The organism is Archangium sp. (assembly GCF_045802675.1).
Classification (GTDB): Bacteria; Myxococcota; Myxococcia; order Myxococcales; family Myxococcaceae; genus Archangium.
In genome coordinates this window covers 56,091-113,207 of record NZ_JBJMQO010000040.1, presented here as the reverse complement: position 1 = coordinate 113,207, position 57,117 = coordinate 56,091, and the positions used below count along the sequence as shown (strand labels likewise).

The 57,117-nt window shown below is 70.4% G+C and carries 46 protein-coding genes (2 of these 46 running past the window's edge); 23 read left to right on the top strand and 23 right to left on the bottom strand.

All coding sequences use genetic code 11. The annotated features are described in order from the left end of the window. Positions 1-1,165: the 3' portion of a histidine ammonia-lyase gene (gene hutH, locus ACJ8AN_RS12085; protein WP_407755448.1), read on the top strand. 362 nt of this gene lie to the left of the window's left edge; 1,165 of the gene's 1,527 nt are visible here — the last part of the coding sequence; its start codon lies beyond the left edge, outside the window; its stop codon occupies positions 1,163-1,165. Between the two features lie 232 nt (positions 1,166-1,397). On the opposite strand, the gene ACJ8AN_RS12080 is transcribed toward hutH, so the two are convergent. From ACJ8AN_RS12080 to mutS, 3 genes are all read right to left on the bottom strand, one after another. After that, entirely contained in the window at positions 1,398-4,559 is a 3,162-nt protein-coding gene (locus tag ACJ8AN_RS12080; protein WP_407755447.1) for an efflux RND transporter permease subunit, read from the bottom strand. Between the two features lie 12 nt (positions 4,560-4,571). Continuing rightward, positions 4,572-5,756 (bottom strand): efflux RND transporter periplasmic adaptor subunit, encoded by a 1,185-nt coding sequence (locus tag ACJ8AN_RS12075; protein WP_407755446.1) that lies wholly within the window; start codon positions 5,754-5,756, stop codon positions 4,572-4,574. Positions 5,757-6,024: 268 nt separating this feature from the next. Further along, complete coding sequence (gene mutS, locus ACJ8AN_RS12070) at positions 6,025-8,643, bottom strand: DNA mismatch repair protein MutS (protein ID WP_407755476.1); 2,619 nt, start codon at positions 8,641-8,643, stop codon at positions 6,025-6,027. A 306-nt stretch (positions 8,644-8,949) separates the two neighbouring features. On the opposite strand from mutS, the gene nhaA reads away from it, so the two are divergent. The 3 genes from nhaA (at position 8,950) to ACJ8AN_RS12055 (ending at position 12,409) form a co-directional block, all read left to right on the top strand. Next, on the top strand, positions 8,950-10,311 hold the full coding sequence (nhaA, locus tag ACJ8AN_RS12065) for a Na+/H+ antiporter NhaA (protein ID WP_407755445.1): 1,362 nt from the start codon (positions 8,950-8,952) through the stop codon (positions 10,309-10,311). 66 nt (positions 10,312-10,377) lie between these two features. Continuing rightward, positions 10,378-12,066, top strand: a complete 1,689-nt coding sequence (locus tag ACJ8AN_RS12060; RefSeq protein ID WP_407755444.1) for an ABC1 kinase family protein — start codon at positions 10,378-10,380, stop codon at positions 12,064-12,066. A gap of 106 nt (positions 12,067-12,172) precedes the next feature. Next, positions 12,173-12,409 carry a hypothetical protein gene (locus ACJ8AN_RS12055; RefSeq protein ID WP_407755443.1) on the top strand — a complete coding sequence of 79 codons (237 nt, stop codon included), beginning with the start codon at positions 12,173-12,175 and terminating at the stop codon, positions 12,407-12,409. A gap of 27 nt (positions 12,410-12,436) precedes the next feature. Here ACJ8AN_RS12055 and ACJ8AN_RS12050 read toward each other — a convergent pair whose 3' ends face one another. The 6 genes from ACJ8AN_RS12050 to ACJ8AN_RS12025 form a co-directional block, all read right to left on the bottom strand. Further along, complete coding sequence (locus ACJ8AN_RS12050) at positions 12,437-13,777, bottom strand: hypothetical protein (protein ID WP_407755442.1); 1,341 nt, start codon at positions 13,775-13,777, stop codon at positions 12,437-12,439. After that, positions 13,774-15,879, bottom strand: a complete 2,106-nt coding sequence (locus ACJ8AN_RS12045; protein WP_407755441.1) for a hypothetical protein — start codon at positions 15,877-15,879, stop codon at positions 13,774-13,776. Before ACJ8AN_RS12045 ends, ACJ8AN_RS12050 begins: the two co-directional genes overlap by 4 nt. Before the next feature lie 65 nt (positions 15,880-15,944). After that, a complete protein-coding gene (locus ACJ8AN_RS12040; protein WP_407755440.1) occupies positions 15,945-17,573 on the bottom strand; it encodes a DUF2330 domain-containing protein in 1,629 nt (542 codons plus the stop codon). Between the two features lie 136 nt (positions 17,574-17,709). Beyond that, on the bottom strand, positions 17,710-20,844 hold the full coding sequence (locus tag ACJ8AN_RS12035) for an efflux RND transporter permease subunit (protein ID WP_407755439.1): 3,135 nt from the start codon (positions 20,842-20,844) through the stop codon (positions 17,710-17,712). Beyond that, complete coding sequence (locus tag ACJ8AN_RS12030) at positions 20,841-22,034, bottom strand: efflux RND transporter periplasmic adaptor subunit (RefSeq protein WP_407755475.1); 1,194 nt, start codon at positions 22,032-22,034, stop codon at positions 20,841-20,843. The genes ACJ8AN_RS12035 and ACJ8AN_RS12030 overlap by 4 nt, the downstream gene beginning before the upstream one ends. A 21-nt stretch (positions 22,035-22,055) precedes the next feature. Continuing rightward, complete coding sequence (locus ACJ8AN_RS12025) at positions 22,056-23,390, bottom strand: TolC family protein (protein WP_407755438.1); 1,335 nt, start codon at positions 23,388-23,390, stop codon at positions 22,056-22,058. 175 nt (positions 23,391-23,565) lie between these two features. Here ACJ8AN_RS12025 and ACJ8AN_RS12020 point away from each other — a divergent pair, with 175 nt between their 5' ends. The 6 genes from ACJ8AN_RS12020 to ACJ8AN_RS11995 are packed head-to-tail and all read left to right on the top strand — an operon-like array spanning position 23,566 to position 29,473. Next, a complete protein-coding gene (locus ACJ8AN_RS12020) occupies positions 23,566-25,494 on the top strand; it encodes a putative metal-binding motif-containing protein (RefSeq protein WP_407755437.1) in 1,929 nt (642 codons plus the stop codon). Positions 25,495-25,506: 12 nt separating this feature from the next. Beyond that, a complete protein-coding gene (locus ACJ8AN_RS12015; RefSeq protein ID WP_407755436.1) occupies positions 25,507-26,205 on the top strand; it encodes an ABC transporter ATP-binding protein in 699 nt (232 codons plus the stop codon). Next, positions 26,202-26,978 (top strand): MlaE family ABC transporter permease, encoded by a 777-nt coding sequence (locus tag ACJ8AN_RS12010; RefSeq protein ID WP_407755435.1) that lies wholly within the window; start codon positions 26,202-26,204, stop codon positions 26,976-26,978. The genes ACJ8AN_RS12015 and ACJ8AN_RS12010 overlap by 4 nt, the downstream gene beginning before the upstream one ends. 13 nt (positions 26,979-26,991) lie before the next feature. Next, positions 26,992-27,735: an MlaE family ABC transporter permease gene (locus ACJ8AN_RS12005; protein WP_407755434.1), complete on the top strand. Its 744-nt coding sequence runs from the start codon at positions 26,992-26,994 to the stop codon at positions 27,733-27,735. A gap of 6 nt (positions 27,736-27,741) precedes the next feature. Further along, positions 27,742-28,464 (top strand): ATP-binding cassette domain-containing protein, encoded by a 723-nt coding sequence (locus tag ACJ8AN_RS12000; protein ID WP_407755433.1) that lies wholly within the window; start codon positions 27,742-27,744, stop codon positions 28,462-28,464. Beyond that, positions 28,457-29,473 (top strand): MlaD family protein, encoded by a 1,017-nt coding sequence (locus ACJ8AN_RS11995; protein WP_407755432.1) that lies wholly within the window; start codon positions 28,457-28,459, stop codon positions 29,471-29,473. Before ACJ8AN_RS12000 ends, ACJ8AN_RS11995 begins: the two co-directional genes overlap by 8 nt. Before the next feature lie 46 nt (positions 29,474-29,519). Here the strand turns inward: ACJ8AN_RS11995 and ACJ8AN_RS11990 are convergent, their stop codons facing one another. From ACJ8AN_RS11990 to ACJ8AN_RS11955, 8 genes are all read right to left on the bottom strand, one after another. Further along, positions 29,520-30,023, bottom strand: coding sequence for a S26 family signal peptidase (locus ACJ8AN_RS11990; RefSeq protein WP_407755431.1), 504 nt, complete (start codon positions 30,021-30,023; stop codon positions 29,520-29,522). Next, the gene (locus tag ACJ8AN_RS11985) at positions 30,020-30,145 is read right to left on the bottom strand and encodes a hypothetical protein (RefSeq protein ID WP_407755430.1); all 126 of its coding nucleotides are present in this window, start codon (positions 30,143-30,145) and stop codon (positions 30,020-30,022) included. The genes ACJ8AN_RS11990 and ACJ8AN_RS11985 overlap by 4 nt, the downstream gene beginning before the upstream one ends. Next, on the bottom strand, positions 30,142-30,660 hold the full coding sequence (locus tag ACJ8AN_RS11980) for a TlpA family protein disulfide reductase (RefSeq protein ID WP_407755429.1): 519 nt from the start codon (positions 30,658-30,660) through the stop codon (positions 30,142-30,144). The genes ACJ8AN_RS11985 and ACJ8AN_RS11980 overlap by 4 nt, the downstream gene beginning before the upstream one ends. Before the next feature lie 3 nt (positions 30,661-30,663). Further along, complete coding sequence (locus ACJ8AN_RS11975) at positions 30,664-31,218, bottom strand: MauE/DoxX family redox-associated membrane protein (protein WP_407755474.1); 555 nt, start codon at positions 31,216-31,218, stop codon at positions 30,664-30,666. Positions 31,219-31,302: 84 nt separating this feature from the next. Next, positions 31,303-31,479 (bottom strand): hypothetical protein, encoded by a 177-nt coding sequence (locus ACJ8AN_RS11970; RefSeq protein WP_407755428.1) that lies wholly within the window; start codon positions 31,477-31,479, stop codon positions 31,303-31,305. A 232-nt stretch (positions 31,480-31,711) separates the two neighbouring features. Then, positions 31,712-32,770, bottom strand: a complete 1,059-nt coding sequence (locus ACJ8AN_RS11965) for an SPFH domain-containing protein (protein ID WP_407755427.1) — start codon at positions 32,768-32,770, stop codon at positions 31,712-31,714. A gap of 5 nt (positions 32,771-32,775) precedes the next feature. Then, positions 32,776-33,831 (bottom strand): SPFH domain-containing protein, encoded by a 1,056-nt coding sequence (locus tag ACJ8AN_RS11960; protein ID WP_407755426.1) that lies wholly within the window; start codon positions 33,829-33,831, stop codon positions 32,776-32,778. Then, complete coding sequence (locus tag ACJ8AN_RS11955) at positions 33,828-34,427, bottom strand: hypothetical protein (protein ID WP_407755425.1); 600 nt, start codon at positions 34,425-34,427, stop codon at positions 33,828-33,830. Before ACJ8AN_RS11955 ends, ACJ8AN_RS11960 begins: the two co-directional genes overlap by 4 nt. A gap of 284 nt (positions 34,428-34,711) precedes the next feature. Here ACJ8AN_RS11955 and ACJ8AN_RS11950 point away from each other — a divergent pair, with 284 nt between their 5' ends. The 7 genes from ACJ8AN_RS11950 (at position 34,712) to ACJ8AN_RS11920 (ending at position 43,297) form a co-directional block, all read left to right on the top strand. Further along, a complete protein-coding gene (locus ACJ8AN_RS11950) occupies positions 34,712-35,557 on the top strand; it encodes an MBL fold metallo-hydrolase (RefSeq protein WP_407755424.1) in 846 nt (281 codons plus the stop codon). A gap of 12 nt (positions 35,558-35,569) precedes the next feature. After that, positions 35,570-37,153, top strand: a complete 1,584-nt coding sequence (locus ACJ8AN_RS11945) for a sigma 54-interacting transcriptional regulator (protein WP_407755423.1) — start codon at positions 35,570-35,572, stop codon at positions 37,151-37,153. Positions 37,154-37,370: 217 nt separating this feature from the next. Continuing rightward, positions 37,371-39,506 carry an ATP-binding protein gene (locus tag ACJ8AN_RS11940; protein ID WP_407755422.1) on the top strand — a complete coding sequence of 712 codons (2,136 nt, stop codon included), beginning with the start codon at positions 37,371-37,373 and terminating at the stop codon, positions 39,504-39,506. Between the two features lie 230 nt (positions 39,507-39,736). Next, positions 39,737-40,729: an HlyD family secretion protein gene (locus ACJ8AN_RS11935; RefSeq protein ID WP_407755473.1), complete on the top strand. Its 993-nt coding sequence runs from the start codon at positions 39,737-39,739 to the stop codon at positions 40,727-40,729. Beyond that, positions 40,726-41,730, top strand: a complete 1,005-nt coding sequence (locus tag ACJ8AN_RS11930) for an ATP-binding cassette domain-containing protein (protein ID WP_407755421.1) — start codon at positions 40,726-40,728, stop codon at positions 41,728-41,730. Before ACJ8AN_RS11935 ends, ACJ8AN_RS11930 begins: the two co-directional genes overlap by 4 nt. After that, positions 41,727-42,866 carry an ABC transporter permease gene (locus ACJ8AN_RS11925; RefSeq protein WP_407755420.1) on the top strand — a complete coding sequence of 380 codons (1,140 nt, stop codon included), beginning with the start codon at positions 41,727-41,729 and terminating at the stop codon, positions 42,864-42,866. The genes ACJ8AN_RS11930 and ACJ8AN_RS11925 overlap by 4 nt, the downstream gene beginning before the upstream one ends. 35 nt (positions 42,867-42,901) lie before the next feature. Continuing rightward, on the top strand, positions 42,902-43,297 hold the full coding sequence (locus tag ACJ8AN_RS11920; protein WP_407755419.1) for an MmcQ/YjbR family DNA-binding protein: 396 nt from the start codon (positions 42,902-42,904) through the stop codon (positions 43,295-43,297). Positions 43,298-43,313: 16 nt separating this feature from the next. Here the strand turns inward: ACJ8AN_RS11920 and ACJ8AN_RS11915 are convergent, their stop codons facing one another. The 5 genes from ACJ8AN_RS11915 to ACJ8AN_RS11895 all read right to left on the bottom strand — a co-directional run bounded on the left by ACJ8AN_RS11915 (position 43,314) and on the right by ACJ8AN_RS11895 (position 50,455). Then, positions 43,314-44,690, bottom strand: a complete 1,377-nt coding sequence (locus ACJ8AN_RS11915; RefSeq protein ID WP_407755418.1) for a pyridoxal-phosphate dependent enzyme — start codon at positions 44,688-44,690, stop codon at positions 43,314-43,316. A 37-nt stretch (positions 44,691-44,727) separates the two neighbouring features. Beyond that, the gene (locus tag ACJ8AN_RS11910) at positions 44,728-45,627 is read right to left on the bottom strand and encodes a hypothetical protein (protein WP_407755417.1); all 900 of its coding nucleotides are present in this window, start codon (positions 45,625-45,627) and stop codon (positions 44,728-44,730) included. A gap of 158 nt (positions 45,628-45,785) precedes the next feature. Beyond that, positions 45,786-47,732 carry a serine/threonine-protein kinase gene (locus ACJ8AN_RS11905; protein ID WP_407755416.1) on the bottom strand — a complete coding sequence of 649 codons (1,947 nt, stop codon included), beginning with the start codon at positions 47,730-47,732 and terminating at the stop codon, positions 45,786-45,788. A gap of 8 nt (positions 47,733-47,740) precedes the next feature. Next, complete coding sequence (locus ACJ8AN_RS11900; protein ID WP_407755415.1) at positions 47,741-49,429, bottom strand: adenylate/guanylate cyclase domain-containing protein; 1,689 nt, start codon at positions 49,427-49,429, stop codon at positions 47,741-47,743. An 87-nt stretch (positions 49,430-49,516) separates the two neighbouring features. Then, the gene (locus ACJ8AN_RS11895) at positions 49,517-50,455 is read right to left on the bottom strand and encodes a hypothetical protein (RefSeq protein WP_407755414.1); all 939 of its coding nucleotides are present in this window, start codon (positions 50,453-50,455) and stop codon (positions 49,517-49,519) included. A 97-nt stretch (positions 50,456-50,552) separates the two neighbouring features. Here ACJ8AN_RS11895 and truD point away from each other — a divergent pair, with 97 nt between their 5' ends. The 4 genes from truD (at position 50,553) to ACJ8AN_RS11875 (ending at position 54,726) form a co-directional block, all read left to right on the top strand. Next, positions 50,553-52,091 (top strand): tRNA pseudouridine(13) synthase TruD, encoded by a 1,539-nt coding sequence (gene truD / locus ACJ8AN_RS11890; RefSeq protein ID WP_407755413.1) that lies wholly within the window; start codon positions 50,553-50,555, stop codon positions 52,089-52,091. A gap of 123 nt (positions 52,092-52,214) precedes the next feature. Further along, positions 52,215-52,781, top strand: a complete 567-nt coding sequence (locus ACJ8AN_RS11885) for an RNA polymerase sigma factor (RefSeq protein ID WP_407755472.1) — start codon at positions 52,215-52,217, stop codon at positions 52,779-52,781. Beyond that, positions 52,778-53,287 carry a hypothetical protein gene (locus ACJ8AN_RS11880; RefSeq protein ID WP_407755412.1) on the top strand — a complete coding sequence of 170 codons (510 nt, stop codon included), beginning with the start codon at positions 52,778-52,780 and terminating at the stop codon, positions 53,285-53,287. The genes ACJ8AN_RS11885 and ACJ8AN_RS11880 overlap by 4 nt, the downstream gene beginning before the upstream one ends. Before the next feature lie 8 nt (positions 53,288-53,295). Continuing rightward, on the top strand, positions 53,296-54,726 hold the full coding sequence (locus ACJ8AN_RS11875) for a polymer-forming cytoskeletal protein (protein ID WP_407755411.1): 1,431 nt from the start codon (positions 53,296-53,298) through the stop codon (positions 54,724-54,726). 113 nt (positions 54,727-54,839) lie between these two features. Here the strand turns inward: ACJ8AN_RS11875 and ACJ8AN_RS11870 are convergent, their stop codons facing one another. Next, a complete protein-coding gene (locus ACJ8AN_RS11870; RefSeq protein WP_407755410.1) occupies positions 54,840-55,724 on the bottom strand; it encodes an SDR family NAD(P)-dependent oxidoreductase in 885 nt (294 codons plus the stop codon). A gap of 395 nt (positions 55,725-56,119) precedes the next feature. Between ACJ8AN_RS11870 and ACJ8AN_RS11865 the strand changes: the two genes are divergently transcribed. Continuing rightward, positions 56,120-56,578, top strand: coding sequence for a universal stress protein (locus ACJ8AN_RS11865; RefSeq protein WP_407755409.1), 459 nt, complete (start codon positions 56,120-56,122; stop codon positions 56,576-56,578). 148 nt (positions 56,579-56,726) lie between these two features. After that, positions 56,727-57,117, top strand: partial view of a threonine aldolase family protein gene (locus tag ACJ8AN_RS11860; RefSeq protein WP_407755408.1) — the 5' end (the start) only. 644 nt of this gene lie beyond the right edge of the window; the window shows 391 of its 1,035 coding nt (coding positions 1-391); its start codon is at positions 56,727-56,729; its stop codon lies beyond the right edge, outside the window.

The following is a 57,117-nucleotide window of genomic DNA, read 5'->3' as shown; positions in this document are numbered from 1 at the left end:
GCTGAAGCTGGCGCTGGACATGCTCAACAAGGACGTGGTGCCGGTGGTGCCCGAGCGCGGCAGCGTGGGCGCCTCGGGAGACCTGGCGCCGCTGGCGCACCTGGCGCTCGTCTTCATTGGCGAGGGCGAGGCCTTCTTCCAGGGCCAGCGGATGCCGGCGCGCTCGGCGCGGGAGCGGGCGGGCCTTCCGCCCGTGGTGCTGGAGGCCAAGGAGGGCCTGGCGCTCGTCAACGGCACCCAGGCGATGTGCGCGGTGGGCACGCTGCTGCAGCTGCGCGCCGAGATGCTCTCCCAGGTGGCGGACATCGCCGGCTCCATGACGCTGGAGGGCCTGCTGGGCAGCCACAAGCCCTTCATCCCCGAGATTCACGACGTGCGCCCCCACGAGGGCCAGAAGGCCGTGGCCGCGCACCTGCGCCGGCTGCTGGCGGGAAGCGATCTGGTGGAGACGCACGTCAACTGCAGCAAGGTGCAGGACCCGTACTCGCTGCGCTGCATGCCCCAGGTGCACGGCGCGGCGCGCGAGGGCCTGTCCTTCGCCCGGCGCATCCTCGAGGTGGAGGTGAACAGCGCCACGGACAACCCGCTCGTCTTCGTGGACACGGGCCGCATCGTCTCGGGCGGCAACTTCCACGGGCAGCCCATCTCGCTGGCCATGGACGTGACGGCGATGGCGCTCACCCAGCTGTCCTCCATCAGCGAGCGGCGCGTGGAGCAGCTCGTCAACCCGGCGCTGTCCAACCTGCCGCCGTTCCTGGCGAAGAACTCGGGCCTCAACTCGGGCTTCATGATCGCCCAGGTGACGAGCGCCGCGCTGGTGGCCGAGTCGCGCGTGCTGTGCCACCCGGCCTCGGTGGACTCCATCCCCTCCTCCGCCGGCCGCGAGGACCACGTGTCCATGGGCATGACGGCGGCGCTCAAGGGCCGGCAGGTGGCGGACTTCACCCGCACGTGCCTCGCGATTGAGTTGCTGGTGGCGAGCCAGGCGCTGGACTTCCGGCTGCCGGTGAGGGCGGGCCGCGGGCCTCGCGCCGCGCACGATCTGGTGCGCAGCCGCGTGCCCACCATGGAGAAGGACCGGGAGCTCCACCGCGACATCGAGGCCGTCTGCCAGCTCATCGACTCCGGCGAGCTGATGCGGGCGGTGCGCGCCGCCACGGCGTAGCCGCGCGACGGGGCTGGAGGCGGCGGGAATCGAACCTGCCGCCTGGCACTCCTTGAGCCCGTGGCGCTGGCGCGTCGCCGTCACGACTCGTCGGTGACCTTCTCCATCCACTCGACGGACTTGCCATCGAGCTGCTCCTGGATGGCGAGGTGGGTCATCGCGGTGGTGGGCCCCTGGCGGCCGCCTTTCCGGGGTCAGTCTGGGCCCATACAGGGGCGCGGCCGCGGAGGGCTCACCCCGCCAGGTCCGGCGCGCTGGTGTCCTCCGGGAGCGCTGCTGCCGGCTCGGTGACCCTGCGCCGGCCGAACACGCGCTGCACCACCACGAAGAACAGGGGCACGAAGAAGATGCCGAGCAGCGTGCCCACCATCATGCCGCCGAGCACCCCCGTGCCGATGGTCCGCTGCGCGCCCGAGCCCGCGCCGGTGGCCACCGCCAGCGGCAGCACGCCGAGCCCGAAGGCCAGAGAGGTCATCAGGATGGGCCGCAGGCGCGCACGCACCGCGGCCAGCGTGGCCTCCGTCAGCTCCATCCCCTTCTCGAGGTTCTCCTTCGCGAACTCGACGATGAGGATGGCGTTCTTGCTCGACAGGCCCACCGTGGTCAGCAGCGCCACCTGGAAGTAGATGTCGCGCTCCATCCCCCGCATCGCGCTCGCCAGCACCGTGCCGAGGATGCCCAGCGGCGCCACCATCAGCACCGCCGTCGGGATGGTCCAGCTCTCGTACATGGCCGCCAGGCAGAGGAACACGATGAGCAGCGAGAGCGTGTAGAGCAGCGGCGTCTGGGCACCCGCCGCGCGCTCCTGGTACGACTGCCCCGTCCACTCGAGCCCCACGCCCCGCGGCAGCTGCGCCACCAGCCGCTCCACTTCCGCCATGGCGTCACCGGAGCTCACGCCCGGGGCCGCCTCGCCCATGATCTGCATCGCCGGCACGCCGTTGTAGCGCTCGAGCCGGGGCGAGCCGAACCCCCACCGCGTGCTCGCGAAGCTCGCGAACGGCACCATCTCTCCCTGCCGGTTGCGCACCGACCAGCGCTGGAAGTCCTCGGGGACCATCCGGAACGGCGCGTCCGCCTGGAGGAACACGCGCTTGACGCGGCCACGGTCGATGAAGTCGTCGATGTACTGGCCGCCCCACGCCGTGGAGAGGGTGGCGTTGATGTCCGCCATGGACAGCCCGAGCGCGCCGGCCTTCGCCACGTCCACGTCGACGCGGAACTGCGGCGTGTCGTCCTGGCCATTCGGGCGCACGTTGGCGAGCAGCGGGCTCTGCGCCGCGGCGCCGAGGAACTGGTTGCGGGCCGCGGTGAGCGCCTCGTGGCCCAGGCCGAGGTTGTCCTTGAGGTAGAAGACAAAGCCCGCCGAGGTGCCGAGCTCGGGCATCGCCGGGGGCGGGAACGCGAAGGCGAGCGCGTCCTTGATCTGGCTCAGCGCCCCCATGGCCCGCCCGGCCACCGCATTGACGCCGAGCTCGGGGGACTTCCGCTCGGACCAGTCCTTGAGGTTGATGAACGCGATGCCGCTGTTCTGCCCGCTGCCGCCGAAGCTGAAGCCCTGCACGCTGAACAGCGAGTCCACGGTGGCCTTCTCGTCCTCGAGGAAGTGCCGCTCCATCCGCTCGATGACCTTCATGGTGCGCTCCTGCGTCGCGCCCACCGGCGTCTGCACCATGGAGAAGAGGAAGCCCTGGTCCTCCGAGGGCAGGAAGGAGGTCGGCAGCCGCGCGAACAGCACCCCCATCAGCACCCCCATGGCGGCGAAGGCGAGCATGAAGCGCCGGCTCCGCGAGAGGATGCCCCGCACCGCCCCCTGGTAGCGGGCGTTGCCCCGGTCGAAGTGGCGGTTGAACCAGCCGAAGAACCCGGTGCCGGACGCGTGGTGCCCCTTGGCGATGGGCTCGAGCATGGTCGCGCACAGCGCTGGCGTCAGCACCACCGCGACCAGCACCGAGAGCGCCATGGAGGCCACGATGGTCACCGAGAACTGCCGGTAGATGACGCCGGTCACGCCCCCGAGGAACGCCATGGGCACGAACACCGCCGAGAGCACCAGGCCGATGCCGACCAGCGCGCCGGTGATCTGGTCCATGGACCTCCGCGTGGCCTCGACGGGCGAGAGGCCCTCCTCGCTCATCAGGCGCTCCACGTTCTCCACCACCACGATGGCGTCGTCCACGAGCAGGCCGATGGCGAGCACCATGGCGAACATGGTCAGCATGTTGACCGAGTAGCCCAGCGCCGAGAGCACCCCGAACGTGCCGAGCAGCACCACCGGCACCGCGATGGTCGGGATGAGTGTTGCGCGAAAGTTCTGCAGGAACAGGTACATCACCAGGAACACGAGGAGGATGGCCTCGAGCAGCGTCGTGACCACGCCCTTGATGGCCACGCGCACGAACGGCGTGGTGTCGAAGGGGGTCACCGCCTCGAGGCCCTTGGGGAACGACGGCTCGAGTTCCTTCAGCGCCGCGACCACTCCCTGCGCGGTGCTCAGCGCGTTCGCCCCCGTGGCGAGCGACACCGCGATGCCCGTCGCGGGCTTGCCGTTGTAGCGGCTGATGACGCTGTAGTCCTCCGAGCCGAGCTCCACCCGCGCCACGTCACCGAGCCGCAGCGCCGAGCCGTCCGGGTTGCCTCGCAGGATGATGTCGCGGAACTGCTCCGGCGTCTGGAGGCGATCCTGGGCGGTGATGGCCGCATTGAGCTGCTGGCCCGGGACGGCGGGCGTGCCGCCCAGCTGGCCCACCACCACCTGCTGGTTCTGGGCGCGGATGGCGAGGGTGACGTCCCCCGGCGTGAGCCGGTAGGTGGCGAGCTTGTTCGGGTCCAGCCAGATGCGCATCGCGTACTTCGCGCCGAACACCTGGGTGCTGCCGACGCCGGGGACACGCGCAATGGGGTCCACCATGTTCGCGGCGACGTAGTCCTGGATGTCGTCGCCCCCCATGCTGCCGTCCTCGGACACGAAGCCCACCACCATCAGGAAGCCCGAGCTCGCCTTGGTGACGCCGAGGCCCTGCTGCTGCACCACCTGCGGCAGCGAGGGCGTGGCGAGCTGCAGCTTGTTCTGCACCTGCACCTGGGCGATGTCCGGGTCGGTGCCGTGCTGGAACGTCAGCGTGAGGGTGGCGAGCCCGTTCGACTCGCTCGTCGCGGACATGTAGAGGAGCCCGTCCAGCCCCTTCATGTTCTGCTCGATGACCTGCGTCACCGAGTCCTCCACCGCCTTCGCGGAGGCCCCGGGGTAGACGGCGGTGATGGTCACCGTGGGCGGCGCGATGGCCGGGTACTGGGAGATGGGCAGCCGCGCGATGGAGAGCGCGCCCGCGAGCATGATGATGATCGCCAGGACCCAGGCGAAGATGGGGCGGTCGATGAAGAAGCGTGCCATGGGTGGCTCCGATCAGTGCTGGGACGAGGCGGGCACCGTCAGGGTCCCGGCCCCGGCCTCGGGTGCGGCCTCCGTCACCTCCACCTGGGCTCCGGGCTGGACCTTCTGCAGGCCCTCGACGATGACCCGGTCCCCCGCGACCAGACCCTCCTCGACCAGCCACCGGTCCCCCACCGTCTGGCTGACCTTGACCACCCGCGCCTCCACCTTGCCGTCCTTCCCCACCACCAGGGCGGTGGCGTGGCCCTTGGGATCGCGGGCCACGCCCTGCTGGGGCACGAGCAGTCCCTGCTCGCGCACGCCGTTGCCGATCCGCGCGCGCACGTACATGCCCGGGAGCAGGACGTGGTCGGGGTTGGGCACGAGCACGCGCAGCCCGAAGGTGCCGGTGCTCGGGTCCACGCTGACGTCGGAGAAGGTCAGCTTGCCGGCATGTGCGTAGCGGCTGCCGTCCTCGAGCAGGAGGGTCACCGGCGTGCCGTCAGCGGTCTCGAGCCTGCCCGCCGCCACCTCCTTGCGCAGTCGCAGCAGCTCCCCGCTGGACTGGGTGAGGTCCACGTAGACCGAGTCGAGCTGCTGCACCGAGGTGAGCGCCTGGGGCTGGTTCGCGGTCACCAGCGCCCCCTGGGTGACGGACGAGCGGCCGATCCGGCCGGAGATGGGCGACACGATGCGGGCGTAGTCGAGCATCACGCTCGCGCGCTGCAGCGCGGCCAGCGCGGCCTTCACGTCCGCCTCGGCCTGCTGGAGGGCGACCACCGCCCGGTCGTGGTCCTGCGGGCTGACCACCGCGTGCTCCGCGAGCTCCGTGGAGCGCCTGGCGTTCAGCTCCGCCGCGGACAGGGTGGCCTTCGCGCGGTCGAGCGCGGCCTGCGCGCTGAGGTGGTCCGCGCGGTAGGCCGCGTCACTCAGCTGGTAGAGTGGCTGGCCCGCCTTGATCAGGCTGCCCTCGGTGAAGAGCCGGCGCTCGATGATGCCGTTGACCTGGGGGCGCACCTCCGCCACCAGGAACGCGCTGGTGCGGCCAGGCAGCTCGCGCGTCAGCAGGACCGATTCCGACTTCAGGGTGACCACCGTGACGGGGACCGCGCCGGGCGCCTCGGGCGGTGCGGCCCCCTGGCTGCACGCAAGCACGAGCACGGCGGCGGAAAGGAAGCCAGGCAGCGCCGGACGGGACGGGCGCGGGGGCGACGACATGGAGACCTCGAGGAAGGAGCGATGGGGGCTCACCTTCGGGGGAGGCGAGCAGGTCGGGGGGCTCAGTAAGGGCCGGGTTTGACCCTATACACCGCACCCCATGACTCGGGCGCGTCCAATTTCTGACGGCCGCGTTTCCGGCGTCGGGACGGGCCGGGGCTCCTCCGCTTCGCTGCCCTGCTGGGAGCCGTGGCGTATGGCCCAGGATCGAGTGCCGCCTCTGGCGGTTGTAGAAGACCTCGAGGTACTCGAAGAGCGCCGCCCTCCCCTACTTCAGCTCGCGCTGCAGCTTCGCCAGCAGGTTGAGCGCCTCCAGCGGCGTCGTCTCCTCCAGCTTCACCGCCCGCAGCAGCTCCAGCGCCTTCTGGTGGCTCGGCTCTAGCTTCGGCCCGGGCTCGGCCACCCCGCCGAACAGCCCCAGTTGCCCCGGCGACGGCGCCCGCCCGCCCCTTCGCGCCAGCCTCGGCCTCCCGCTGTCGTCGAACTCGCCCGACTCGAGGTTCTGCAGAATGTCCCTCGCCCGCGTCACCACCTCGGGCGGCAGGCCCGCGAGCCTCGCCACTTCAATGCCATACGAGCGGTTGGCCCCTCCCGGCACCAGCTTGCGCAGGAAGAGCACCTTGCCGCCCTGCTCCCGCACCGCGACGCACATGTTCCTCACCCGCGTCTTCTCCCGCGAGAGGTCCACCAGCTCGTGGTAGTGCGTGGCGAACAGCGTGCGCGCCCCCACCTTGTCGTGGATGTGCTCGGCCACCGCCCAGGCGATGGACAGGCCGTCGTACGTGGACGTGCCTCGTCCAATCTCATCCAGCACCACCAGGCTGCGCCGCGTGGCGTGGTGCAAAATGTGGCTCGTCTCCGTCATCTCCACCATGAAGGTGGACTGCCCTCGCGCCAGGTTGTCCGCCGCCCCCACGCGCGTGAAAATCCTGTCGCACAATCCCAGACGCACCACGCTCGCCGGCACGAAGCTGCCCGCCTGCGCCATCAGCACCGTGAGCGCCACCTGCCGCATGACGGTGCTCTTGCCTGCCATGTTCGGGCCGGTGATGACGAGAACCTGCGCGTCCTCCGAGTCCATCTTCACGTCATTGGGAACGAAGGCCTCGCCCGCTCCCAGCATGCGCTCGACCACCGGGTGGCGCCCGCCGGTAATGGCCAGCACCTCGGACTCGTCCACCAGGGGCCGCACGTAGCCGTACTCGGCCGCGCACCGCGCGAAGGACAGCAGCGCGTCCGCCGTGGCCACCGCCTCCGCCGCCGAGCGCAGCCGCGGCGCCTCCTTCACCACCTGGGCCCGCAGCTGCTCGAAGAGCTCCAGCTCCAGCGTGCTGCGCCGCTCCTCGGCCGTCAGCACCTTCTCCTCGTACTCCTTGAGCTCCGGGGTGATGAAGCGCTCGGCGCCCACCATCGTCTGCTTGCGGATGTAGTCCGAGGGCACCAGGTGCAGGTTCGACTTCGTCACCTCCAGGTAGTACCCGAATATCTTGTTGTAACGAATCTTCAGCGAGTTGATGCCCGTGCGCTCCCGCTCGCGCATTTCAATCTTGAGCAGGAAGTCCTTGCCGGAGGTGGACAGCTCCACCAGCTTGTCCAGCTCGGCGTGGAAGCCCGGGCGGATGAAGCCGCCTTCCTTGAGGCTGGTGGGCGGCTCGTCCACCACCGCGGTGAGCAGCAATTGCGTCAGCTCCGGCAGCGCGCCGAGCGGCCCGGCCAGGGATTTGAGCAACATGGCCTCGCACCGCGCGAGCACACTCCCCAGCTTCGGCAGCTGCGCCAGCGACAGCGCCAGGGCCCTCAAGTCCCGCGCGTTGCCCGCGCCCAGCGACAGCCGGCCGCACAGCCGCTCGATGTCCCCCACCTCCTTGAGGAGGGTGGTCAGCTCCTCGCGCCACACGCTGCGCTGGGACAGCTCCTCCACCGCGTCCAGGCGGGCGTTGATCTCCGGCAGCGAGCACAGGGGCGCGGCGAGCCACCGGGCCAGCTTGCGCGCTCCCAGGCCCGTGGCCGTCCTGTCCAGCACGCCCAGCAGCGAGCCCTTGCGTCCCCCGTCCCGCAGGGTGCGCAGCACCTCGAGGTTGGAGCGCGAGGCCTCGTCCATGAGGAGGTGGCCGCCGCGCTGCTGGCGGCTGAGCCGGTCCACGTGGGCGGCGGGCGTCTTCTGGGTGTCCTTGAGGTAGCGCAGCGCCGCGCCGGCGGCCCCGGTGGCCAGGGGCGCGTCCTCCAGCCCGAAGGCCTCCAGCGACTGCACCGCGAAGTGGTTGCGCAGGTAGAGCGAGGCCCTCGCGGGCTCGAAGGCGGCCTTCTCCAGCTCCGCCACCGCCGGGGGCCGGCCCAGCCGCGACACCAGGGCGGCCGTGTCCGGCGAGTCCTTCTCCCCCTCGGGCACCAGCAGCTCGCGCGGCTCCACGCGGGCCAGCGCCTCCACCAGCTCCTGCGTCGTCTCCGCCTCCAGGCTGAAGAACTCGCCCGTGGAGGCCTCCAGCAGCGCCGCGCCGAAGCCCTGCGCCCCCGGGTACACCGCGGCCAGGAAGTTGCTCGCCCTCGGCTCCAGCGACTCCTCGTCCAGCACCATGCCGGGGGTGATGACGCGCGTCACCTCGCGCTTGACGATGCCGGGGCCGCTGCCCGCCTCCTCCACCTGCTCGCAGATGGCCACCTTCAGCCCGTGCTCCACCAGCTTCGCGATGTGCCGGCGCGCCGAGTGGTACGGCACCCCGGCCATGGGCACCTTCTCCGCGTTCTTCGCCCGCGCCGTCAGCGTCAGGCCGAGCAGCTCCGAGGCGCGCACCGCGTCCTCGAAGAACATCTCGTAGAAGTCCCCGAGCCGGAAGAAGAGGATGGCGTCCGGGTTGAGCGCCTTCGTCTCGAGGTACTGCCGCATCATCGGGGTGAGCGAGCCGATCTCCCGCGCCGCGGCCGGCTCTCCCGGCGCTTCCACCGGTGCCTCGGCCTCGTCCCCGTGTCCCTTGCCTGCCTTCGCTTGCGTCGCGCCCATCGCCGCCCCTTGTGTCATGCGTCCGGTCCTGGATCAACAGGACACGTGACTTCCCCAGTCCACCCGTCCGTTCCTACTCCTCCGATGGCTAGCACACCCGCCTGACATGCGGCCCTGACGGGTGGGGCAAATCGGGTGCGGCCCCTCCGAAAACGGTGGCTGGGGAGCAGCCAGGAGGGCAACCTTTCGCGCGCCATGGAGACCCGCACCGTCCGTTCCGTTCCCCGGCTCTTCCGGGCCGCCGTCGCCCCCGTGCAGGCCTTCTTCCAGCTCGAGGCCAGCAGCGGCATCCTCCTGGCGCTGTGCGCCGTGGCGGCCATGGGGTGGGCCAACTCGCCCTGGGCGGACACCTACACGGGCCTCTTCGACGCGCCGCTGGCGCTCGGGCTGGGGAGCGCCCTCTTCCACTTCACCGTGCGTGAATTCATCAACGACGGGTTGATGACGATCTTCTTCTTCCTGGTGGGGATGGAGATCAAGCGCGAGCTGGCGGCCGGGGAGCTGCGCACCCTGTCCAAGGCGCTGCTGCCGCTCATCGCGGCGGTGGGCGGCATGGTGGTGCCGGCGGCCCTCTACGCGGCGCTCAACGCGGGCACGCCGGCGCTCAAGGGGTGGGCCATCCCCATGGCCACGGACATCGCCTTCGCCATCGGGTGCCTCACGCTGCTCAAGGGGCGGGTGAGCCACGGGCTGGTGGTGTTCCTCACCGCGCTGGCCATCTTCGACGACATCGGCGGCATCCTCGTCATCGCCCTGTTCTACGGCACGGGGCTGCACGGGGAGTGGCTGCTGGCGGCGCTGGGCGTCACCCTGCTGCTGGCGGCCTGCAACCGCTACTACGTGCGCAACGGCGTGGTGTACGCGGTGCTGGCCGGGGCGCTCTGGTACTCCATGCACCACGGCGGCGTGCACGCCACCATCGCGGGCGTGGTGGTGGGAATGCTCATCCCCGCCCGGCCCACGCGCCGCGGCCGGGACGTGCTGGAGGAGCTCCACGGCTTCATCGGCCAGCTGCTGCGCGAGCCCGAGGACGAGGCGGTGCGCACCAGCCAGCTGCTGCACATCGAGGAGCAGCTGGAGGACATCGAGCCGCCGCTCACCCGCTTCGTGCACCTGTGGCACGGGTGGTCGGCGTACGGAATCGTCCCGCTGTTCGCGCTGGCCAACTCGGGCATCTCCGTGAAGGGGATGCACCTGACGGAGCTGCTGCTCCCGCTGCCGCTGGGGGTGATGCTCGGGCTCTTCGTGGGCAAGCAGGTGGGCGTCTTCCTCTTCACCTGGGTGGCGGTGAAGCTGAAGCTGGCGGAGATGCCGGGACGGGCGAGCACCGCGCAGCTGCACGGGGTGGCGGTGGTGGCGGGCATCGGCTTCACGGTGGCGCTGTTCGTGGCGGGGCTGGCCTTCGCCGCCGAGCCGGTGCTGCTGGCCGAGGCGAAGCTGGGCATCCTGCTGGGCTCGCTGCTGTCGGCGGTGGTGGGCTACCTGTTGTTGCGTTTTGGACCCGGGCCCCGGCCCCGGACGGAGCCGGCCACGCGGAACGCCACCGGGACGGCGTGAGGCGGACGCCGCGGTGATTCTTGGGGTTTGCGGGCGGGGCGGGCCCGTGGAAAGGTGCCGGCCACCGTGCTCCTCCAGGATTTGAACCGCGTCCGGCAGATTGGGGTCATCGCAGCGCGCCACGGCTTCGGCGAGTGGCTCGAGCGTGCGGGGGTGTGGCGTCTGCTCGGGCGGCGCGAGAAGGTGGAGGTGTCGCCCGAGGCCAAGCGCGCCTCCACCGCGCGCCGCTTCCGGATGCTGCTCAACGACCTGGGCCCCACCTTCGTGAAGCTGGGGCAGATCCTCTCCACGCGCGCGGACCTGCTGCCGGCCGAGTTCATCGAGGAGCTCGCCACGCTGCAGGATCAGGTGGAGCCGATTCCGCTCGAGAACGTGTACGCGCGGATCCGCGAGTCGCTGGGCCGCGAGGTGAACGAGCTCTTCAAGGAGGTGGACCCTCAGCCGCTGGCGGCGGCGTCGATCGCCCAGGTGCACCGGGCGGTGACGCTGGAGGGGGACGAGGTGGTGGTGAAGGTGCAGCGGCCGGGCATTTCCGAGCGGATCGACTCGGACCTGGTGGTGCTGCGCTCGCTGGCGAAGCTGCTGGAGGCGGTGGTGGAGGAGACGGGCATCTACACGCCCACCGGCATCATCGACGAGTTCGACCGGGCCATCCACGAGGAGCTGGACTTCGTGCACGAGGCCTCGAACATCCGGGCGTTCCTGGAGAACCACCGCAACCGGCCGTACATGAAGATTCCGAAGGTGTACGCCGAGCTCAGCAGCCGCACGGTGCTGACGATGGAGTTCATCCGGGGGGTGAAGATCAGCCAGGCGGAGCTGTCGATGGAGGACCGGCGGGAGGTGGCGGGCCACATCATGGACGCGAGCTTCCGGCAGCTCTTCGAGGACGGGCTGTTCCATGGAGACCCGCACCCGGGGAACATCCTGGTGCTGGAGGGGAACCGGCTGGCGCTGCTGGACTTCGGGGTGGTGGGCCGGCTGCCGCGCGCCATGCAGGAGACGCTGGTGATGCTGGTGCTGGCGGTGGCGCTGAAGGACAGCGACTCGGTGGCGCGGATTCTGTACCGGGTGGGCGTGCCGGACGCGCGGGCGAACCTGGTGGGCTTCCGCAACGACATCGAAGGGCTGCTCGGGCAGCACCTGCCGGCGACGCTGGGCGAGGTGGACGCGCGCAGCCTGATGCGCGACCTGTTGGACCTGGCGGTGAAGTACCGCATCCGGATTCCGAAGGAGTACGCGCTGCTGAGCCGGGCGTCGGTGTCCACCGAGGGCATGATGCGCAGCCTGTACCCGGAGCTGAACATCCTCGAGGTGGCGATGCCGTACGCCAAGGAGCTGCTGGCGGACCGGTATGATCCGAGTCAGTTGCAGGGCGGGTTGATGAGGACGCTCTTGCGCTTCCAATCGCTGGCGGCGGATCTGCCCACGCAGCTGTCGCAGATATTGCTGGACCTGGAGTCGGGGAAGTTCAGCGTGACGGTGCGGGCCGAGCAGTTCGACAAGCTGAACGAGAGCCTGAGGAGCGCGGCGATCGTGATGTTCCTGGGGCTGTGCGCCTGCGGGTTCATCGTGGGGGCGTTCATCTCGTTCGCGCAGACGCAGTGGCAGTACCACGGGGTGCCGGTGCTGGGGATGATGGGCGTGGCGCTGTCGGCGGCGCTCTTCGGGGCGAGCTTCACCTGGTACCTGTTCGGCAAGCGCTTCGGGAAGGTGAGCGTGAGCCGGTGGCTGGGGAAGAAGCCGCGGCGGTAATCCCACCCTGAAGGGTGGCCCGGTGGGGTGACTCCCCAGGTGGTCCTTCAAAGGCACGGCGGGCTCTGGTTGAAATGGAGCGTCCCCTCCTCTTCGGGGCTCGACCATGCTCACCCTCCCGCGCTTCTATTCGACCTCCACCACGGCCCACCTCGAAACCCGGGCGAGGCAGCTCGGCATGCGCCTGGGCATCGTCTACGGCGAGGGCGACCGCTGTGATCGCTACTTCATCGTCTCGGTGAACGGAAAGAAGCTCGAGCGCATGGTACCGCTCGGTTGGACCGGACCCGAGGCCGAGGAAGGCCTCGTGCAGTACGCGCGGGACATGCACGCGTCCAAGTGAGCCGTCGGACGCGCACCGCACCGGATTTCAGCCCCGGTGCCGCTCGGCCACGCGATAGAGCTGGGTGAGGGAGTAGTCCAGCAGCGCTTGGCACGAGCGCATGTAGTGGTGGGCCCGGGCAAAGGGAAACCACACGCGATTGCCTACGAGCACCTGTGCTTCCATGAGCTTCTGGCGCGGAATCCACCTGCCGCCCAGGTTGCGCACCAGCACTTCGCCCAGGTACGCGCCAATGGCGGGCACCGCGTGCTCGTCGATAGCTTCCCGCATGCGGCTCGTCGGGAATTCCTCGCGCCAGAAGTAGAAGTCGGCGTCCGTGAGCGACTCGGGCGTCGCCTCGAAGACGGAGGGAACCTCGGTGTGCAGCAGTGCCACGAGGTGCTCGGCGAGGGTGCCGTAATGCTCGCAAGCACGTTCCTGGTCCTCTACGTCCGGAGGCAGGGCGGAGTCGGCGGGGCGCCACTCCTCGGGCTCTGGCGGTCGCCAAGCGTTGAGTTCGGCAATCCTCCGCTGGCGCTCATGACTGGCGGCGCGGTCCACCACACGAGAGAGGAGCGGTGCCAGATCCTGGGGGAGGCGGGGCTCCACAGGGGCGAGCGCGGCGCTGCGCTCCTGCAAGGTGCGCAGCACGGTGTCGAAATCGAGGTCCGGTCGGAGGTGGGCGTGGGCGCGGGCTTGCGCGAGCCGTGCCTCCTTGCTCGCGAAATCCGCCACGGTGGGCCACGTCACCAGGAGGACGGAGCCGTTGGGCAACTCCTCCACACGGTGGGCTGGAGTGGACAGCATGCGCTCGCGGCCCACGGTCTCCACCAGTTTGGGGCCGAAGACGTTGAGCCAGCACACTTCATAGATTTTGTCGAAACCGTCTCTGCGTCGAGTCTTGTCGTCGCGGCCAAAGTCGGGGAAGCCCGCCAACTCCATGTCGTCACCGCTGTGGGCTACGGCATGGGGAACCGGGTAGCGTGAGGCCCAGGCACGCACCATGTCTACGAGTCTCCTGCAGCGCTCCGCCTCCGAGAAAAAGGACAGCGGCTTCACGCGCATAAAGACATCCAGTTCTGGCGGCAGAGGTGGGAACCTGAGTCCGAGCGACATATCCAACGCAGGCCACTTCGTGCGATAAAACCCGCTGTGGGTATACCGTTCGCTACTCCGCTCCTCCAGGGCCGTTAAGAGGGCTGCGCGGGAGTACTTCCGCTTTCGCTTGCCACTAACGACGTCCGGCATCCACTCGCCCGCGCAATTTTCAAGCGCTTGGAGAAGGGGCGCTAGCTCACCTTCCCGATCCGCGTTCGGATTGAAAGCACCCGTGAAGGTAATCAGGAGGCTGTCCTCTTCCCCCAAGTCGGCAAACTCCAGCACCTTCATTGGAACGACACCTCCACCCCCGGAACTGCATCTGCGGCTGCGTCCACGGCTGCTTTCAAAATATTTGCTTTCGTTGGCTTGAGTTCGCCCCCCTCGTAGATGAGACGTACCCTCGGAACCTGCACCTCACTGCCCCCCGGAAGAAGGGACTGGAGGGAGGTTCGGCGGATGTCCAGCCTCTCACCGTAATGTCTCAGTGCCTCGCTCGCGTCCTCAATGATTTGCGCCGTCAAAGCGTCTCTCCCTAGCCCCGAGAGGTCGCGGCTCTTGAAGCTGAACGTCTCCACGCGCCGTGGCCGCCCGCCGAGCTCGCCCTCTTCGATGACGAGCATATCCGCATAGCGCAGGCCGAGGCCCGGCTTCCTCACGCCCACCTGAGTTTCAATGCGGGGCTTGTCGAAGTCCCCTAGGAAGCGGCGCTGCGCGCGGGGCAGTTGCGCGTCGGCCTCCAGCAGCATCACCATGGTGCGCTCGAAGGCCAAACCCCGAGCGAACCACCCCCGCATCTGCTCGTAGGCCTCCCACCGCAGGGGGCCCTCGGCGGCTGTGCCCTGCGTCACCTCGCCGAGGCGCTTCTCGTAGTAGTCGACGTACTCGCGCCAGCGTGGGTTTCCCCGGGCCTCGGACGGCGGGGCATCGAGGGAGGGACGCTGCTTCTCCAGCACACGCACGTCCCTGGACAGGCGCGAGCCCGAGGACTCGAGCTCCGCCGCCGCGAGTCTTGCTTGCACCACCTCGCGCGTGTGGCCGACTCCCTCGTCCACCAGTGAGGCCAGACCGCCAGGGCGCTCCACGCCGCGTGCCTCGTAGGAGCCCGTGGCCCCGGGTCTGACCCGGGACAGCAGCGGCCTCGCCCTGGCCACATCTCCCCGGGCCTCGTACAGCGCCATCGCGGCGTCCGGCCCGCCCACGGCAACGAAGCGGCCCGCCTCCCGGCTGGCCTGGAGGTACCGGGCCAGCTCCCGCAGACCGCCCACACCCAGACGCCCTTCCAAGCGCCGCGCTGTATCCTCGAGGGCCCGTAGGCGCAACTCCATCACCATACCCGGTCCCGGTGAACCTCGGGCCTCGGCGAGGTAGCGCACGCCCTTGCCACCCACGTAGAGGGCCACCAGCAGTGCCGCGGGCGCCAGCTCGCGCGTGGCCTGCTCGTACCTACCCTGCGCCAGCGCGTACGCCCCATGGCCCGTCCCGGCCAGCAGGTCGTAGAAGCCCAGGGGCACGCCGAAGGTGAGGTGGTCGAAGCTCCCCAGCGCCACGTTGCCCGCCGAGAAGTGCTGCTCCACGCCCCTCTTCTCCGCCTCGTCGAGGGCCTCCTGGTAGTCCGGCGGCAGCCCGCCTGGTATGGCGGAGAAGTCGAGTCCTGTCGCTCCGTCGCTCAGCGGAGAGCTGGAGAGCGCGTCGCGGCCAGCTCGGGCGAGGCCTCGGCCCAGGTCTCTCATTTCGAAGTCCCGGTCCGGACGGGCCGTGGGTTTCAGGCCCCTCTTCTCCAACGCGGACTGGAAGGCGGGCAGGAGCGCGAGCATTTCCTCGAGCCGCTTGTCCTGGGCCAACAGGTAGAGAATCTCTCTCAGGTCATCGTCATGGGCCGAGTCGACGATGTAGAGAGAAAACACCTGGGCTCTGGCAGCCCCGTATCGCTCGGTGGCATCCACGAGGAAGGAGACGCGCTTGCGATTGAGGAGGCGGGCGGCCTCCTCGCGCGGTGGCCCCTGCGCACCGAGCCGCACGGCGCGCCAGTCATCCAACACCTCCACCAGCCGGGGCATGTCCACGCGCTCCTGCAGCGCGAGGAATTCCGCGGGCGAGTTGCAGGTGAGAAAGGGAGCGAGGAGTGCCTCCCTATCTCCGGAGGAGAAGTCGGGCCAGCCCGGAGGCACGGCCTCACCTCCGCAGGTGGCGGGGCCCTGGGTGACACGCCCCGCGCTGGCCACTGCGAGAGCGGAGAGTGCCCCAAATGGGGGCGTACTGGCCGCCGTCTGTCGCAACGTCGTGCGGGCGCGCGGGCCCTCGGAGTCGCTCCCGCCGGATTGCGGAGCCAGCGTGACGCAGCCGCTCGTCAGCAGCGCGGCCGCCAGCAGCATCCGCAATGTGGAAGCCATCCGCCTCTCCAATGGAAGGGCCCTCATGCTAACAGGCCCTTCCCTTCCTCCCACCTCGCTTCGCCTCAGCTCCGGCGGCGGCGCAGGCCCCACGCGCCGAGCAGCAGCGCCAGCACCGCGGCCGAGCCCGTGTCCGTCGCTCCGCAGCCGCACGCCTCGCTCGTCAATCCACCGCCCAGGTCCCGAATCACTCCCAGGATGACGGGGCTGTTGTCCTGCACGACGGCCGGAGCGCCCTCGGTGCTGTACTGCTCCACGCGCTCGGCATTCGGACCCTGGTTGATGGGCTGGTTGAACTTCATGATGAAGAAGCGCCCGTCCGGCAGCTCGATGCGCACCTCGCGCTTGCTGAAGTCATCCTGGCAGGACTCGAAGTGGGCCTTGGCGGTGAAGGCGTTGGAGACGTCCGGCGCCTGCGTGTTGAAGTCGAAGTCCGGATCCTCCGTCATCTCCTCGGCGGACATGGTGGTGTACAGGCGCGTGAGGTACGGGTGCGACTCGAGCAGCGTCACCGCTCCCTTCACCGGCTGCACCACCTGCGTCTCCAGCTCCTGCGCGAAGCCCTGCGCGTCGAACGGCGGCCGCCCCGGATCCGAGTCGATCGCGTACCGGTAGCTCCAGATGGAGTTGTAGAACACCGTCTCCTGCACGCCCTGCTGCACGAGCGATCGCGGCATGGGGACGTACTTGCGCATCAGGGACAGGATCGTGGTGTCGCCCTGGAAGCCCTGGGACATCATCGCGCTGAAGAAGTCCACCGGGTGCGGGATGCTCGCGAGCGCCGCCGTGTTGAAGCTGCTGTTCATCTGCGCGAAGTTGAGCGCGAAGCTCCCGGCGCTGCCGGCGTACTCGGTGAGGAAGGCACGGCCACCGGCCTCGTCCACCGCCGCCGACGCCACCTGCGGGTAGTTGGTGCCACCCGACAGCCAGTTCACCTTCGTGGGGTTGATGAGCACGTGCCGGTAGTTCATCGGCACCGCGCGCTTGTCCGCCAGCACGTACGCGACGATGGGCATGTCCGGCTGCGCGGCGATGGCGGTGAGCCGGATGGGCACGCAGGGCCGGTTGCCCTCGAACTTCACCACGATGGGCAGCAGGTCCCCCACCGCCTTGTTCTGCTGCAGCTTGAGGGCCACGAAGTAGTAGCCGTTGCCCACGTAGGGCTCGAGCGCCTTGCCGGCCGCCTCGGGGATGTCGTAGCCGTTGGTGGTGAGCCAGGTGCGCAGCGCCACCGCGTCGCTCGCGGTGAGGATGGCCGCGTCATAGGGCCCCACGTCCTCGCGCGACACCACCGAAACGCCCCCGTCCGCCCCACCCGAGGGCGGACCCGCGTTGTCGTACTCCGGCGCGCTCACCGGAATCCCCCCGCCGAACCACCCCTGGCACGAGTCGTCCCACTGCAGCGAGAACCGCGGCTGCGTCACCTGATCCAGGTACGTGAAGAGCCGCGCCGAGCCCACCGCGAGCGTGGGCTTCGCCTGCATCGGCACCACCCAGGCGAACTTCTCCGCCGCGCCCTTGTACTGAATCTGGATGTGGGCCTCGACCGAGTTGCCGGAGACACCGAAGACGATGCGCTCTCCGGCCTGATCGATGGGCACCTGGGAACAGAAGAAACCACCGCACGCCTCGGCCCTGGGCGCCGACAGCAGCCCTACCGCCAGAAGCGCGCCGAACACCACCGCGTGACGCATGCAGACCCCCTCGGGAGTGAAGAAACGAGGAGTGCATTGCAAGCGGCTGGCCGGGTGTCAAACCCGCGACATCACGGGCCCCGGCCCCCGCGGGCCCCTCAGAAATCCACGAGGAGCCCGCGTGAAAACCATGGCGTCAGCTTCCGGCGAGCCGGGGCTTCTCGCCCTCGGCCACGGCGGCGCCCTCGCCCCCCGGGCCCGGGCCGTGCTCATCCGAGCCACTCGAGCGCAACCTCCGCCCCAGCCGCGACTTCACCCGGTCCGCCACCACGTAGAAGGCGGGCACCACCAGGAGGCTGAGCACGGTGGAGATGGAGAGGCCGCCGAGCACCGCCACGGACATGGGGGCGCGCGTCTCGCTGCCGGCGCCGAGCGACAGCGCCGCGGGCACCGCCGCCATCATCGTGGCCAGCGAGGTCATGAGGATGGGCCGCAGGCGCACCGGGCCGGCCCGCTGCATGGCCTCCACCGCGTCCGCGCCCTGCTCGCGCTGCTGCAGCGCGTAGTCCACCAGGATGATGGAGTTCTTCTTCACAATGCCCATCAGCAGCAGCAGGCCGATCATGCTGAAGATGTTGAGCGTCGTGCCCGTGCCCCACATGGCGAAGGCCGCTCCCGCCACCGACAGCGGGAGGATGGTGAGCACCGTCACCGGGTGGAGGAACGAGTTGAACTGCGCGCCCAGCACCATGTACGCCACGACGATGCCCAGGAAGAGGGCGAACACGAGGCTGCTCATGGACTCCTGGAAGGCCACGCTCGAGCCGCCGAACACCACGCGGGTGCTACCGGGCAACTCCTTGGCCAGTTGCTGCACGGCCTCCAGCGCCTCCTGCTGGGTGTGGCCGGGGGCCACGTTGGCGAAGATGCTGATGGCGCGCTCGCGGTCCTTGCGGGTGATGGCCTGGAGCGCCGGGCGCTCCTCCTGCGCCACCAGCGAGGAGAGCGGTACCAGCTCGCCGGAGCCGGTGCGGACCTTGAGGGTCGACAGGTCCTCCGGCCGCGAGCGCTGATCCTTGAGCAGACGCATGCGCACGTCGATGCGGCGCCCGCCGGTGCTGTACTTGCCCACGCGCACCCCGCCCACGAGGGCGTTGAGGGTGGTGCCCACCGACTCCATGGACACGCCCAGGTCCGCCGCGCGCGCGCGGTCCGGGGTAATCCGCAGCTCTGGCATGCCGAGCTGGTAGTCCGTGTCCACGTCCACCACCTTGCCGCTCGCCTGGAGCTTGTCGCGCAGGTCCGTGCTGGCCTCGATGAGCCGCTCCCAGTCCGAGCCGCGCACGCTGAACTCCACCGGGAAGCCGCGCGAGGCGGTGAAACCGCTCTGCGACAGGTCCATCACCACCGCGCGCAGGCCCGGGTATGAGTTCAGCTCCTTGCGGATGACCTGGTTGAACTCGGACATGGGCATGCGCTGCTCCTGCGGCACGAGCGTGACGAAGAGCATGCCGCCGTTCACCCCGCTGCCGCCGCCGCCCACCACCGCGAAGATGCGGTTCACCTCGGGCCGGTGGCGCAGGTACTCCTCGGCCCGCAGGAAGAGCCGGTTCGTCTCGTCCACCGTGCTGCCCACCGCCGTCTGCATGCGGATCATCACGCGGCCCTGGTCCTGCGAGGGCACGAACTCACTCGACAGGCTCTTGAAGGCGAAGCCGGAGAGCGCCAGCAGCACCACCGCGCCCGCGAGCACCCACCAGGGCCGCTTCAGCCCCTTCGCCAGCACCTTGCCGTAGCGGTGCTCCAGCCAGGTGAAGGCGCGGTCGACGACGATGCCCACCTTGCTGCGGCCCTCGCGGCCCGTCTTGAGCAGCTGCGCGCAACGCGCCGGCGCCAGGGTGATGGCCTCCACGTAGGACAGCGCCACCGCCACGCACAGCGTCACGCCGAACTGGAGGAAGAACCGGCCGATGACGCCCGGCATGAAGACCACGGGGATGAAGATGGCCACCACCGCCAGCGTGGCCGCCAGGGCCGCGAAGGTGATTTCGCTCGTGCCCTCGCGCGCCGCGCGCACCCGATCCTTCCCCTCCTCCGCGTGCCGGAAGATGTTCTCCATCACCATGATGGCGTCATCCACCACGATGCCCACGGCGAGTGAGAGGCCCAGCAGGGTGAAGGTGTTGAGCGTGAAGCCCAGGGCGTTGATGACCGCCACCGTGCCCAACAGCGACATGGGGATGGCCAGGATCACGTTCACCGTACTGGAGAGCGAGCCGAGGAAGGCCCAGCACACCAGTGCCGTCAGGATGCAGGCCAGCAGCAGCTCGAACTCGATTTCGTGAACGCTCTCCTCGATGAACTGGGTGGAGTCGAAGTTGATGCCCACCTCCAGTCCCTCGGGCGCGTCCTTCTGCACCTCGGCGAGCTTGGCGCGCACGCCCTGGGCCACGGCCACCGCGTTGGCGCCACGCTGCTTGCGGATGCCGAGCCCCTGCGCGGGCTGTCCGTCCACCCGGGCGATGCGGCGCTCGTCCTCGAAGCCGTCCTCCACCAGCGCCACGTCCGACAGGTACACGGGAGCGCCATCGCCCTCGCGCAACACCAGGTGGCGCAGCGTCTCCAGGTCCAGGGCCTCGCCCATGACGCGGACGTTGATTTCACGGCCCTCGGTCTCGATGCGGCCCGCGGGCAGCTCCACGTGCTGGGCGCGCAGCGCGTTGGTCAGGTCCGTCACGGTCAGCCCGCGCGCGTCCAGCTTCTGCGCGTCCACCCAGATGCGCACGTTGCGCTCCAGCGAGCCGCCCATCGTCACCTCGCCCACGCCCGGCACCGTCTGCAGCACCTCCTTCAACCGGTAGCGGGAGAAGTCGGAGATGAACTGCCGCGAGAAGGGCCCGGACACGCCCACCTGGATGATGGGCTGATCCTCCGGGTTGCTCTTGGAGATGACCGGCGGATCAATGTCCCGCGGCAGGCGGTTCTGCACCTGGCTCACCTTGGACTGCACGTCCTGGAGGGCCTGGTTCACGTCGATCTTGAGGTCCAACTCCACCGAGATGTTGCCGCCGCCCTGGCTCGCCTTCGAGGTGACGGCCTTGACGCCCTCCACCTGCATCACCGCTTCCTCGATGGGCTCGATGATGTCGCTCTCCACCGCCTCCGGCGACGCGCCCTCCCACGACACGTTGACGCTGATGACGGGGTAGTCCACGTCCGGGAACTGGCTGATGCCGATGCGCTGCGCCGCCACCAGTCCGAAGACGATGGTGGCCGCCATCAGCATCCAGGCGAAGACGGGCTTCTTGATGCACACCTCGGTGATGTTCATCGCGCGGCGCCTCCGTTACCGCCATCCACGTCGCGGCGCGGCTCTCCGGTGAACGAGGTCTTCGCGCCCTCGGCGATGCGCACCGCGACGCCGTCCTTGAGGGCCTCGCCCCCGCGCACCACCAGCTGCTCGCCGGGCTTCAACCCCTCGCGCACCTCCACGAGCCCGTCCGCCGTGCGCAGGCCGAGCTCCACCACGCGCTCGCGCGCCTTGCCGTCCTGCACCACGAAGGCCAGGAAGCCGCGCTCGCTGGGGCGCACCGACGTCTGGGGAATCACCGGCGCGCCCTGCGCCGCCCCCACCGGCACCGTCACCGTGGCGAACGCCCCCGGCCGCAGCACCTTCGCCTCGGGGCCTCCCACCTCGGCCGTCACCTTCACCATGCGGCTCGCCGGCTCCGCCGCGTCCGCCACGTAGCGGATGCGGCCCGTGTACGTCCGCCCATCCGAGCGCACCGTGAAGCGCGCCGGCATGCCCGGCTTCATCCGGCCCACGTCCGCCTCGGCCACCGTGAAGCGCAGCAGCAGCGGCTCCTTGCGCAGCAGCGTCGCCAGCACCGTGCCCGGCTGCACGTACTGCCCCGTCTGCACCGTGCGCGTCTGCAGCACCCCGTCCATCGGCGCCTTCACGTACGCGTCCCGCAGGTTCAGCTCGGCCTGATCCAACGCCGCCTTCGCCGCGCTCGCGTCCGCCGCGGCGGTGCGTGCCCGGGCCGTGGCGCTGTCGAGCTGCTCGGCCGGCAGCAGGCCCGGCTTCACCTCGTTGGCCGCCTCGCGCCGGCCCGCCGACGCCTGCGCCTCGGCCTTCGCCGCCTCGGCCTTCTCCAGCGCCGCCTGCGCCGAGCGCACCGCGATGCTGTAGCGCGTGGGCTCGATCTCCGCGAGCACGTCGCCCTTCGTCACCGCCTGCCCTTCCATGAAGCGCACCCGCTCCACCGCGCCCGCCACGCGCGCGGTGATCTGCACCTGCTCGAAGGCCTCCACCGAGCCCACCGCGGAGACGACGTACTCCACGTCCCGCGCCTCCACCGGCGCCACCTCCACCGGGAACTGGGCCGGCCCGCGGCCCGCGCCCTTGCCTCCCCCACCCTGCGCCGCTGGAGCACCCGGGCCCCCCTTGCCCGCCGGAGCGCTTCCCCCCGCCTCCTTGCCACACCCCGTCCCCAGGGCGAGCGCGGCGCCCAGTGCCATCGTCACCACTCGCGTCTTCACTTACGGCTCCTTCCCCAGCGGATCGAGTCCGACAGCGGCCCGCAGCTCCAGCAGCGCGAACCCCAATGCATACCGAGCCCGGGCAAGCGCCACCTCGGACTCGAACTGCCTCACCTGCGCATCGCTCAACGCCAGCGACGTGGCAATCCCCTGGCGATAGAGGATGCTCGTCTCCTCCGCGTTCTGGCGGGCGGCCTCCACAGCCACCTGGCTCTGGCTCAAGGCGGCCTGGGCGGTGCGCAGCGACACGTGCGCGCGCTCCACCGCCACGTCCACCCGCCGCACCCGCGCCGTCGCGTCCAGCTCCAGGGCCCGCGTCAGGGCGAGCCGCTCGTGGCGATCGGCATAGCGCTCGCCGCCATCGAAGAGCGTCCACGTCAGATCCACCGTGAAGAAGCCGTTGAAGTTGCTGGTGGTGGCGAAGCCGGCCTCGTTGGTGGCGGTGCCCTGCGCGGAGGCGGACAGCGAGGGGAAGAGCCGGGCCAGGGGCTCGCGCGCGAGCGCCCGCTGCTGCTCCACCCGCAGCCTGGCGGAAAGGATGTCCGGGCGGCGCTCCAACGCCTTGTCGGCCAGCCCGGCGAAGGAGTCCACCGGACGGGAGGCCTCACCGAGCAGCGTCTCGGGCGCGGCCAGCGGGCCCTCCACGGGCACCACCACCAGGTAGCCCAGCTCCAGGCGGCTCTCCTGGGCGTCCCCCACCGCGCTGGCGAGCTGGGCCTCCGCCGTGGCCACGTCCAACCGCGCACGCGTCACGTCATTGGTGCTGGCCAGTCCCGCCCGGGCCCGGGCTTGCGCTTCCTCGAGCGACTGCCGGGCATAGGCGAGCCGGCGCTCGGCGGCCTCCGACACCTGCTGCAGGCCCAGCGCGGAGAGGAAGGCATTGGCCGCCTGGAAGGCCACCTGCCGGCGCGTCTCCACCGCGTCCAGCGCCGTCGCCTCCTTGTCCCGCTTCGCCGCCTCGTAGAGCGGAAAGCCGCGCGCGTCGAAGAGCGTGATGCGCGCGATGGCACTGCCCCCCAGGGCATTGAAGCGCTGGGTGACCACCGTCTGCCCATCCTGCTCCCGCGTCGCCTCGCGCAGGCGCCGGGTGTAGGTGCCGTTGAGGGTGAGCCTCGGGAGGAAGAAGGCACGGGCCTTGTCCACGCGGGCCCCGGCCGCCTCGGCACGCGCCTGGGCCGACAGCGCGGTCTCGTTGTGCTCGGCCGCCAGCGACACCGCTCGCTCCAGCGTCAGCGGCTCCCGCGAGGGCTGCTTCTCCTGCGCATGGGCCTCGGACACACATAAGGCGAGCCAGGCACACACGGGGACGACAACGGCGGATCGGAACAAAGGCATGGGAGAACGGGAGGGGGACGATCCGGGGGGGAGGACGGCAGGCGGATATACAGGACCCAGGCGAGCACGGCCATGGGAAGGCACCTGTCTGGACGGTACGTCGCGCCTCGGGCTAATGGGGAGACAGACAGGGACTTTTCACGTCGGGCGCGGCGCGCCCGGGAATGCGTAAGCGATGCGTTTATTCCTGCTGGCAGTGGGAATGTGGGCGGTGGCGGGCTGCGCGAACTCGGACGCGGGCGCGGGTGCCCTGCGTGTGGAAATCTTCTACGCGACGTTCCGCCCCGGGTGCCTGACGGTGACGGCACTGGACATGGCGGACGAGAGCCACACCGAGACGCAGGAGCTCACGGTGGAGGAGCGGCACAGCGCCACGAAGACGGTGGCGGTGTTCCGCAAGGCGGACTGGGGCCGGGAGCTGCGGGTGACGGCGAGCGCGCGCGAGGGCTCGTGCACGGGGCCGGAGGTGGCCACGAGCGCGCAGCTGGTGCAGGTGCCCGAGACGGGCACCCGGGAGGTGTACCTGGACCTGCGCGCGGAGGACCTGGACGAGGATGGCTTCGTCTCGGCGAGCGCGGGCAAGGGCACGGACTGCGACGACTCGGATGCCACGGTGCACCCCGGCGCCCTGGAGACGTGCGACGGCAAGGACAGCAACTGCTCCGGGGACGAGTCGGACGCCACCGACAAGCGCGTCTGGTACACGGACACGGACGGTGATGGGTACGGCAACGCGAGCCAGACGGTGCGGGCCTGCGTGGCGCCCGCGGGCTCGGTGCAGGAGGCCGGGGACTGCGCGGATGGGGACGCCACCGTGCACCCGGGCCAGCCCGAGCTGAGCTGCGACGGCCGGGACGACGACTGCGACGGCAAGGTGGACGACGACTTCAAGGTGGGCCTCGTGTGCAAGACGGAGCTCGGCTGCGCGGGCAGCTGGGTGTGCTCGGCGGACACGAAGGGAGCCCGGTGCGACAGCGTGCAGTCCCCCATGGCGTGGTACGTGGACGCGGACGGGGACGGGCGGGCCGGCACGCTCTCGGCGCTCTCCTGCGAGCCGCCTGTGGGGGCGAAGTCCACGCCGGACGACTGCGACGACGGCTCGCGCTTCATCGGCGGCGCCGAAGCGTGCGACTGGCTGGACAACGACTGCAACGGCAGCGTGGACGAGGACCTCTTCTGCCTCGCGAACCACTGGAGGGCACGGACGGTGGGCGGGGGCTCGGCGTGGGGCGTGGTGACGACGTACGCGCAGGGCAAGGCGTGGCTCGCGGGAGCGGGCGGCCGGCTCGCGCGGGTGGACGGCTCCACGGAGACGGACGTCACGGCCTGCGGCACGGGAGATGACTGGACGGCCGCCTGGGCGAGGCCGAGCGATGGGCGCGTCTTCCTCGGCTCGTCGCGAGGCAAGCTCGCCACCACCTCGGGCGCGGGCTGCGACGTGGGCACCGCGGCGGGCGTGTCGAGCACCGTCACCGGCATGGTGGGCTTCGAGCGCAACGGCGTCACCACGGTGTACGCGGTGACGAGCAGCGGCCACGTGGTGCGCTGGGAGTGGCCGGACGCGCAGGCGGTGCCCTCGGAGCCGGTGGTGATGCAGCAGCTGCCGGCGAGGCTGCGGAGCGTGCACGGCCTGGGGCCGGACTCGCTGTTCACCGTGGGCGCCGAGAGCTACCAGCCGGGAGGCGCTGACGGCCCGCCGCGCGTCTTCCGTCTCGACACGGCCTCGGGTCGCTGGGTGCGCGAGGCCCTGCCGGCGGAGGCGGGCTCGGGCGCGTTGAACGCCGTGTACGTGGTGGGCGGAGGCCAGGCCTACGCCGTGGGCAATGGCGGCCTGCTGCTCGAGCGGCTCGAGGGGGCGTGGAGCAAGCTGCCCGCCCCCAACGGCACGGAGAGCCTCGAGCTGCTGGACGTGGTCGCCTTCGATACCAAGGCCGTCTTCGTGCTCTCCAACAAGACGGGCGCGTACCTGCACCACTTCGACGGTACGGCCTGGAGCGAGCCCTTCCCGCAGGCGCAGGCGCTCCTGTCGCTCGACGCCATCGGCCCCCGGGAGCAGTGGGCCGTGGGACAGGGCGGCACGGTGGTGCAGTGGGGCCTGCCCTGAGCCCGGAGTGACATGGAGCTGCGCGCGGACAGGCTGTCGGTGCGGCGAGGCGAGAGGCCCGTCCTCCGGGACGTGAGCTGCACGCTTCCACCCGGCAGCCGCGTGCTCATGCTGGGACGCTCGGGCGCGGGCAAGACGACGCTCTTCAAGGCGCTCGCGGGGCTGGTGACACCGTCCAGCGGACACGTCCTCTGGAATGGCGAGGACGTGGCCCGGATGGCGCCCGCGGAGAAGCGCGCGCGGCAGGCGGCATTCGGCATGGTGTTCCAGACGGATGCCCTCTTCGACTCCATGACGGTGCGCCGCAACGTGCTGCTGCCGCTCGAGCGCCGGCGCGTGCCTCGCGACGAGGCGGAGGCTCGAGCGGACGAGGTGTTGCGCGCGGTGGGCCTCACGGAAGCGGCGGACGCGCTGCCCGAGCGGCTGTCTGGAGGCATGCGCAAGCGGGCCGGCATCGCGCGGGCGCTGGCGGCGAGGCCCTCGGTGCTGCTGGCGGATGACCCTTTCGCGGGGTTGGATCCAGGCACGGCGCGGCAGGTGGCGCGGGTGCTGCTGGAGGTGGCCGGGAGCGGCTCCCTGATTCTCGCCTCGCACGAGGTGCCGCCGGAGCTGCCGCTCTCGCGCTGGCTGTACCTGCGGGACGGGGAGCTGCTGTACGACGGCCCACCGGCTCCCGAGGTGGAGACGATGACGGACGAGGCGCTCGCGTGAGCGCGGCACTCGGGTGGCTCGGGCAGGAGACGCTGGGCGCGGTGCGGGGCGTGGGAGCCCTGGCGCTGGTGCTGGCGAGGACGGTGCTGGGGCTGGCGCGGATGGAGCGCCGCGAGTTGCTGCGAAGCCTGGAGGAGTTCGGCTGGGGCTCGCTGCCGCTGGCGCTGGCGACGGGGGCACTGACGGGGGCGACGGTGGTGGTGCAGACGTCGCTGTACGTGCAGCGCTTCGGAGCGCGAGGGGTGCTCGGGTGGGCGGCGGGCTACGCGGTGCTGTGGGAGTTCGGCCCGCTGCTGCTGGGGCTGGTGATGGCGGCGAGGCTGGGGGCGCGCAACGCGGCGGAGCTGGCGACGATGCAGGTGGGCGGGCAGCTCGAGGGCCTGCGGGGCATCGGGTTGGATCCGTTCGCGGTGCTGGTGGCCCCGCGGGTGGTGGCGATGGGGGCGAGCATGACGGGCCTGTCCGCCCTCACCTTCCTGGTGGCGGTGCTCTTCGAGTCGATCGCGGCCTTCTTCACGCTGGGGCTGCCGGTGCGCGCCTTCTTCGACAGCTTCGAGCACATGCTGCACGTGACGGACCTCCTGGGCGGCATCGTGAAGGCGAGCGCCTTCGGGCTGGCGATCGCGCTGGTGTCCACGGCGGTGGGGCTGCGGGCGCGGGGAGGCGCGAGGGCGGTGGGCCAGGCGGCCGCGGGCGCGGTGGTGCTGGGCTGCGCGGCCATCTTCCTGCTGGACTTCGTGCTCACCACCACGCTGGCGAAGTGGCTGACATGATGGGGCCTCGCGCATGAACCCCCTCGCCTTCCTCGGAGCCCCGACGTTGATGCTCGCGCGCACGGTGCGGGCGAGCGTGCGCGATGGCGTCTCCTGGCGCGAGTGCGTGAATCAGCTGCACGAGCTGGGAGCGCGCAGCACGTGGCTGGTGGCGTCGGGGATGGCCTTCTTCGGGGCGGTGCTGGTGACGTTCGCGGACAGCCAGGCGCGCAAGGTGACGGGGAACTTGTCGGTGGTGGGCCCGCCCTACTTCGAGCTGCTGGTACGCGAGTTCGGCCCGGTGGTGTCGGCGCTGCTCGCGGCGGCGCGCGCGGGCGCGAGCCACAGTGCCGAGCTGTCCACCATGAGCGTGAACGAGCAGGTGGAGGCGCTGGAGATGTCGGCGGGGGATCCGTACGCGGACCTCGTGGCGCCGAGGGTGGTGGCGGGGCTGCTCGGCGTGCCGCTGTTGTGCGTGGTGGGGACGATGGCCGCGACGCTGTCGGCGGTGGCCACGGCGAGCTGGGTGTTCGGGGTGGACGGCACTGCCTTCATGGACGCGCGGTACGTGGACGGGTGGGATCTGCTGGCCGGGCTGGCGAAGGGAGCGGGCTGCGGCCTGTACATTCCGCTGGCGGCGGCGGTGGCGGGCCTGTCCGCGCGCGGAGGCGCCGAGGCGGTGGGCGAGGCCACCACGCGCGGGGTGGTGGCGGCGTGCTTCGGCTGCCTGCTGATCGACTTCGTGATAGCGCTCGGCTTCCAGGCGCTGGGGGTGTGAGCGGGGATGCTGCGCTTCTCGGACGTGGCGGTGACCTTCGAGTCCGGCCGGCGAGTGCTGGCGGGGCTGAGCGCCGAGCTGTCCACGCGCGAGCTGACCTTCGTGGCCGGAGCGAGTGGCGCGGGCAAGAGCGTGCTGTGCCGGCTGGCGGTGGGACTGCTGCGGCCGGAGGCGGGCCAGGTGGAGCTCTTCGGCGAGCGGGTGGACACGCTGCCCGAGCGCTCCCTGCGAGCCCTGCGCCGTCGCGCCCCCTACCTCGTGCAGGGCCCGGCGCTGCTGGACTGGCGGACGCTGCGGGAGAACGTGGCGATGGCGGCTCCGGGCCTCTCGCCGGACGCGGTGCACGAGGCGCTGGCGCAGGTGGGCCTGGAGACGGCGGCTGATCGCCTGCCCACCGAGCTGGGGCCCGGGGCGAAGAAGCGGGCGGCGATCGCCCGGGCGCTGGTGCTGCGGCCCGAGTACCTGCTGCTGGACGAGCCCACCACGGGGCTGGACCGGAAGGCGGCGGGGCACGTGGAGGAGGTGCTCGCGTCGGTGAAGGCGCGAGGACTGGGGGCACTGGTGGTGTCCCACGACTACCGGCTGCTGCGGACGCTGGCGGACCGGGTGCTGGTGGTGGGAGGGGGGCGCTGCGCCTTCCTGGGCACACCCGAGGCATTCCTGGCATCCTCCGAGCCGGAGCTGCGGGCCCTGACAGCGCCCTTTCTGGAGGCCGCATCGGATGGATGAGCGTCGCTTGGAGATGAAGGTGGGCGGGCTGGTGCTCGCGGCGCTGGCGGGGGTGCTCGGGCTGCTGTGGCTGATGGGCGAGCTGCGGGTGGGCCGCGACACGGTGCTCTCGGTGGACTTCAGCCACACGGGCAACGTGGTGAAGGGCGCGCCGGTGAAGCTGGGCGGCGTGGTGGTGGGCCGGGTGGAGCAGATCGAGCTGGAGCCGGACCGGAGGGACGCGAAGGGCCAGCCGTTGCCGGTGCGGATGGGGCTCTCGGTGAAGCCCGAGGCGCTGTCGGCGCTGCGCGAGGACACGCGGGTGACGGTGGCCACGGTGGGTCCGCTGGGCGAGCCGTACCTGGAGCTGAACCCGGGCTCGGCGTCCGCGCCTCCCCTGCCCTCCTCCGGGGCCACGGTGCGAGGCATCGACGCGCCGAGGTTGGATCTGGTGGCGCAGCAGCTCTCGGCCTTCCTGGACGTGGCGAGCGGCGCGCTCGTGGAGGATCCCGAGGGCCTCCGGAAGCTGGCGAGCAACGTGTCCCGGCTGACGGGAACGCTGGACGGCGTGCTGAACGAGAACCGGGGCGACATCAAGACGCTGACGGTGGAGCTGACCGCGGCGTCGAAGGATCTGCGGGCGCTGGCGAAGGTCGCGCGCGAGTCGATGCAGCCCGGAGGCAAAGGGGCGCAGTTGCTCGGGGACGCGGCGGAGACGGCGGCGCTGATGAAGCGGGAGCTGCCCGGCATCACCGACTCGGCGTCGAAGTCGCTCACCGGGCTGTCGATGATGACGAGCGGGCTCGACGCGAAGGATGGCGAGCGGCTGAAGCTGGCGCTGGAGCGCTACACGGCGGCGGGCGAGAAGCTCGACCAGATGGCGGCGAAGGCGGACCGGCTGCTCACGCGCATCGAAGCTGGAGAGGGCACGGTGGGTGCCCTACAGAAAGACAAGCAGGTCTACGAGGACCTCCGGGCCCTGCTGTCCGATCTCCGCAAGCACCCGTGGAGGGTGCTCTGGAAGGAGTGAGGGGTGGCGACGTCGTCTCGTCCGGAATACCCACGTCGACGTTGGCTCACTGCCCGCTGTTCGAGGCGCTCGCGTTCCGCGTGACCTTGCTCGCCTGTCGAGGAGCGTCGCCCCGCACGACGGCGATGATGGCGCCCACGTCGATGTAGCCGAGCTGCCGGGAGTCCTGGCTCCGGGCATTGTCGCCAGACACCACGACCTTTCCGGGGGGCACCCGGGTGTGCTCGTCCGCGGCGAGTGCCGGGCGCGCCCACTCGGGCACGGGGTCCCCGGCGATGGCGGCGACCCGCTTGACGCGGTGGACGAGGTTCTCCGCCGCCACCACCTTCTCGGGTGGCACGACGAAGACGACGATGTCCGAGCGCGAGAAACCGGCGTCACCCGCGCGGCCAGGACGCACCCGCCGGGCGAGGAGCCGCTGCCCGTGGTGGAGCGTGGGCGACATGCTGTTGCCCTCCACCGTCACGACCATCCACCGGCGCCGCGTGTGGAGCGCGAGCGCGAACCCCACCACGAGGAGAACCACCGCCAGCCCGAGAACCCAACTCATGCCGCTTCCTCCGTGGCCCGCGAGGTGAACAGGCGCGCGTACTCGCCCCCGGCCGCCACGGCCGCGCGGGCGGTGCGCGGGGCTTCCCGGAACAGGCCCCGGTGCACGCCCGCCCCGATCATGGCAGCACTTCGGCCAGTGTGTGGCCGGAGGCGGCGATGACGCCGTTCTCCACGCGCAGGAGCGTGGGATAGCCGGCCGGCTTGAAGGCCTGGTGGAGCGCGTCGTTGTTCTGGGTGTAAACCACCCGGGCGATGCGCTTGAGCGCCTCCGCCATCGCGCCCACCTCGGGATCGTCCACGCTGCCCTCGACGAAGGCCACGAAGGGGAGCGCCGGCGGCGACTCGAGCAGCTGCGTGCGCAGCGCCGCGCACGGCTTGCAGTGGGTGGTGAAGAAGCCCACCAGCGACACCCCCGGCTTCAGGGTCTCGTTCGACAGCGGCTCCCCCTCCAACGTGGTCGCCTGGAAGGAGCCGATGACCGCTCCCATTTGGGGAAGGGACGGGTCACGCCGGGGAGTCTGCTCCACCAGTTCCTGGAGCACCCGGACGCGCCGGATGAGCGCCATCGAGAGCAGGAAGTTCACAACGGTCAGGGCCCCGACGGCGCCCACCACCACGACGAGAAGCTGCGTCATTGCCTAGTGCCTCGACTTCTTCAGGGCCGCCGGAGCGCTGACGGCCGGGGGGGGAGTTCCCAGCAGAAACAGGAGGTCATCCCAGCGGGTGACGAGAACCCCGGCCAGCGCGCCGAACACGCCCGCCAGCACCGTCATCCACTCGGGCGAGGGTACCGCCGCGCCGGCCTGGCGTGCGAGGCCCCCCGTGACGAGGACCGAGAGCAGCAGGCCGTTGCGCACCAGGTGCGCCGCGCCTACCGGGGTGTTGCTCGCGCCGAAGCAGCGGCAGCTCACCGCGTCTCCCCGGCGCCACACCCGCGCGAGGCCCACGGTGAAACCGCCCAGCAGCACCAGCGCCGCGACAGTTCCCTCCCGCGGAGCCACCAGCAGCAGGAGCGCGGACAGCACCTCCGCGGCAATCACCCCGGCCGCGAGCGGCGCGCCCGCCCAGGAGCGCGGAAACCCGAAGAGCCCGAGCGTCTGGATGAAGTCCTCGAAAGGGCGGCGGCCCCACGCCTTGCTCAGCGCGGCGAGCGCGAGCACCACCACCACCACCCACCGGCACCCGATGTCCACGGCGTTCAATGGAGCCTCCTCATGAGTAAACCACGGCCAGACACCGGAGCGGCATGCCCAGCCATGGCCTTCAGCAGTGACTCATCAGAGGTCCGTACACTCGGTGCAGTACCCGTAGACGCAGGTGCCGTTACAGGCAATGACCTTCATGCTGGTAGCCGTGCCGCAGCAGCAGCCGTATTCGTACGTGCACGCACCGGCGGTAACGTCGGACAGGAACAGCCTCAGGATGCGGTCGCTGATCTTCTGGAAGAGCTTCATGTGACTCTCCTCGCGCGTTCCGGAAGATTCCGGTTATTCGCGCGCACGCACAGTCACAGGCGCGTCGCGCACCGTCAATAATTGCAACTGCGTACAAACGAGAAGCGGAAGTGTGTCGAGCGCACCTCACGCCAGGGTTTGCCGCATACCGCGCACAGGATTCATGCGCGGCCTTCTGCCAGGCCCCGGGCGACCCGTCGATCGCGAACTCCCCGTAGCCCGGGCCCCCGGCTCACTGCCCGCTGTTCGCGGCGCTCGCGTTCTGCGTGACCTTGCTCGCCGAGTACCGGGTGAGGATCTGGTTCATGTCCATCGTCTGGAGCGAGGCCCCGCCGTGCCCGCTGGGCATGAAGAGGATCTGCTTGCCCTGGAGCGCCTCGGCGATGCGCAGCTTCACCATCGTCCGGCCTCCCGCTCCGGCCATCGCCTCGTTCTCCTTGGCGATGCCCTTCGACTTCGCCTCGGCCTCCTTGAGGATCGCCGTCGCCTCGTTGTTGGCCCGCACCAGCTCCGCGTCCGCCGTCAGCTTCGCCTGCTCCAGCTCTCCGTTCGCCTGGGCGATCTTCTGCGACACCGTGCCCTTGGCGGACTCCAGGTTGCGCTTGGCCTCCTCCGCCGCCGCCTGTGCCTCGGACTTCAGCTTCTCCGCCATCTGCTCCGCCAGCTTCTTCTCCCGAATCACCTTCTCGTACTCGGGGTTGAAGCGGTGCTCCTGCAGAATCACCTGCTCCACGATGACGCCCTCGGGCTTGAGCGCGTCATCCAGCAGCTTGCGCGCGTTCTCCGCCGCCGCGAAGCGCTTGTCCGCCGTGTAGAAGTCCTCCGAGCGCAGCACGTTGAGCGCATCGCGCACCAGCGCCCGCGTCGCCGGCCGCACCAGCCGGCTCTCCACGTCCTCCGTCGAGCGCGCCACCTTCTGCACCAGGTGCGGCGCCAGCGCGGGATCGATCCGCCACGCCACCGTCACGTCCACCGCGATGTCGTTGCCGTCCACCGTCTTGAACTCGATGTCGTCAGTGCGCCCCTTCTCGTCCGCGCCCTTGGCCTGCATGCGCAGGTTCTGCAGCTTCGTCTCGAAGGTGGTCCAGTCCGTGGAGAACGGCGGGAAGAAGAAGTAGGTGGCGCCCGGTGCGTACGTCTCCGTCTGCACGCCCCGCGAGCCCACCAGCGTGAACTTCCGCGTGAGCACGCCCACCTCGTTCGCGTCCGTCGAGTGGCACGCGCAGCCCTGCACCACCGGCAGCGCCAGCAGCACGAGCAACCCCAGCATCCTCAAGTCCATGCGCTTCATGGGCCTCACATCCCCTTCACGTCGAAGCGCTTGAGCGCCGCGTTCAAGTCCAACGGGTTCACTCCGCCCTCGCCGTCCGTGGGCACGATGATCACCTGCGTGCCTCCGAGCACGTCCGCCATCTTCAGGCCCACCATGTTCTCGCTGCCCGCGCCGCGCAGCGCCACGTTCTCCAGTTCGGTGCCCTTCGCCCGGGCCAGCTTCACCACCAGGTCGCCCTGCGCCGCCTGGGTGCGCCGGTACAGCTCCGCCCCCGAGCGCAGCTTGGCCACCTCCGCGTCTCCACGCGCCAGCTCCACCTGCACCGTGGCCTGGCCCTCGGCGATGATGCGGTTCTTCTCCGCCTCGGCCTGCGCCGCCGCGGCCTCCGCCATGTTCTTGAAGACGGACTGGTCCTGGATCTTCCGCTGTTCAATCGCCTGCTGGTAGCGCGAGTCGTAGCGGTACTGGCGCAGCAGCACGTGCGTCACCTTGATGCCCCGGGGCTCCATCTCGGTGACCAGGAGCTTCTGCGCCTGCTCCATGGCCTTGTCGCGCTGGTCGCCCTTGTAGAAGTCGTCCGAGTCCAGCTCGCCCAGCGTGCGCCGCAGCACCTGCTCCGCGCGCGGAATCACCGCCGAGTCCTCGTACAGGCGCCCGGGGCCAATCTGGGTAATGACCTTGTACGGGTTCTCGATGCGGTAGAGCACCGTGACGTCCGCCGACACCGTGTAGCCCTCGGACGTCTGGATCTTGATGGCCCGCACCACGCGGTGCTCCGCGCCCTCGCCCACCTCGGCGGGGTTGTCCGCCATCTCCAGCACCTGGAGGTCCGTGGCGAACAGGTGCATGCGCTCGGCGCCCGGCGTCACCCAGTGCAGGCCCGGTCCGTACACCGTGTCCCGGATGCCCTTCTCGCCGCCGAGGATGACCTGCTTCACCCCCAGCTGGCCCGGCCGCACGTAGACGGTGCACGCGTTGTACGCGAACAGGCCCACGAAGAACGCCATGCCGATGGGCCAGAATATCCGCGTCCGGGGCTGCTTCAGCGCCGCGAGGATCTGATCTCCCGCCTTGCTCATACCTTCTCCTTGGAATGTCTCGACACCATCTCGAGGGACGGCGAAAGGGGCTCGGGCTCGGACTCGTCCAGCGGCCGGTAGGCCTCGAGCTGCCGCTGCTCCACGCCCATGTCCTTCACCAGCGTGGCGAGCTGCCCCCGGTAGCGGCGCTCGTGAAAGGACTCCTGCATGTCCGGCAGGAAGGGCCCGAAGAGGATGAAGACGAAGGACAGCGGCTCGAGCCAGTCGGGTACCGGCGTGAGGAAAATCACCGCCGTCGTGGCGATGCCCGCCCCCGTGTACGCCACGCGCGAGATCAAATCCCCCCCGCGCCACAGGCCATACTTGCGGCGCTGCAGGGCGTGGTGCTCGCGCGCCAGCTGGAAGTAGCGAGGCAGCACCACGGCGAACAGGCTGCGCTCCAGGCGCTCCCAGTAGCCGGGATCCACCGCCACCTCGGCGAATCGCCGGGACACGTCCGCCAGGGCCAGCCGCGCCTCGGCCGACAGCTGTGCCTCCACTTCGGCGTCCCACTCTCCGAACCCGGGCCGTCGCCGCTCGAGCCACGCCAGCACATGCGCGGCGACCTCGGGCAGACGGAAACGATCGGGATACACGCTGGGGTTCCCCCTCCATGCCGCGGCAAGGGCCGCGACCCCGCGAGTCTTCCATGTGCGCCCATTCCCCCACAATGGCCCGGCCCCCCTCGCGCTCCCCTCGGCGATCCGGATCGGACCGGCCGCTCCATCCAGGTGCGCCGGAATGGAGCGGACCGGCTCCTGTAGCGCCCTGGATTCCCAGCAAATCCAGCCATTTGACGTTGGCAACGTCCTTGCTCTACCCGGAGGCATGAAGGGCGGACCGGATCGGATCGCCCCAGGGTCTTCGAGGAGGAGCAGCCATGGAAGTGCGTTTCTACGGAGTGCGGGGAAGCATCGCGGTGTCGGGGTCGCACGCGGCGCGCATCGGAGGCAACACCTCGTGCCTGGAGGTGGTGAGCCAGGGGCACCGGCTCATCCTCGACGCGGGCACGGGCATCCGCGCGCTCGGCGAGGCGATGATGCGTGAGGGCGGCGCGCAGAAGGCGACGCTCTTCTTCTCGCACCTGCACTGGGACCATGTGCAGGGCTTCCCCTTCTTCACGCCGGGCTACCTGCCCAACACGGAGCTGACGCTGTACGGCCCGGGGACGGACGGCGCGCAGGCGCTCGAGTCCGTGCTGTCCAAGCAGATGGAGCCGCCCAACTTCCCGGTGCCGCTGTCCACCATGCGCTCGCGGATGACGTTCGGCTCGGCGCTGCACGGGCGCACGGTGGAGGTGGGGCCCTTCCGCGTGACGCCCTTCGACTCGCCGCATCCCCAGGGGTGCCTGGCCTACCGCGTGGAGGCGGACGGCCACTCCTTCGTCTACGCCACGGACATGGAGATCTCCCTGGCCTCGCTGGATTCGCGCGGGGCGCGGTGGATGGAGGGCGCGGACGCGCTGTGCCTGGACGCGCAGTACACCCCGGACGAGTACAACGGGCTGAAGGGCATTCCGAAGAAGGGCTGGGGGCACTCGACGATGGTGGACGCGGCGCAGGTGGCCTCGGCGGTGAACGCGCGCCGGCTGTTCCTCTTCCACCATGATCCGGCGCACAACGACGACCTGGTGGAGAACATGGCCGAGGAGGCCCGCAACCACTTCGCCGCCACCGAGCCGGCGCGCGAGGGCAAGCGGATCATCCTCGGGGCCGCCTGCGCGTGATGGGGAGGGCGCATGGGCCCACACTGCGATAGTCTTGCCTCGGGCTTCGAGCTTCCCCCCCTGCCCGTCACCGTCATGGCCACTTCCTCGGATGTCAGTCAGGTGCTGCTGCCCATCGGTGGACTCGTCGGCCGCGAGGTCGATCTCGACGCGTTCCTCCAGACGCTGATGGATCGCATCGCGGTGACGATGCAGGCGGACCGGGGCACGCTGTGGTTGTTGGATGCGGCGCGAGGCGAGCTGTTCTCGCGCGCGGCGCACCTGCCCGAGGTGTCGCAGATCCGCGTGAAGCTCGGCCAGGGCGTGGCCGGCTACGTGGCCGAGCACGGCGAGCCCGTCAACATGCCGGACTCCCGGGGCGAGAGCCGCTTCTTCGCGGACATCGACCGGATGACGGGCTACCGCACCAGCACCATCCTGGCGGTGCCGCTGCGCGACTCGAGCGGAGCGCTGTACGGCGTGCTGCAGGTGCTCAACCGGCGCGGTGGTGGGCGCTTCACGGACGACGACGTGGAGCGGCTGATGGCCATCGCCGTGCAGGTGAGCCAGGCGCTCCAGAGCACCAGCCTCTACCAGGAGCTCCAGCGCGCGAAGGATCAGCCGCAGGCGCCGGTGGGCTATTTCTTCAACCGGATCATCGGCGAGTCCGAGCCGCTCAAGGTCATCTACCGGCTCATCCAGAAGGCGGCGCCCACGGACGCCACGGTGCTGCTGCGCGGCGAGAGCGGCTGCGGCAAGGAGCTGTTCGCCCGCGCGGTGCACGTCAACGGCCCGAGGCGCGACAAGCCCTTCGTGAAGGTGGACTGCGCGGCGCTGCCGGCGTCGCTGATCGAGAACGAGCTGTTCGGCCACGAGAAGGGAGCCTTCACGGGGGCGGACCACCGGGTGCCGGGCAAGTTCGAGGCGGCCGATGGCGGCACGGTGTTCATCGACGAGATCGGCGAGCTGCCGCTGCCGGTGCAGGGCAAGCTGCTGCGCGTGCTGCAGGATCGCGAGTTCGAGCGGGTGGGCGGCACGCAGACGATCAAGGTGGACGTGCGCATCGTCGCGGCGACGAACCGCGACCTGGCGAAGATGGTGGCCGAGAACCGGTTCCGCGAGGACCTGTACTACCGGATCAAGGTGGTGGAGCTGGTGCTGCCGCCGCTGCGAGAGCGCGGTGGGGAGGACATCGATCGGCTGACGCGGCACTTCATCGCGGCGTCGGCGAAGCGGCACCGGCTGGCGACGCCGAGGCTGAGCCCGGGGGCGCTGGAGCGGCTCAAGCGCTACCGGTGGCCGGGCAACGTGCGCGAGCTGGAGAACTGCATCGAGAGCGCGGTGGTGCTGAGCGAGGGAGATATCCTCGAGGAGCACCTGCCGCTGCCCAAGGTGGTGGGCCAGGCGCCCGCCCCGGCCGGGAGCGGGGACACGGCGGCGGTGGAGGGCCCCACCGGGGAGCTGCTGCCGCTGGCCGAGGTGGAGAAACGGCACATCCTACGGGTGCTGGACTCGGTGAAGGGCAACCGGACGGCGGCGGCCAAGGTGCTGCAGATTGGCCGCAACACGTTGGGCCGCAAGCTCAAGGAGTACGGCATCGCGGACGAGGGGTCGTAGCGCACGAGCGGTCCCGCCCTCGCTCCTGCCTTGGCGTCCCGCGCTCCCATCCTCACCCCTCAAGGAGGGGACGGGAGGGATGCCACCACTACGAGCTGTCTTTCGCTTTCGCCGGAAGGGCCCGCGGGCCGCTTCCAGGCGCCCCGAGCCGGATACGCGGGAGGCGTCCGCGCGCCGTTCCCTCTCGCTCGCCCTGCTGTTGACCGCGGTGGTCGGCATGGTGCTCACCCTGGGGCTGATGGAATTCGACCAGCGGGTGCGCCAGGGACAGGAGCGGGAAGCGCTCGTCCAGCAGGCCGCCCGGGCCACCGAGCTGGCCTTCGGACTGGACTCGCAACTGCGCACCGCCGAGCAGCTCGCCGACAGCCTGGCCGTGCTCGCCGGTCCCCTCCACGAACGGAGCGAGGTCGAGGAGTTGTTGCACCGGCTGTTCTCCTCCGCCCCGAAGCAGGCCGTGTATGGGATGGGGGTGTGGTTCGAGCCCGGCCAGCTCGAGTCCGGGGCGCGCTTCTTCGGTCCGTACATCCACCAGAGCCAGAGCGTGCGCGGCGGCACTCCGGACCTCACCTACGAATGGTCCACGCCCTCCTACAACTACCCCGAGCACACCTGGTACCAGCAGGCGCGAAGGCTCGCTGGGCGTATCGCCATCTCCGAGCCCTACTTCGACATGGACCAGACCTACGAGTCACTGACCCGGACCTTCTTCGATGATCAGGGCCGGATGCGGGGGGTGGTGAGCGTGGACGTCACCTTCCCCCGGGTGCGGGAGGAGGTCGTCAAGGCCAATGTCTCCCCGGTGGAGATCCTCTATGTCGCCAGCCCTCGCGGCGTGCTCCTCGCTCACCCCCAGGAAGACGAGATCCTCGCCTGGTACCGCGAGCGGGGACGCCCCGTGCTCAGCCTGTCCGAGCTCTCGCTCGCGGATCTGCGGCGCTGGGAGCACGCGCACGGACTGGACCGGGGCCGGCGGACCACCGCGGTGAGCGTGCCGTCCTCCGGATGGAAGGTGTACGCCTCGATGAAGGAAAGCGAGCTCTTCGCCGCCGCGCGTCACCAGCGATGGCTGGTGCTGGCACTGGGCGTGGTGCTGTGGACGGGGCTGGGAGCGAGTGCGATGACCATGGCCCGTTCGGAGCGCACCCGCGCCCTGGTGCGCACGCTCGCCGAGCGACAGCACCAGGAGGAGGAGCGACAGCGGCTGCTCGCGCAGGTCCGGCAGCGCTCGGCGGAGCTCCAGGCCATCCTCGAGAACATGGTCGACTCCGTCATCGTGGTCGACGCCGGAGGCGACATCGTGCTCGCCAACCGGGCCGCACTGGTGCTCTACGGCCTGTCGACCTGCGAGGTCAGCAACCTGGAGCACGCGTTCCAGCTCCACGTCCCCACGGGGCTGGATGGGCGGGCGCTCGCGTTCGACACCCTGCCCTTGAGCCGGGCCCTGCGGGGCGAGCAGGTGAGCGACACGGACGTCGTCATCACCCAGCCGCTGCAGAACAACCGGAGGGTCGTTCTGAGGCTGAACGCCGCCCCCATCCGGGACGAGTCGGGGCGCGTCGTGGCCGCCGTGACGGTGTCGCGCGACATCACCCAGGCCATCGAGTTGGAGCGCCTCCAGGGTGAGTTCGTGGCGATGGCCGCGCACGAGCTGAAGACGCCGCTGGCGGTGACGAAGTCCTTCACCCAGCTCGCCCGGCGGACGGAGAGCCCCTCGCCCGCGCTGTGCCGGATGCTCGAGGGCATCTGCCGGGGCACGGATCGCATGGACCGGGTGGTGCGCACGCTGCTGGATGCCTCCCAGCTCCAGCTCGGGCGGATGCGCTTCGAACAGGAGGAGCTGGAGCTGCGCGAGCTCCTGGAGTCCGTCGCCGAGAGCTCCGCCGCACACCATCCGCGCAACCCGGTCCACGTCCGGCCGGGCCCTCGGGCGCGGGTGCTCGGAGATCGCACGCGGCTGGAGCAGGTCCTCCTCGAGTTGCTGGACAATGCCGCGCGCTACTCGCCCACGGAGCGCCCGGTGGAGGTGGAGCTCACGGAGAAGGGGGACGAGGTGGAGCTGTCCGTGCACGACGAGGGCATCGGTATCCCGGCGGAACGGCAGGGCCAGATCTTCGAGCGCTTCTACCGCGCCCACGCGGGGACGCCTCACGACCGGGGGGGCATGGGACTGGGCTTGTACCTCTCGCGAGGCATCGTGCTGCACCACGGGGGCCGGATGGAGCTGGAGAGCCGGGAGGGAGAAGGAACCACCGTCCGCGTCCGCCTGCCGCGTCTCCCCGAACAGCAGACCGCTCCGGACATGGCCGCGAGTGAGCCACCCGCCGGGGAAGCGCCCACCGCGCTTCTCTCCTGACATCGCCCGGCGTCCGAGCGGCCATCCCGTACCGAGGGGAAAAATCACGACCCCTTCTCCCGGCCTCTCTCCGTGAGAACCCTCGCCGGGGAGTCTTCAAAATATGGCGCGGCCGCGAGGGTCCGTGCCCGGGATGGTCTGTGTTCATGGGGACCGCGGCAACCCTGCCCCGTCCGGTGGGAAGCGTTCGCGAACCGCGCGTACAACTCCGGCGTTTCATTCCCTTGGCCGTGGTGGCCGTCGCGCTGGTCGCCTGGACGGGCTACCACACGTGGCTCGCTCGCCAACCGTACACCTGGGCGGGCACCGTGGAGGCGCGCGACATCGCCGTGGGCTCGCGCGTGGGCGGCCGGGTGAAGGAGGTGCTCGTCCGCGAGGGCGATCGCGTGGAAGCGGGCCAGCCGCTCGTCGTGCTGGAAGCCGGAGACCTCAACGCCCAGCGCCTCCAGGCGGAGGGCCAGTTGATGCAGGCCCAGGCGGCGCTCGACAAGATGCAGGGCCATGCCCGCCCCGAGGACTCCGGCAAGGCCGGTGCCCCGCCCCTGACGGGCAGCCTCGCCGAGCAGGCGGCCCGTGCCCGCGCCGAGCTGACCTCCGCCCAGGCCGCCCTGGAGCAGGCCCAATTGGACGTGCAGCGTGCCCGCGCCCTCTTCCAGCAGGAGGTGAAGAGCCGCGCGGAGCTCGATACCGCCGAGTCCGCGCTGCGGCAGGCCCGCGCCACGCGTGATGCCCGCCGCGCCCAGCTCCAGGAGTTGCAACAGGGCACGAGCGCCGACCTCCGCGCGCAGCAGGGCCTGGTCGAGGCCGCGCGGGGACGGCTCGAGGCCATCGACGTGGCGCTCGGGGAGCTGACCATCCGCGCGCCACTTGCCGCTCGCGTCGAGTCGCTCGACTTGCGGCCCGGGGATCTGCTCCCGCCCAATGCCACCGCCGCCACCCTGGTGGAGGATGACCAACTCTACGTGCGCATCTACGTGCCGGAGACGCGCCTGGGCAAGCTGCGGCCGGGGAGCGAGGTCCCCGTGCGTGTCGACTCCTTCCCGGGCCGCACCTTCACGGGCGTGGTGGAGAACATCGCCTCCGAGGGCGAGTACACCCCACGCAACCTCCAGACGCCGGACGAGCGGGCCTGGCAGGTGTTCGCCACGCGCATCGGCCTGCGCGAGGACGGCCAGCACCAGCTGCGTTCGGGAATGGCCGCCTACATCTCGGTGCCCAGGTGAGCGCGACCGAATCCGCCATCTCCGTCCGGGGACTCACCCGGCGCTTCGGTGATTTCACCGCGTTGGACCGCGTGGACCTGGAGGTGCACAGCGGCTCCATCTACGGGCTGCTGGGGCCCAACGGCAGCGGCAAGTCCACGCTCATCCGCATCCTCTGCGGGCTGCTCGCGCCCACCGAGGGAAGCGCCCAGGTGCTCGGCCTGGACGTGGCGCGCGAGGGCGAGGAGATCCGCCGCCGCATCGGCTACATGAGCCAGCGCTTCTCGCTCTACGAGGACCTCACCGTCCTGGAGAACCTCCAGTTCTACGCCCGCATCTACGGCCTGACGGGGGCTCGGGCGAGAAATCGGCTGGAAGCAGCGGTGGAGCTCACGCACATCGGCCCGTACCTGGAGCGGCGCGCGGGAGTGCTCTCGGGCGGGTGGAAGCAGCGGCTCGCATTGGGGGCGGCGCTGATGCACCAGCCGCGGGTGGTGTTCCTCGACGAGCCCACCGCCGGCATCGATCCCGTGGCCCGGCGCGAGCTGTGGGACCTGCTCTTCCTCCTGGCCGCCGAGGGCGTCACGCTCTTCGTCACCACGCACTACATGGACGAGGCCGAGCGCTGCGGTGAGGTGGGCTACCTGTACCTCTCGAAGCTGCTCGTGACGGGCACGCCGGAGGAGCTCAAGGAGCTGCCCGTGGTCCATCGTCCGGGACAGCGGCGCCTGGCGGTGGAGACGCCCAACCCGGCCCGAGCGCTCGCCCATCTGCGCACCGTGCCGTGGTGCCATGGGGCCACGCTCTTCGGACAGTCGGTGGAGGCGTTGGTGGACACGGGCCTGACGGACGCGGAGGTGCTCGCGCGGATGGAGGCAGCGGGCTTCCCGGGCGCGGAGGTGCGGCCCATCGCGCCCTCGCTGGAGGACGTCTTCGTGGCCCTCACCGAGCAGGCCTCGCGCGAGCGGGAGGCCCCCGGCACAGGCGCCATCCACGCCCGGCTGGCGGAGGTGCATCCATGAATCCGCGAGCCATCTGGGACTCGTTCATCGCGGTGATGCGCAAGGAGTTCGTCCACGTGACGAGGGACCGGGCCACGCTCATCATGGCGCTGGCCATTCCCCTCTTCCAGCTCATCCTGTTCGGGTTCCTGGACCAGACGGTGCGGCACGTGCCCACGGTGGTGGTGGATCAGGATCGGACGAGCGCCAGCCGGCTCTTCGTGGAGCAGCTCGCGGCCACGGACACCTTCCGAATCACGGAGGTGACGTCGGATCCGCGCGAGGCCCGGGAGCGCATCGTCCAGGGCCGGGCGAAGGTGGGCGTCGTGCTGCCTCCCGACTTCGGTGCCGCGCGAGCGCAGGCCTCTCCCGGGAAGCACGCCTCGGTGCTGGTGCTCATCGACGGCTCTGACTCGGTGGTGAGCGGACAGGCGCTCGCGGCGGTGAACGGGGTGGCGGCGAAGATCAACCTGGAGGCGGTGGCCGAGCGGCTCGGAAACGGGGCCACCCAGCAGGTGCTGGACGCGCATCCTCTCGTCCTCTTCAACCCGAGCGGCCGCACGGCCAACTACATCATCCCCGGCCTGGTGGCGATCCTGCTGCAGATCGTCGCCACGGTGCTGACGGCGCTGGCCATCGTGCGCGAGCGGGAGAAGGGCACGCTGGAGCAGCTCCTGGTGACGCCGGTGAACCCCCTGGGACTGATGCTGGGGAAGATCGCGCCCTACCTGATTTTGAGCATGGGGGAGATGGCGCTCATCCTCACGGCGATGCGTTTCGCCTTCCGCGTGCCCATCAGCGGCAACCTGGTGTTCCTCTTCGCGATGGCCGTGGTGTACCTGTTCGCGCTGTTGTCCCTGGGGCTGTTCGTCTCCACGCGCGCGCAGACCCAGGCGCAGGCCCAGCAGATGGCGCAGCTCTTCTTCCTGCCCTCGGTCTTCCTCAGTGGCTACATCTTCCCGGCGTCCGGCCTGCCGTGGCCCCTGTATGCGCTGGGCCGAATCCTGCCGGCGACCCACATGGTGGAGATCATGCGCGGCGTGGTGCTGCGAGGCGCGGGGCTGATGGACCTGCTGCCCAACGTGCTCGCGCTGGTCGCCATCTCCACCGTGCTGCTGACGTTGAGCGTGCGCCAGTTCCACAAGGTGACGGCGTGATGGCGCTCGGAGGAGGGCTCGGCGATGCTTCCTCCATGAGCGGAAAGACAAGCAAGCCCGCCGTGCGCAAGAACCCCCGCCGCAGCAGCGCGATGACCCTCGAGACGGTGCGTCAGCTCGCCCTGGCCCTGCCCGGGGTGGAGGAAGGTCTCTCGTACAGAACCCCGGCGTGGAAGCTCGGCAAGACGCTGCTGGCCCGGATGCACCAGGACGGCGAGGCGCTCGTGCTCAAGATGGACTTCCTCGCGCGCGACATGCTCATGCAGGCCGATCCGCACACCTTCTTCATCACCGACCACTACCAGAACTACCCGTGGGTCCTCGTGCGGCTCTCGTCCGTCCGGCGCGAGCAGTTGCGCGGCCTGCTCGATGACGCCTGGCGGAGCGCGGCCCCCAAGCGCCTCCTCGCCGCGCGGCAGGGAGGCGCCTGAGTCCACCGCGGCCTCGTCAGCGCAGCTTGCGCCGCAGGTGGTTGAGCAGATCGATGTGGGTGATGAGGCCCACGAACTCGTCCCCGTCCATCACGATGGGCACGAAGCCCTTGTCGAGGAAGGTGAGCAGCTCGCGCACCGGCGTGCGCACGTCCACCGTCTGCAACCGCGTGGACATGAAGTCGCGCACCGGCAGGCGCAGGCGCGTCGGGTCGTCGATCGCCGCGAGCAGCAGATCCGACTCGTCGATCATCCCCACGACCTTGTTCCCCTCGAGCACCGGCAGCTGCGAGACGTCGTAGAGCTTCAGCCGCCCGTACGCCACCAGCAGCGTGTCCGCGGGCGACAGCGTCACCACCGCCTTCTCCGCGTAGTGCCGGGTGATGACGTCCCTCAAGTCTCCATGCGCCTGGCGCGGCAGGAAGCCCTGGTCCGCCATCCAGAAGTCGTTGAACATCTTCGACAGGTACTTGTTGCCGCTGTCGCAGACGAGCGTGCACACGCGCTTGGGCGTCGTCTGCTCCCGGCAGTAGCGCAGCGCCGCCGCCAGCAGCGTCCCCGACGACGAGCCGCCCAGGATTCCCTCCTGCTTGAGCAGCAGGCGCGCCGTCTCGAGGCTCTCCGCGTCCGGAATCGAGTACGCCTTCTTCACCCGCGACAGGTCCGCGACGGGCGGCATGAAGTCCTCGCCAATGCCTTCCACCACCCACGAGCCCGCCTTGCCCATCTTGCCCGTGTTCACGTAGTCCACGAGCACCGAGCCCTGCGGATCCGCGAGCACCATCTCGCACCCGGGAATGGCCCGCGCGAAGTAGCGCGACAGCCCCGCCATCGTGCCTCCCGAGCCCACGCCGCACACCATCGCGTCGAGCCGGTTGTCCATCTGCGCGGCGATCTCCGGGCCCGTCGCCGTCTCGTGCGCCAGCGGGTTGGCCGGGTTGGCGAACTGGTTGACGTAGAAGCCCCCCAGCTCCTTGGCGACGCGCTCGGCCATGTCCTGGTAGTACTGCGGGTGGCCCTTCTCCACGTCCGAGCGCGTCATCACCACCTCCGCGCCCAGCGCCTTGAGGTGGAGCACCTTCTCCTGGCTCATCTTGTCCGGAATGACGAGCGTCAGCCGGTAGCCCTTCTGCGCCGCCACCAGCGCCAGGCCCAGGCCCGTGTTACCGGCCGTGGCCTCGACAAGGTGCATCTGGTGCGGCCCGAGCTGCCCCGCCTTCTCCGCCGCCGAGATCATCGACAGGCCAATGCGGTCCTTGATGGAGCCGCCCGGATTCTGGTTCTCGAGCTTGAGGAACAGCTCGCACGGGCCCGTGTCGAGCCGGGACACCTTCACCATGGGGGTGTTGCCGATGAGGCCAAGGAGATCGACGGGAGGGGGAAGAGTGCGCATATGGCGGCGCACAGTACATGATCCCCTCTTCACCGCGTCAGCCCGCGAGCACCCAGGCCGCCACCACCGTGAGTCCCCCGGCCGCCGCGAACAGCCTCCAGGCCCGGCGCGTCAGCACCGTGCCCGTCCCCTCCCCTTCGTTACCGAGAATCACCATCGCCGGTCCGCCCTGCTTGCCTCGCAGCTCGTACACCCCCGGCACCGGCCCCGGCTTCAGCTCGCCCACCACCAGGCACTCCTCGCCGAGCTTCCCCACCCGCTCGTACGACAGCGCCTCCTCCACCGCCTGGCCCTCCGCCGGCACGCCCGTCCCCGTCTCCGCCAGCGGCTTGCCCATCTGGCAGCGGCGGATCCGCATCGGCGCCAGCAGCAGCTTCGGCGAGAAGCTCACCGCCGCCTCCGCCTTCTCCCCTCGCACCTGCAGCAGCGGCGCGTACGCCCGCTCCACCGACAACAGCGGCCCCTTGCTCCCGTCCGCCATCACCCCGCGCAGCTCCGCCTCGTAGAAGGCGCACACCACCCCGCCCGGCGACGTCACCTGATCGCTCGACGCCAGCCGGCCCCGGTACACGCCCCACCGTGGCGCGTGTCCCTGGCGCAGCGCCGCCACGCCCTCGTCGAGGCTCCGGGGCGCCTCGGCCCGCAGCGCGTCCGCGCGCACCCGCACCCGCGAGCCCGCCACCGCCAGCCCCGCCGCCACCACCAGCAGCACCACGCCCACCCCGTCGCCCAGCGCTCCCAGCGACAGCCACATGAAGGGCCCCGCCCGGTAACGCAGCGCGACGATGGCGAAGAGCACCGCCAGCAGCCCGAACCAGGCCAGCGGCCACCGCGGCATGAAGGCACGGGCATCCTTCCGTCCGACGGAGAACGCCGCCATCACCAGAGCACCCAGGCCCGCCGCGTACAGCGGGGCAAATGCCCACCGCAAGTCCATGGCTCCCCCTCTACCGGAGTCACTCCGAGGCCCGCATTCGCACGCGGGCCTCGGCCCGGCCAAAGGTGGGGATGCTTCCTCGTGCGGACAAGGGCACACCGGGGGCGTGCGCCCTTGCACCCCCGGACACCGGCTCGCCCCGAGGACGAGCCCGCCCGTCACTCCTGTTGGGTTTCCGCCACCTTGTTGTGCGTCGGCTTCTGCGTCTGGATGCCGCGCACCACCACGTCATCGAAGGAGCAGGCCAGGTTGCGGCAGCCCAGCGCCACCTTCGCCGAGTGCCCCTGGAGGCCCTCGAGGAACTTGTGCGCGAAGGGCTCCTCGCCGCCGTTGAGGTAGGCCGACACCTCCACGCCGCTGCCGTTCTTCCTCAGCTGCAGCTTCACGCGGAAGGGGCCCGGGGGCACCGGCGTCTCGTCCTGCACCAGCTCCCGCTCGTCCTGCGCGCTGTTGCCCACCACTTCCCGGCCGTTGGCCAGCGTGTAGCGCCAGCTCAGCCGCATGCCCGCGTCCGGAATGGCGTAGACGGACACCTGCAGGCCCGTGACGCGGAAGGACAGCTCGGCGTAGTGCTGCGCGTCCGGATCCTCCGTGTAGCCCTTGCCCAGCGCCTGCGCGCTCATCAGCACCTCGGCGGAGAAGTCGTCGCTGGAGAAGTAGCGGTGGGCCAGGTACGCGCGCGGAATGAGCTGGCCGCCACCCGCGTCATTGCCGCCCTGCAGCACCTGCAGCCGCCCGTCCACCAGCTTCCACGTGCCCGCGTGGGCGTTGAGCTCCTCCTCGCCCGGGACGAAGTCCACGCCCAGGCGCACCCGCCCGTTCACCAGCTCCTCCACCATCGCGCTCGCGAAGAGGTCCGCGTCGGTGTTGGCCGGCCACGGCTTGTCCGCCGGCACCGTCCGTGGCATCCACGAGCCGAGCACCACCTTCTTGTCGCCCCACTGGAAGAGCGTCACCGGGCCCAGCACCTGCCGCGCCCCGGCGAAGAGCAACACCATCCCGCCCAGCACGGAGAGCCCCCGGCGCACGTTGCGCCAGCCCTTGCTCAACCGGCCGTGCCCGGCCTGCTGCATCGCGCCCGGCGGCAGCGACACGCTCGACACCAACCCCTCCAGCGCCTGGCACACCTCGGCGGCCCGCGCGTAGCGCGCCTCGGGCTCGGTCTCCAGCAGCCGCGCCACCACCTCGTCCACCCGCTTGTCCAAGCCGGCCACGCGCTCGGAGGGCAGCTTGAAGCGCCCCACCGGCAGCTCGCCGGTGAGCATCTCGTAGAGCACCACGCCGAAGGAGAACAGGTCCGCGCGCCCGTCCACGTTCTTCGCGTCCCGCCGCTGCTCCGGGGCCATGTAGTTGAGCGTGCCCATGGCCACCGCCGTCGCGGTGAGCTGGTGCCGCGAGTCCGGACGGCGGATGCCCGCCAGCCCGAAGTCCGCCACCTTCACGTGCCCGCGCCCGTCCAGCAGGATGTTCTCCGGCTTCAGGTCGCGGTGGATGATGTCCTTGTCGTGCGCGCACTCGATGGCCCGCGCCACCTGCAGCGCCATGCGCAGGGCCTCGGTGGGCGACAGCTCGCGCATCACGTCGCGCAGCGAGCGCCCCTCCACGTACTCCATCACGAAGTAGTAGTGCTCCCCGGCCACCCCGCGATCGATGATCTGCACGATGTTGGGGTGGTTGAGCGCCGCGAGCGCCGTGGCCTCCTTGTCGAAGCGCGTGACGAACTCGGGATCGCTCGCCAGCCGCGGCGGCAGCACCTTCACCGCCACCATGCGCGCCAGCGACTTCTGCCGCGCCAGCCACACCTCGCCCATGCCGCCCCGGCCGAGCACCCGCACCAGCTCGAAGCCCGGCAGTTCCAGCGCCGCGCCGACGGACGTGGCTTCCGCCAGGGGCGGCCGCCGCTCCGGAGCCGTCCCCATGGGCAGCGAGGGACGCACGAAGGTGGGCGCGGACAGCTCGGGCGCCTCCGGGGTGGCGGCCGGCGGGGGACGCGAGGGCGCACCCACGGCGAAGCGGGCCCCGCAGGCACACGACACCTCGTGCCCCTGCGCGAGCCCGCTCACGTCATGCGCACGCGCGCAGCTGGGACAGTTCTGGGTCTTCATCCGCGGGTCTATCCGCCCTTGGAGTTGGTGATCTCCAGCCCGAGCACCCGGTACGCCTGGACGCCCTTCTCCCTGCCCTTCACCTGGGTGACGGGCAGGGGCTCCGCCTCGAAGCCATCTCCGGCCTTGTGGATGGTGCTCTCGTTGGCCACCACCTCGCCGCCCTTGGCCAGGCCGCACAGGCGGGAGGCCGTGTTCACCGAGTCGCCGATGGCGGTGAACTCATGGCGCTCGGTGCTGCCCATGTAGCCCACGACGGCCTGGCCGGTGTTCACGCCGATGCCCACCTCGATGGGCTTCTTGCCCGCGGCCATGCGCGAGCCGTTCATCACCTCGACGGCGTCCTGCATCTCCAGCGCCGCGCGCAGCGCCCGGGCCGGATCGTCCGGGTGCGACAGCGGCGGGCCCCACACGGCCATCACGCAGTCGCCGATGAACTTGTCCAGGTTCCCCTCGTGGCGGAACACCACGCCCGCCATCAGGGTGAAGAACTCGTTGAGCATGGACACCACCTCCTGCGGAGACTCGTTCTCCGACAGGGTGGTGAAGCCGCGGATGTCCGCGAACAGGCACGTCACCTCCGCCAGCCGGCTCTGCCGCAGGTCGTCCGTCTCGCCGCGGATCACCGCCTCGGCCACCGCGCGCGACAGGAAGCGGCTGAGCTCGGCGCGGGTGACGGCCTCGGCTTGAATCTGCGCGGCCAGCGCCACGTTCTCCAGGGCGATGGCCGCCTGCGCCGCCAGGCCCGAGAGGATGGTCAGGTCCTTCTCCGAGAAGGCGTTGGTCTGCTGGCGCGAGTCCAGGAAGAGCACCGCCTCCAGCTCGCCCTTGGACAACAGCGGCACCGCCATGGCCGAGCGGATGCCCTGCGCCACGATGCTCTCCGAGGAGGAGAAGCGCTCGTCGATGATGGCGTCCGCGGTGAGCACGCCCTTCTTCGTCTCCGCCACCTTCTGCAACACGGTGTCGGACACCATCACGTTGGCCGGGCTGCCCTGGCGGTGCTTCATGGCCACCGCGGTGAACTGCCCGTCCTGGCCCGGCTTGAGCACCACGCCATGGTCGGCCGCGAGCAGCTGGAAGGCCACCGAGAGGATCTGCTCGAAGAGGTCGTCCTGCTGGCCGCGCTGGCTCACCTGGCGGTGGAACTCGTAGGCGATGCGCAGCTTCTCGTACTCGCGCTTGAGGGTGGCCAGCTCCTGGATCTGCTCGGCGGGCCGGAAGTTCTGCGGCACCTGCTGATCCATCTGCGCGAGGAACGCGGGGATGGAGTGCGACTGCGCCACCACCGTCACCCGGGGACCGGCGCGGCCCGGACTGGCGGCGCCCGAGGCCCCCGCCGACGAGGGCACCGGCGGCGCGGCGGCCACGGCTTCCCCGGTGTAGAAGATGAGCTTGGAGGCGCCCAGGCTGATCTCATCCCCGTCGCGCAGCCGCAGCTCCGCGACGCGCCGCCCGTTGACGAACGAGCCGTTGGACGAGCCCAGATCTCGCAGGATGTAGTCCCGCCCCATCCGCTCGATGGTGGCGTGCTCCTTGGACACCTCGCGATCCACCAACCGCACCGTGTTGGAGGGATGCCGTCCCAGGGTCGTCAGATCTCCCAGCGAGAACTCTCCCGACGAACCGTCCGGGAAGCGCCCCTTGAGGTGCGGCCCCTGCGGAGCCGGAGATTTGGAGGAGGATGGGGTGGACACTGCGCGGACACTACCAAAGCCGATGGGGCTCCGGAACGGCGACGCAAGCCCGCCTGGAGGGTGGGCTCAGGGAACAATCGCCGGGCTTTACGGGTTTAGCGGGGAATCCTGCCGGGCCGCCCGGTTGCTCAGCGGGAGGGGATTCTTGAAGGCCAGCCCCACGGACGGGTAGAGGGTGACGCCGCCCAGGTCGCGCCGCTCGCCGAAGACGGCGGGGCGGCAGTAGGTGTAACCGGCGGTGAGCTCGGCGTAGAGGTGGACGTACTTGTAGCCCAAAGCAAAGCCCACGCTGGAGCCGTAGAAGTGGCTGGCCACCTGGGCGGGCAGCGCCACGTCGAAGCCCGAGACGTCCTTGCCCGACTGCGCGTAGTCCACCAGCTTCGCGTCCAGCGAGGTGCGGCTGTAGATGTACTTGGGGGCCGCGTAGAGCTTGAAGATGTCTCCCAGGTCCATGCTCAGGTAGACGGGGAGCTCGAGATCCCACCGGGAGAATTCGTCGATCTTCACCAGCTCCAGGGCGTCCAGCACGGGGCTCTCGAAGCGGTGCCGGGAGAGGCCCACGCCGAGCGCGATGTCATAGGACTTGCGCCGGTAGTCGGGCAGGGCCGAGTCCTCGGCATCGCCGCCGTGCGCCAGGCGCACCTTGGTGTCGAAGCGCACGGAGGAGGTGCTCAGGCGCAGGCCCACGTCCAGACTGTTGGACTCGAGCAGACCGGCGCGAATCATCAGCTCGTGGGCCGGGCCCGGAGGCGCCACGGCCAGCGCCAGGCCCACGTCGAGCAGCCGCCGGGCCTGGTCCTCGGGCAACTGGTAGGGCTCGCCCGAGTCGATGTTCTTCTTGATGACCCTGCCCTGGGCGATGCCCTCTTCGACGAGCGTGACGAGCTGGCCCGCCGGGACGAAGGCGCCCACCGCGCCGGAGACCTGGAACTGGCCCCGGGCGAGCGGCTTCGCCGTCTGCATCGTGGAGAGGGTGGAGGCGCAGCCGGTGGCCGTCAGGAGTACGAGCGCGAGCAGGAGTCTCATGGGACGGGACGGGACGTTACGCCGGGGGTGTCCGCTTGTCAGTCCCCCGGCCATTCGTTCCTTCCTCCGGGGCGGCTCCTGCTGTTAAGGGAGCCCTGTGCGAATCAAGCAGAAACCCGAGGATTTCTCCGTCAAGGAGTCGTACCGCTTCGACGAGGTGGCGAGCGGACGCTACCGCGTCTACCTGATGGACAAGCAGAAGCTGTCCACCTTCGACGCGGCGGACCGCATTCGCGACGCGTTCGGCCTCAAGCCGGGCTCCATCTCGTACTGCGGCCTCAAGGACAAGCAGGGCCGGACCGAGCAGCTCATCGCGGTGGACGGCGCCGACGTGGACATGCAGGACCCGGATCTGCGCCTGAAGTACCTGGGGCGCTCGGACAAGGCCCTGTCGGCCGCCAACATCACCTCCAACCGCTTCGCCGTCACCGTGCGCATGCTGACGGAGGAGTCCGTCAGCCCCCTCAACCAGGCCGCCGCCGAAATCAACCGGCTGGGCGTGGTGAACTACTTCGACAGCCAGCGCTTCGGCTCGCTCAAGCACGGCCAGGGCTTCATCGCCAAGGATCTCATCCGCGGTGACTTCGAGGCCGCGCTGCGCAACTACCTGGCGCAACCCTCGGAGCTGGACCGGAGCGAGGACGCCAAGGTGAAGGCCTTCTGGCGCGAGAACTGGGGCCGGTGGGACGCGCGCGTGCCCTTCGAGGGCACCCGGAAGTACCACCGCATCCTCAAGTCCCTGCGCGAGCACCCCGGCGACTACCTGCGCGCCTTCCTGCAGATCGACTCGGCCTACCGCGCCATGCTGCTCTTCACCTACCAGAGCTACCTCTGGAACGAGGGCGTGCGGCGCTACCTCCAGCTGCTGCTGCCGCGCGAGCACCTCTTCCCCATGAAGTACCAGGCGGGCACCGTCCTCTTCCACCGCGACGCGGACCCCCAGCCGCTCCACACCCTGCGCGAGTCCACCTTCCCCCTGCTCGCCCCGGACAGCCGCATCGAGGATCCGCTCAAGAAGCAGGCCGTGGACTGGGTGCTCGGCCGCGAGAAGCTCGCCCTGGACCAGCTCCGCGTCGAGGAAGCCCCGCGGATGCTCTACTTCAAGCACGAGGAGCGCCCCACCGTCGTCGTCCCGCACAAGCTCGTCATCGGCCGCGTGCAGAACGACGACCTCAACCGGGGCTTCCTCAAGGTCAACATCGCCTTCACCCTGCCCCCGGGTGCCTACGCCACGCTCGTCATCAAGCGGCTCTTCCACTTCGCCTACCGCGAGGAGAGCCCCCAGCAGATCCGCGACTCCTGGCGCGCCCCCATCGAGGACCGCGAGCAGAGCGGCGACACGGCCTTCGCCCCCCGGGGCCCCCGCAAGGCCCCCGCCCCCACCCCGCCGCTGCCCACCGCGCCGCTGCCTGGCACCCGGGCCGCCCGGCGCTCGCTCGAGGCCAAGGAAGCCGCCCCCGCCCCGGGCCGGCGTCCCCAGGCCCGCGAGGCCCGCGAGGCCCCCCCCGCTCCCGACACCCGCCCCTCCCAGCCCTCGGCCGGATTCCTCGAGCGCCAGCGCCAGAAGAAGCAGACCAAGGAACAGGCCCGGCGCGAGCAGGCGGCCAAGCGCCCGGAATCACGGAAGAAGAAGTGACCGGGACCGCCGGATTTTCCGGCGGTGCAATCGGGGACACCATGTTCCGTAGACCAGGGCGTGACCGCTCTCGCCCTCAACGCAGCAAACGTCGCGGACCTCGCCCGGGCCATTGGCATGCTGATGGCCGATGACGCCGCCGCCCCCCCGTGGAAGGCCCACGTGGTGGCCGCCCGGCGCGGGGACCCCTCCGCCTTCGAGTCGCTCGTTCGCAGCGTGCAGCGGCCCGTGTACGGCCTGGCGCTGCGCCTGCTCGGCAACGAGGCCGAGGCCGCCGAGGTCTCCCAGGAGGCCTTCCTGCGCGCCTACCAGAACCTGCACAAGTACGACGAGGCGCGCCCCTTCGACCTGTGGGTGATGGCCATCACCCGCAACCTGTGCCTGGACTTGCTGCGCCGGCGCACCAAGGTGAGGACCGAGGAGCTCGAGCCCATGAAGGATTTCCTCCCCAACGGGGAGGCCTCGCTCGAGGACAGCGCCATCGCCCGCCAGGAGCGGCAATCCCTGGAGGCGGCGCTCGCCACCCTGTCCGCCGACGACCGGGAGGTGCTCGCGCTCTACTACGTGCAGAAGCGCACCACGAAGGAGATCGCCCAGGTCCTGGGCTGCGCGCCCGGCACCATCATGGCGCGCCTGTTCCGGGCCCGGGAGAAGCTCCGCAAGCAGATGACCCCGGAGGATCCCACATGACTCCCCATACCATCGAGTGTCCGGACCTCGAGGTGCTCTTCACCGAGCTGGAGGCCGGCGAGGGCCCCGCGCTGGAGCACGCGAAGGACTGCCCGCTGTGCACCGCCATCATCGAGGAGCACCGGCTGCTGGAGAAGGATCTCTTCCGGCTGTCGGATCCCCTCCCCCCGCCGGACCTGGTGCACAAGGTGATGGCGCGCGTGGCCTCCGAGCCCACGCCCGTGCGCCGCGAGCTGTGGACGGGCGTGTCCATCCTCGCCGCGTCGATTGTCCTGGGGCTCGGGGTGCTGATCTCCAGCGACGCGGCCCTCAGTGGCGCGGGCACCGGCCTGGCCCGCTTCGTCGTGGACGGCAAGGCCTTCCTGGATGCGCTCATGAGTGGAGCGCACGCCTTGTGGAACACCGCCGCGGCACCCGTCGCCGCCCTGCTCGCCCTCCTCCTCCTTTCTTCCCTCTTCGGCATCAAGCGGCTGGCCGGTAACGGCCCCACCCCTTCGGAAGCGTGAGTGTCGCCATGAAGATCTCCAAGCGCCTGTTGCTCCCCGCCCTGCTGCTCGCCTCGCCCCTGTCCCTGGCCCAGACGCAGGATTCCGCCCCGAAGGCAGAGGCCCACGCCCAGGACACCATCAGCGTCCAGTTCCGCGGCTCGCTGCGCGACGCCATCCAGAAGATCGCCGGCGAGGGCGGCCTCAATGTGGTCGTCACCGGCGATCTCGACTCGCCCGCCGAGGTCCGCCTCAAGAACGTCAGCGCCGAGACGGCCCTGCGCACGGTGGCCCGCGCCTACTCGCTGAAGATCGATCAGGACAACGGCATCTACACCCTGCGCCCGCTGACGGCCGCGGAGAAGGCCTCGGCCCCGGCCCAGGGCAGCGCGGCCCCGATGCCGCCCATGCCGCCGGGTCCCCCGATGCACGTGGGGCCCGTGTCGCCTCCGGGGCCGGACGTGTCGGACGACGTGGCCCAGAGCGCGCTCGATGAGGACGAGGTGAAGGAGCGCGTGCGCGAGAAGATGAAGGAGGCCCGGCACCACCGGGGCTCGCGTGACGTGGTGGCCCGCGGCCGCTCGCTGGAGGTGAAGGAGGGCGAGACGGTGGACAGCGCGGTCGTCTACGGCGGCAACCTGGCGGTGAATGGCCACGTGGAGGACGACGCGGTCGTCTTCGGCGGCAACCTGATGGTGAATGGCCGCGTGGAGGGTGACGCGCATGCCTTCGGCGGCAACGTGATGCTCGGCCCGAACGCGGTGGTGGAGGGCGATGTGTCGTCCTTCGGCGGCGAGGTCCTCAAGCAGGACGGGGCGAAGGTCGAGGGCAGCACCGAGTCCTTCGGTGGCGCCAACATCGGCCGCATGGTCGCCGGGGAGATCAAGCAGAACCTCAAGCAGTCCAAGTCCAAGCGGCACGACGACGCGGACGACGCGGACACCGAGCGCGAGGAGCGCGGCGGCGGCGGCTTCGCGGGCTTCCTGCTCACCTTCGCCATGCTCTTCGGCCTGGGCTTCCTGGGGCAGATCCTCTTCCCCGCGCGCATGAAGGAGCTGGGCGCGGAGGTGCGGGCGCAGCCGGTGAAGGACGGCGTGGTGGGGCTGCTGGGAGCGCTGGCGCTGATCCCCACCATCGCGGTGCTGGTGGTGACCATCATCGGGATTCCCCTGGTGCTCGCGCTGGCCATCGTGGTGCCCCTGGTGACGGCGCTGGGCTTCGCGGCGGTGGCGAGCGAGCTCGGGACGCGCATGCCGGTGCTCGTGGGCCGCAAGACGCAGGCGCTGGTGCTGGCCCTGGGACTGCTCATCCTCCTGGTGGTGGGCCGCATCCCGGTGCTGGGGCCGCTGGTGCTGGTGCTGGCCTCGTTCATCGCCCTGGGCGCCGTCATCCGCACCCGCTTCGGCCACCGCCCGCGCGGCATCCCCGAGCCCATCATGTCCGACCGCATGCCGGTCTGAGCCGCGGCACGCACTGAAGGACGAAGCACCCCTTGGGGGGCGGGAACGAGGCGCTGGGGCGCTTCGGCTCGCCCCCCGGTGCTTTTCCGGGCCCCCGGAACCCCTCGGCTGGCTCACGCCCCTTCGGGACCTCCGGCCAGCAGTACCCGCCGGCCGAGCCGCGCATCCGGGTGCGCCGGCTCCAGCAGCGAGGTGCCGTGCCGCAGCCTCCTGGCGACCACCAGGCCCCCCGCCCTCATCACCGGGCGCGGCATGAACGACGCCAGCCGCATCATCCACCGGTAGGCCAGGCCCGGGTACACCAGCGGCGCCGCGCGCTCGAAGCCCTCGAGCGCCTCGCGGGCACACCGCTCCGCGGAGATGCGCATCCACGAGGGCCGCGCGCTCCGATTCTCCCCTCCCGCCACCTCGCGGAACTCGGTGTCCACGGGCCCGGGAGCCACCAGCGTCACCACCACCCCCGTGCCGGACAGCTCCAGCCGCAGCGACTCCGTGAAGCCCTCCAGGAAGTGCTTCGTGCCCGCGTAGACCGACATGCCGGGGCGGAGCATCCGCCCGGCTCCCGAGCCGATATTGAGGATGCCGCCGCGCCCCCGCTCCAACATGCGCCGCAGCAACCGGTGGGTGAGCAGCACGGGCGCCTCCACGTTCACCTGCAACATCTGGTGGATGCGAGACCAGCTCTCCTGCTCGTAGAGGCCGTAGTCCCCCAGGCCCGCGTTGTTCACCAGCACGTCCACCCGCACCAGGTGCCGGTGCAGCGAGTCCAGCAGCGTATCCACCTCGTCAGGGTGGGACAGGTCGCACCGCTCCACCATCACGCCCAGCGTCGGGTTGTGCGCGAGCAGCTCGTCGCGCAGGGCCTCCAGGCGCTCTTCCCGGCGCGCCACCAGCACCAGCGTCCGCGCCCGCCGGGCGAGCTGCCGGGCAATCTCCCGGCCGATCCCCGAAGAGGCCCCGGTGATCAGGATGGTGCCGGAATCGATGGGTGGACGCATGAGCTCCTCCTGGCCTCGACGACAAGAAAAGCTAGGCACCCGCATGGACCCCTACATGGGACGCTGGATCAAACCACCCCCTCCTTTTCCAGGGGCACTCGCTCGTCCGTCCGTCCGCTCGCGAGGCGAGGCGAGGCGAGACGAGAACCTGGACTCGCGTCACCTCCAGGATGGACCAGACCCTCAACAGCGGGGCAAGGACGCCTGGTCCTTCTGAGGGCTCCGGGCCCGCATGCGTGGGACGCAAGGCTTGCGCCCGCCCCGCCGTCGCACGCAAGAGTTTGCGCGCGGACACCCTCCTGCGCGTGAAGCTCCCCTGGCACGCTTCTTCCAGCGATGAAGAGATTAGAAGCCCGCCCCGCTCCCGGGTCCGGGCGCCAACGGAGGGAGTAGCGATGCCCACGCCTTCTCGCATCCTCGTGCCCGTGGACCTGATGGAAGGGTCCCGAGCCATCATCGATTACGCGGTGCAGCTCGCCACACCGTTCAACGCTTCCATCGAGATCCTCCACGCCTGGGAACCGCCGCAGTACGTGGCGCCGGATCTCCTGGTGGCCGCGCCGGGCTGGAATCCCCAGTCGCTCGAGAAGACGGCGCTCGATGCGGCCCGCAAGGAGTTGGAGGTGCTCATCGGCGGCTTCAAGGGTTCCGTCCCCATCACCCACCGGCTGGAGGTGGGCGAGCCCGCCGCCGCCGTGATCCGCGTCGCCGAGGTGGGCGGGTTCGATCTGATCATCATGGGCACCCACGGCCGCCGGGGCCTGCCGAGGCTGCTGCTCGGCAGCGTGGCCCAGAAGGTCATCGCCCGGGCGCACTGCCCCGTCCTCACCCTGCACGTGCCCGAGGAGAAGTAACCCTCCGGGCCGCGGTTGCGGGGTGGGGCCTCGTCATGGGGCCCCACTCCCCTCCAGCGCGCGGCCCCTTCGAGAGCAGTCGACAAGGTGGCGGAATCGCGGGTACAGGGAGCGCTCCGAAGCGCACCGACCCAGGAGCGGACCGCCCATGAATCCGAAGCGAGGCTTTGCCAGCGACAACAACGCGGGGATCCACCCCACCCTGCTCGAGGCCATTGCCCGGGCCAACGTGGGCCACTCCCTGGCCTACGGCAGCGACTCGTGGACCGAGCGCGCGGTGGCGAAGTTCCGCGAGCACCTGGGCTCGCACGTGGACGTCCACTTCGTCTTCAACGGCACTGGCGCCAACGTGCTCGGCCTGAGCGCGCTCTTGCGGCCCTACCACGCCGTGCTCTGCTCGGAGACGGCCCACATCAACGTGGACGAGTGCGGCGCTCCGGAGAAGCTCACCGGCTGCAAGCTCGTGGACATCCCCACCCCGGACGGCAAGCTGACGCCGGCGCTGGTGGAGCCGCGCATCCGCGGCCTGGGTGATCAGC

Bases quoted from the DNA above. Each gene is read 5' to 3' on its own strand.
- ACJ8AN_RS11960 (WP_407755426.1), bottom strand. From the start codon at position 33,831: ATGAGCAAGGCGGGAGATCAGATCCTCGCGGCGCTGAAGCAGCCCCGG.
- ACJ8AN_RS12080 (WP_407755447.1), bottom strand. From the start codon at position 4,559: ATGGCACGCTTCTTCATCGACCGCCCCATCTTCGCCTGGGTCCTGGCG.
- ACJ8AN_RS11905 (WP_407755416.1), bottom strand. From the start codon at position 47,732: ATGAAGACCCAGAACTGTCCCAGCTGCGCGCGTGCGCATGACGTGAGC.
- ACJ8AN_RS11985 (WP_407755430.1), bottom strand. From the start codon at position 30,145: ATGATCGGGGCGGGCGTGCACCGGGGCCTGTTCCGGGAAGCCCCGCGC.
- ACJ8AN_RS11865 (WP_407755409.1), top strand. From the start codon at position 56,120: ATGCCCACGCCTTCTCGCATCCTCGTGCCCGTGGACCTGATGGAAGGG.
- ACJ8AN_RS12045 (WP_407755441.1), bottom strand. From the start codon at position 15,879: ATGGCTTCCACATTGCGGATGCTGCTGGCGGCCGCGCTGCTGACGAGC.
- ACJ8AN_RS11980 (WP_407755429.1), bottom strand. From the start codon at position 30,660: ATGACGCAGCTTCTCGTCGTGGTGGTGGGCGCCGTCGGGGCCCTGACC.
- nhaA (WP_407755445.1), top strand. From the start codon at position 8,950: ATGGAGACCCGCACCGTCCGTTCCGTTCCCCGGCTCTTCCGGGCCGCC.
- ACJ8AN_RS11885 (WP_407755472.1), top strand. From the start codon at position 52,215: ATGGCCGATGACGCCGCCGCCCCCCCGTGGAAGGCCCACGTGGTGGCC.
- mutS (WP_407755476.1), bottom strand. From the start codon at position 8,643: ATGATGCGGCAGTACCTCGAGACGAAGGCGCTCAACCCGGACGCCATC.
- ACJ8AN_RS11950 (WP_407755424.1), top strand. From the start codon at position 34,712: ATGGAAGTGCGTTTCTACGGAGTGCGGGGAAGCATCGCGGTGTCGGGG.
- ACJ8AN_RS12000 (WP_407755433.1), top strand. From the start codon at position 27,742: ATGCTGCGCTTCTCGGACGTGGCGGTGACCTTCGAGTCCGGCCGGCGA.
- ACJ8AN_RS12055 (WP_407755443.1), top strand. From the start codon at position 12,173: ATGCTCACCCTCCCGCGCTTCTATTCGACCTCCACCACGGCCCACCTC.
- ACJ8AN_RS12035 (WP_407755439.1), bottom strand. From the start codon at position 20,844: ATGAACATCACCGAGGTGTGCATCAAGAAGCCCGTCTTCGCCTGGATG.
- ACJ8AN_RS12020 (WP_407755437.1), top strand. From the start codon at position 23,566: ATGCGTTTATTCCTGCTGGCAGTGGGAATGTGGGCGGTGGCGGGCTGC.
- ACJ8AN_RS11970 (WP_407755428.1), bottom strand. From the start codon at position 31,479: ATGAAGCTCTTCCAGAAGATCAGCGACCGCATCCTGAGGCTGTTCCTG.
- ACJ8AN_RS11995 (WP_407755432.1), top strand. From the start codon at position 28,457: ATGGATGAGCGTCGCTTGGAGATGAAGGTGGGCGGGCTGGTGCTCGCG.
- ACJ8AN_RS11925 (WP_407755420.1), top strand. From the start codon at position 41,727: ATGAATCCGCGAGCCATCTGGGACTCGTTCATCGCGGTGATGCGCAAG.
- ACJ8AN_RS12075 (WP_407755446.1), bottom strand. From the start codon at position 5,756: ATGTCGTCGCCCCCGCGCCCGTCCCGTCCGGCGCTGCCTGGCTTCCTT.
- ACJ8AN_RS12005 (WP_407755434.1), top strand. From the start codon at position 26,992: ATGAACCCCCTCGCCTTCCTCGGAGCCCCGACGTTGATGCTCGCGCGC.
- ACJ8AN_RS11880 (WP_407755412.1), top strand. From the start codon at position 52,778: ATGACTCCCCATACCATCGAGTGTCCGGACCTCGAGGTGCTCTTCACC.
- ACJ8AN_RS11965 (WP_407755427.1), bottom strand. From the start codon at position 32,770: ATGAAGCGCATGGACTTGAGGATGCTGGGGTTGCTCGTGCTGCTGGCG.
- ACJ8AN_RS11920 (WP_407755419.1), top strand. From the start codon at position 42,902: ATGAGCGGAAAGACAAGCAAGCCCGCCGTGCGCAAGAACCCCCGCCGC.
- ACJ8AN_RS11875 (WP_407755411.1), top strand. From the start codon at position 53,296: ATGAAGATCTCCAAGCGCCTGTTGCTCCCCGCCCTGCTGCTCGCCTCG.
- ACJ8AN_RS11990 (WP_407755431.1), bottom strand. From the start codon at position 30,023: ATGAGTTGGGTTCTCGGGCTGGCGGTGGTTCTCCTCGTGGTGGGGTTC.
- ACJ8AN_RS11895 (WP_407755414.1), bottom strand. From the start codon at position 50,455: ATGAGACTCCTGCTCGCGCTCGTACTCCTGACGGCCACCGGCTGCGCC.
- ACJ8AN_RS11940 (WP_407755422.1), top strand. From the start codon at position 37,371: ATGGTGCTCACCCTGGGGCTGATGGAATTCGACCAGCGGGTGCGCCAG.
- ACJ8AN_RS11945 (WP_407755423.1), top strand. From the start codon at position 35,570: ATGGGCCCACACTGCGATAGTCTTGCCTCGGGCTTCGAGCTTCCCCCC.
- ACJ8AN_RS12015 (WP_407755436.1), top strand. From the start codon at position 25,507: ATGGAGCTGCGCGCGGACAGGCTGTCGGTGCGGCGAGGCGAGAGGCCC.
- ACJ8AN_RS11915 (WP_407755418.1), bottom strand. From the start codon at position 44,690: ATGCGCACTCTTCCCCCTCCCGTCGATCTCCTTGGCCTCATCGGCAAC.
- ACJ8AN_RS12040 (WP_407755440.1), bottom strand. From the start codon at position 17,573: ATGCGTCACGCGGTGGTGTTCGGCGCGCTTCTGGCGGTAGGGCTGCTG.
- ACJ8AN_RS11870 (WP_407755410.1), bottom strand. From the start codon at position 55,724: ATGCGTCCACCCATCGATTCCGGCACCATCCTGATCACCGGGGCCTCT.
- ACJ8AN_RS12025 (WP_407755438.1), bottom strand. From the start codon at position 23,390: ATGCCTTTGTTCCGATCCGCCGTTGTCGTCCCCGTGTGTGCCTGGCTC.
- ACJ8AN_RS12050 (WP_407755442.1), bottom strand. From the start codon at position 13,777: ATGAAGGTGCTGGAGTTTGCCGACTTGGGGGAAGAGGACAGCCTCCTG.
- ACJ8AN_RS12030 (WP_407755475.1), bottom strand. From the start codon at position 22,034: ATGGCACTGGGCGCCGCGCTCGCCCTGGGGACGGGGTGTGGCAAGGAG.
- ACJ8AN_RS11910 (WP_407755417.1), bottom strand. From the start codon at position 45,627: ATGGACTTGCGGTGGGCATTTGCCCCGCTGTACGCGGCGGGCCTGGGT.